Here is a 53539-nt window from a genome sequence, read left to right on the forward strand (position 1 = left end):
CTGCCGCAGGCTGCGATCTTTTGATCTTTAAAGGCAAAGATCGCAGCCTGCGGCAGCTCCTACAGGGGGGGGCGTTTAGAGGTTTTGCAGGGTTTGAAGGAGGATTTTCACTTTGGTAATCGACTCCTGATACTCAGCCTGCCAGTCCGAATCCGCGACAATCCCGCCGCCACCCCAGCAGCACACCTGCCCATCCTTGACCAACAGACTGCGAATGGCGATGGAGCTGTCCATCTCGCCGCGTACGTCCAGATACAGCAACGATCCGCAATACAATCCCCGCCGGGTCGGCTCCAGCTCATCGATGATCTGCATCGCCCGAATCTTCGGCGCACCGGTGATCGAGCCGCCGGGGAAGCTGCCGGCGATCAGGTCCAGCGCATCGCGATCCTGCGCCAGTTCGCCGGTGACGCTGCTGACCAGGTGATGCACGTTCGGATAGCTTTCCAGGCTGAACAGCTCCGGCACCCGCACCGAGCCGATGCGGCAGGTGCGGCCGAGGTCATTGCGCAGCAGGTCGACGATCATCAGGTTTTCCGCGCGATCCTTGGGGCTGGCCAGCAGTTCGGCGGCGTTGGCGGCGTCTTCGGCGGGCGTCAGGCCACGGGGGCGGGTGCCCTTGATCGGGCGGGTTTCGACTTGGCGCTGGCTGACTCTGACGAAACGCTCCGGTGACAGACTCAGCACAGCGCCGCCGTCGGGCAAACTCTGGAAGCCGGAAAATGGCGTCGGGCAGGCTTCGCGCAGTGCGCAATAGGCCTGCCATGGATCGCCCTGGCATGGCGCGCGGAAACGCTGGGCGAAGTTGACCTGGTAGCAGTCGCCAGCCTGGATGTAATGCTGGATACGTTCGAACGCCTGACGGTAATCGTCGGCCGAGAGATCGGCGGTCATCGGGGTGTTTAACTTGAACGGTATCAGTGAGCCAGTAATGGGCTGAGCGAACAGTGCGATCAACCGCTGTTTTTCACTGTCGTCAACCGATGGGTGAAACACCAATTGGCTGGTGCCGGCCTGGTGATCGCTGACCAATGCCCAGTCATACAGCCCGAACCGCGCATCCGGCAATTGCAAATCATCCCGCGCCTGACTCGGCAGACTCTCAAGATGCCGGCCGAAGTCATAACTCAGATAACCGATCAGCCCGCCGGCGAACGGCAGCTCATAAGCGTCAGGGAGTTGCGCTTCGCCCAAACGGCCCAGATGGTCGCGCAGACGTTGCAGGAAATGGCTGCCGGTTTCGTCCGGCAAGACCGCCAGTTGTTCCAGCGGCCAGGCGCTGAGCAGGTCATAGCGGCCACGGTCGGCACTCGGTCGGCCGCTGTCGAGCAGCACGGCGCCGGGGGCGTTGCGGATTGCCGCGAAGTAGTCGGCGGGATTGGCACGGTAGGGCAGCGGGTGTACGGAACAGGTCAACATGGGCGGGGCAGATCGGCCGTTGAAGCGGGGTGGGGATTGTAGTCTTCTGCGGGAGTCGCTCCTAGAGGGGATGTCGGGGATTGGCAGATTGGCGACAGGGTTGAGCCTTGGGGTGGCTGGGGAGCCGCTTTCGCGAGCAGGCTCGCTCCCACAGGAGGATGCATTCCAATGTGGGAGCGAGCCTGCTCGCGAAGGCCGCGACTCGGTCGCGGATCAGCCTTCGACGGGCGGAATATGCCCAAACATCTCCTGAGTAAACGCCACCCGCTCTTCAACCGACTCCGTCACCCCACGTGCCTTCAGCTCTTCCAGCCGCGCTTCCACTGCATGAGTGCGCAGCGTTAGCCCGCAGTCATTGGCGATCTGAATATTCAGCCCCGGCCGCGCATTGAGCTCAAGAATCAGCGGGCCCTTTTCCTGATCCAGCACCATGTCGACACCGATGTAACCCAATCCGCACAGCTCATAACAGCCGGCGGCGAGTTTCATGAAACCGTCCCAGTAGGGCAGTTGCACGCCGTCCACCGCGTTGGTGGTGTCCGGGTGTTTGGTGATGATGTTGTTCAGCCAGGTGCCGCGCAGGGTCAGACCGGTGGCCAGGTCGACACCAACACCGATGGCGCCCTGGTGCAGGTTGGCTTTGCCACCGGACTGGCGGGTCGGCAGGCGTAACATCGCCATCACCGGGTAGCCCATCAGCACGATGATGCGGATGTCCGGCACGCCTTCGTAGCTGATGCTTTTGAAGATCTGATCCGGGGTCACGCGGTATTCGATCAGTGCGCGATCGCGGTGGCCGCCCAGCGAATACAGGCCGGTGAGGATGCTGGAGATGTGATGTTCCAGCTCCTCGTGGGCAAGGATCTTGCCCGACACCGTGCGGTAGCGTCCCTCGAACCGGTCGGCAATCACGATGATGCCGTCACCGCCGGCGCCCTGGGCCGGTTTGATCACGAAGTCGCTACGCCCGCCGATGATCTCGCCGAGCTTGTCGATTTCCTTCTCGGTGGAGATCACGCCATACAGTTCCGGCACGTGAATGCCGGCTGCGATGGCGCGTTCCTTGGTGATGATCTTGTCATCGACGATCGGGTACAGGCTGCGCTTGTTGTACTTGAGCACATAGTCGGCGTTACGCCGATTGATGCCCATGATGCCCAGGGCTTCCAGGGCCTTCCAGGTCTTCCAGAAACCGAACATCAGTGATCAGCCTTGTTCAGGAACGCCTTGAAACGCACCAGTTCGGTCAGGCGGTAACCGCGATAGCGACCCATTGCCAGCATGAAACCCACCAGAATCAGCAGGATCGCCGGGAAGGTGAACACGAAGTAGACCAGTTCCGGCACGGTCATGATCAGGTGCGCCAGGGACGCAGCGAACAGCGTACCGATGGCGACTTTCATCGCATGGCTGGCACCGCGCTCTTCCCAGGTGATCGACAGGCGTTCGATGGTCATGGTCAGAATCACCATCGGGAACAGTGCCACCGACAGACCGCGCTCCAGGCCGAGCTTATGGCTGAACAGGCTGATCGCGGCAATCAGCACCACGACAAAGGTCAGTACCACCGAGAGTCGCGGCAGCATTTGCAGCTTCAGGTGTTCCAGGTACGAGCGTAATGACAGGCCCAGCGCCGTGATCACGGTGAACAGCAGGATGCCGAAGCCCAACTGCGTTTCACGGAAGGCGAGGGCGATCAACACCGGGGTAAACGTGCCGAGGGTCTGCAGGCCGATCAGGTTGCGCAGGATCAGGATCACCAGCACGCCGATCGGGATCATCACCATGATCATGAACGTCTGCTGGGTCTGCAGCGGCAGGCCATACAACGAGTATTCAAGGAAGTTGGCGTCGGTGTTTTCGTCGGTCAGCTTGGCCAGACGAATCGCGTTCATCTCGCTGTTGTTCAGGCTGAAGGTCACGTTGGCCTTCTTGCCGCCGTCGACGGTGATCAGGTTCTCATCACCGGTCCACCACAGCAGGCGGTCAGTCGGCAGGCCCTGTTCGCCGGTTTCCGGGTTGAAGTACAGCCAGTCATTGCCGTTGAAGCTGCGCAGCCAGAGTTCAGGGGTTTGTGGCTGGTCCGCGACGAGGCGGATGGTGTGGACTTTTTCCACCGGGACATGGGCGATGGACAGCAGCAATTCGACGATTTTGGCTTTGTGCGGCGTCGATGTATCGCCGGCCAGCAGCAGTTTCACGTTGTCGTCGTTGACGTTGTTGACCCGTTTGATCGCCTCGCCGATGAAGGTTTCGACGTCGGCCGAGTGTTGGCGGATCGGTGCGAGCAGGGCTTCGGCAGCGATTTTTTCCGGGCCTTCGATAACCATGCTGTCGCGGAAAGTCGGGCCTTTGATCTTGGTTTTTTCTGCGGTGTAACGCTTGGTCAGCACCAGACGGTAATACAGGGTCTGGTTGCCCTTGGCCCGGCGTGCCGACCACGTCACCTTGCGGTTGCCGTCGACGCGGTTCACGGCCACACCGTAGTTATTGGAGATGAAGCTCTCGTTGAGGCTGACGTAATCGCGGCTCAGCGGCGGCACGAACATCTGGATCTTTACCGGATCCTTGGTGCTGGCGACGAACTCGACTTTGGCGTCGATGTTCCACAAATCGTCGGTGGCGTCTTCGGTCACGGGGATGCCGAGCACGAAAATCTGATAGGCCGTAACCGAAACGCCCAGCAGCACCAGAATGGTGATCAGGATTTTCAGGTGGAAGGTTAGAGAACGCATGAAAATTACTCGGCGGTATGAGCGGCGATGGTGCAGGCGGGTTTGCCGGCAGCGTATTTAAGACTGGGGTCGACCAGCGCGTCGAAGCGTTTCAGCGCTTCGGAGCCGATCAAAAGCGGATATTTGAACGCACTTCGGTCGGTCAGGTTCACTTCGATGCTGCGCATCGCTGTGCCCATGCAGATATCCAGCTCGATCACCGGGCGGGCGGTGTACTTCTTGCCTTCTTCCGGATCGTAGTCGCCGGCGCGGCGCTTGATCTTGCTGACCCGTGCCAGCGGTCGCTCGATCGGGTGCGAATGCGCAGCATCGATAGCCAGATAGAAGCGCACCCAGGACTCGCCGTTGCGTTTGAAACGTTTGATGTCGCGGGCGCTCAGCGAGGCGGTTTTCGCGCCGGTGTCGAGTTTGGCCGCAACTTCCAGATTGATGCCATCAAGGGCGGCGTATTCGTTGAGGCCGTACACGGTCTTTTCCCCCGCGGCGGCGAGGCCGGGCAGGCAGAACAGAGCGAAAAATGTGGGGAAAGGCTTGAGTCTCATAAATCCTGGTGCGCAGCGTTCCGTTTTCGGTTCAGGTCCCTGGCAAAAACTTGCGCAAGGCCCTTCGTGTGCCTATCAGCTTTTTATGACAAGCCGTACAAATGGCCAGCAAATGCGGGCGGCATTCTAGCACGGTGGTTTTATGGCGCCAGCGCCCGAGCCGGTCTATAACCCTTGGGGTTGTTGAAGAGGGTTATTAGACGATTGTCGACAATGTCTATTTATCCTTTGACTGATGCGGGCGAATTGGCTAGTTTTTGCCGCATTGGATTTCAAGGTGTCGACAATAATGCTGAATCAACTCGATCCCCCGGTCATCATTGGCGACGATTCCGAGACGCTTTCGGAAAACGTCTTTCGGCGCATTCAGGCGGCCATCGTCAAAGGCGAGATCGCCCCGGGCAGCAAGATCTCCGAGCCGGAACTGGCGCGCACCTATGGCATCAGCCGCGGGCCGCTGCGCGAGGCGATTCATCGTCTGGAAGGTCAGCGCCTGTTGGTGCGCGTACCGCACGTCGGCGCGCGGGTGGTGTCGCTGAGCCACGCCGAATTGCTCGAACTCTACGAAATCCGCGAATCCCTCGAAGGCATGGCCTGTCGTCTGGCGGCTGAGCGCATGAGCGTCGAAGAAATCGACGAACTGCGTCGGGTGCTGGAAACCCACGAGCGCGACGCGGCGTTTCAGGCTGGCGTCGGTTACTACCAGCAGGAAGGCGATTTCGACTTCCATTACCGGATCATTCAGGGCAGCGGCAACCGCACCCTGACCCAGATGCTCTGCGGCGAGCTCTATCAACTGGTGCGTATGTACCGCATCCAGTTTTCCACCACGCCGAACCGCCCACGCCAGGCTTTCGCCGAACACCACCGGATTCTCGATGCCATCGCCGACCGTGACGGCGAACTCGCGGAATTGTTGATGCGCCGTCACATCGGCGCCTCGAAACGCAACATCGCCCGTCATTACCAGGACGGCACCCACAATAAGACAGCCACTGAACGAGGTGAGTCATGAGTTCCAACCTGAACACTCCAGGCCAGCGTTTTCGCGATGCGGTCGCCAGCGAACACCCATTGCAGGTGGTTGGCGCGATCAACGCCAACCACGCGCTGCTGGCCAAGCGTGCCGGTTTCAAGGCGATCTACCTGTCCGGTGGCGGGGTGGCCGCAGGCTCGCTCGGCGTGCCGGACCTGGGCATCACCGGCCTGGATGACGTACTGACCGACGTGCGTCGCATCACCGACGTCTGCGACCTGCCGCTGCTGGTGGACGTGGACACCGGTTTCGGTTCTTCGGCGTTCAACGTGGCGCGTACCGTCAAATCGATGATCAAGTTTGGCGCGGCGGCGATTCACATCGAGGATCAGGTCGGCGCCAAGCGCTGCGGTCATCGCCCGAACAAAGAGATCGTCAGCCAGCAGGAAATGGTCGACCGCATCAAGGCAGCTGTTGACGCGCGTACCGACGACAGCTTCGTGATCATGGCCCGCACCGATGCGCTGGCGGTGGAAGGTCTGGAGTCGGCACTGGATCGCGCCGCCGCGTGCATCGAGGCGGGTGCCGACATGATCTTCCCGGAAGCCATCACTGAGCTGGAGATGTACAAGCTGTTCGCCAACCGCGTGAAGGCGCCGATTCTGGCCAACATCACCGAGTTTGGCGCGACGCCGCTGTACACCACTGAGCAACTGGCCGGCGCCGACGTGTCGCTGGTGCTTTATCCCCTGTCGGCGTTCCGCGCGATGAACAAGGCTGCGGAAAACGTCTACACCGCGATCCGCCGCGACGGTACGCAGCAGAATGTCATCGACACCATGCAGACTCGCATGGAGCTCTACGATCGCATCGACTACCACACCTTCGAGCAGAAGCTCGACGCGTTGTTTGCGGCAAAAAAGTAAGCCGCAGCCGTACTCCCTAACAAATTTAAGATTGGAGAAAACGATGGCCGAAGCAAAAGTACTCAGTGGCGCCGGGCTCCGTGGCCAGGTCGCCGGGCAAACCGCACTGTCCACCGTGGGCCAGGCCGGTGCCGGGCTGACCTATCGCGGCTACGACGTGCGTGAACTGGCAGCAGACGCACAATTCGAAGAAGTGGCGTACCTGTTGCTCTACGGCGAGCTGCCGACCCGAGCGCAACTCGACGCCTATCAGGGCAAGCTGAGCAAGCTGCGCGACCTGCCGCAGGCGCTGAAGGAAGTGCTCGAACGCATCCCTGCCGATGCCCACCCGATGGACGTGATGCGCACCGGTTGCTCGTTTCTGGGCAATATCGAGCCGGAGAAAGACTTCTCCGAACAGCGCGACAAGACCGACCGTCTGCTGGCCGCGTTCCCGGCGATCATGTGTTACTGGTATCGCTTCAGCCATGACGGCAAGCGCATCAACTGCGTCAGTGATGAACCGACCATCGGCGGGCATTTCCTGCACTTGCTGCACGACAAGAAGCCGAGCGAACTGCACGTCAAAGTCATGAACGTGTCGCTGATCCTCTACGCCGAACACGAATTCAACGCCTCGACGTTCACCGCGCGGGTTTGTGCCTCGACCCTGTCCGACCTTTATTCCTGCGTCACGGCGGCCATCGGTTCGCTGCGCGGCCCGCTGCATGGCGGCGCCAACGAAGCGGCGATGGAAATGATCGAACGCTTCTCGTCGCCGGAAGAGGCGATCAAGGGCACCCTCGGCATGCTTGAGCGCAAAGACAAGATCATGGGCTTCGGCCACGCGATCTATAAGGACAACGATCCGCGCAACGAGGTGATCAAGGGCTGGTCGAAAAAACTCGCGGACGAAGTGGGCGACAAGGTGTTGTTTCCCGTCTCCGAGGCCATCGACAAGACCATGTGGGAGCAGAAAAAACTATTCCCCAACGCCGACTTCTACCATGCCTCGGCGTATCACTTCATGGGCATCCCGACCAAGTTGTTCACGCCGATCTTCGTCTGCTCGCGCCTGACTGGCTGGGCCGCGCATGTGTTCGAACAGCGTGCCAACAACCGCATCATCCGTCCGAGCGCCGAGTACACCGGCGTCGAACAGCGCAAGTTCGTGCCAATCGAACGCCGCTGAATGGTGAGGGCTGAACACGAACCGCAATCCCTGTAGGAGCTGCCGAAGGCTGCGATCTTTTGATCTTGATCTTAAAAAACAAAGTCAAAAGATCGCAGCCTGCGGCAGCTCCTACAGGGGATCGGCGCCAAGGCCTCCACCTCTTGAAACTACCGTGACCCGAGTCCTGACCCGATGAACACAGAATTCCGCAAAAACCTGCCCGGCAGCCCTCTGGATTACTTTGACGTCCGCGCGGCGGTCGATGCAATTCAGCCCGGCAGCTACGACACCCTGCCGTACACCTCACGCGTGCTGGCGGAAAACCTCGTGCGGCGCTGCGATCCGGCCACGCTGACCGATTCCCTGAAACAACTGATCGAGCGCAAACGCGACCTCGACTTCCCGTGGTTCCCGGCGCGCGTGGTGTGCCACGATATTCTGGGCCAGACCGCACTGGTCGATCTGGCGGGCCTGCGTGACGCGATTGCGTTGCAGGGTGGCGACCCGGCGCAGGTCAACCCGGTGGTGCCGACACAATTGATCGTCGACCACTCGCTGGCCGTCGAGGCGGGCGGTTTCGATGCCCAGGCGTTCGAGAAAAACCGCGCCATCGAAGACCGTCGCAACGAAGACCGTTTCCACTTCATCAACTGGACCAAAAAGGCCTTCAAGAACGTCGACGTGATCCCGCCGGGCAACGGCATCATGCACCAGATCAACCTGGAGAAAATGTCTCCGGTGATCCAGGTGCGTGACGGCGTGGCTTTCCCCGACACCTGCGTCGGCACTGACAGCCACACCCCGCATGTCGATGCGCTGGGCGTGATCGCCATTGGCGTCGGCGGCCTCGAAGCCGAGAGCGTGATGCTCGGCCGCGCCTCGTGGATGCGCCTGCCGGAAAGCGTCGGCGTCGAGTTGACCGGCAAGTTGCAACCAGGTATCACCGCCACCGACATGGTGCTGGCGCTGACCGAATACCTGCGCAAACAGAAAGTCGTCGGCGCCTGGCTGGAGTTCTTCGGCGAAGGCGCCTCCGCGCTGACCCTCGGCGACCGCGCGACCATTTCCAACATGGCCCCGGAATACGGTGCCACTGCCGCGATGTTCTACATCGATCAGCAGACCATCGATTATCTGAAACTCACTGGCCGCGAAGACCAGCAGGTTCAACTGGTCGAGCACTATGCCAAGACCACCGGCCTGTGGGCTGACAGCTTGAAAGGCGCGCAATACGAGCGCGGTCTGACCTTCGATCTGTCGACGGTCGTGCGCAACATGGCCGGCCCGAGCAACCCGCACGCTCGCGTCGCCACCAGCGATCTGGCCGCCAAAGGCATCTCCGGCCAGTGGGATGAAGTGCCGGGGCAAATGCCCGACGGCGCTGTGATCATCGCCGCCATCACCAGTTGCACCAACACCAGCAACCCGCGCAACGTGATCGCCGCCGGCCTGATCGCACGCAATGCCAACAAGCTGGGCCTGACCCGCAAACCATGGGTGAAATCGTCGCTGGCGCCGGGTTCGAAAACCGTGGCGTTGTACCTCGACGAAGCCGGGTTGACCACGGAACTGGAACAGCTTGGTTTCGGCGTCGTCGCGTTCGCTTGCACCACCTGCAACGGCATGTCCGGCGCGCTGGACCCGGTGATCCAGCAAGAAATCATCGACCGCGATCTGTACGCCACTGCCGTACTCTCCGGTAACCGCAACTTCGACGGCCGGATTCACCCGTACGCCAAGCAAGCGTTTCTTGCCTCGCCGCCGCTGGTGGTCGCGTATGCGATTGCCGGCACCATCCGTTTCGACATCGAGAAAGACGTGCTGGGCGTGGTCGATGGCAAGGAAATCCGCTTGAAAGACATCTGGCCGAGCGATGAAGAAATCGACGCGGTGGTGAAGTCTTCGGTCAAGCCTGAGCAGTTCCGTCAGGTCTACATCCCGATGTTCGCCGTCCACGAGGACACCGGCCCGAAAGTCACGCCGCTGTACGACTGGCGCGAGATGAGCACCTACATCCGCCGTCCGCCGTACTGGGAAGGCGCGCTGGCCGGCGCTCGGCCGCTCAAGGGCATGCGCCCGCTGGCGGTGCTGCCGGACAACATCACCACCGATCACCTGTCGCCCTCCAACGCGATCATGCTCGACAGCGCCGCCGGCGAATACCTGGCGAAAATGGGCCTGCCGGAAGAGGACTTCAACTCCTATGCAACGCACCGTGGCGACCACTTGACCGCGCAGCGCGCGACCTTTGCCAACCCGAAACTGTTCAACGAAATGGTGGTGGAAAACGGCAAGGTCAAACAGGGCTCGCTGGCGCGTGTCGAGCCGGAAGGCAAAGTGATGCGCATGTGGGAAGCCATCGAAACCTACATGGAACGCAAGCAGCCGCTGATCATCATTGCTGGCGCCGACTACGGTCAGGGTTCGTCCCGCGACTGGGCGGCCAAAGGCGTGCGTCTGGCCGGTGTCGAAGCGATTGCCGCTGAAGGTTTCGAGCGTATTCACCGCACCAACCTGGTGGGCATGGGCGTGTTGCCGCTGGAGTTCAAGCCCGGCACCGACCGTCACACCCTGGCCATCGATGGCAGTGAAACCTATGACGTGATCGGCGACCGCAAGCCGCGCGCCGATCTGACGCTGGTCATCCATCGCAGGAACGGCGAGCGTGTTGAGGTGCCGGTGACTTGCCGTCTCGATACCGCTGAAGAAGTGTCGATCTACGAGGCCGGCGGCGTGTTGCAGCGTTTCGCCCAGGACTTCCTCGAAGAGTCGGCGGTTGCCGTTTAAATCACGTTTTGTGCTCGCGGGCTTCAACGCCCGCGTTGACGATGAAGGAGCACCATGGCTCACGCACCTCAAATTAAGATCCCCGCCACCTACATGCGTGGCGGCACCAGCAAAGGCGTGTTTTTCAGCCTCAAGGATCTGCCCGAAGCCGCGCAGATTCCTGGCCCGGCACGCGATGCCTTGCTGCTGCGGGTGATCGGCAGTCCCGACCCCTACGACAAGCAGATCGACGGCATGGGCGGCGCCACCTCGAGCACCAGCAAAACCGTGATCCTGTCGAAAAGCATCAAGTCCGATCACGACGTCGATTATCTGTTCGGCCAGGTTTCCATCGACAAACCGTTCGTGGACTGGAGCGGCAACTGCGGCAACTTGTCGGCAGCGGTCGGTTCGTTCGCCATCAGCAACGGTCTGGTCGACGCCAGTCGCATTCCGCACAACGGTGTCGCGGTGGTGCGTGTATGGCAGGCCAACATCGGCAAAACCATCATTGCCCACGTGCCGATCACCAACGGTGAAGTGCAGGAGACCGGTGATTTCGAACTCGACGGCGTGACCTTTCCCGCCGCCGAAGTGCAGGTCGAGTTCATGGACCCGGCGGCGGAAGAAGAGGGCGGCGGTGGGTCGATGTTTCCCACCGGCAATCTGATCGATGAGCTGGAAGTGCCGGGTGTCGGCACGTTCAAGGCAACCATGATCAATGCCGGGATTCCGACGATCTTCGTCAACGCCCAAGACATCGGCTACACCGGCACCGAGCTGCAAAGCGCAATCAACAGCGACCCGAAAGCCTTGCAGATGTTTGAAACCATCCGTGCCTACGGTGCTTTGCGCATGGGGCTGATCGCCAATCTGGATGAAGCCGCCAAGCGCCAACACACACCGAAAGTCGCCTTCGTGGCCAAGCCTGCGGATTACGTGGCGTCCAGCGGTAAGGCGATTGCCGCCGGTGATGTTGATTTGCTGGTGCGCGCCTTGTCGATGGGCAAGTTGCACCATGCAATGATGGGCACGGCGGCGGTGGCGATCGGTACGGCGGCAGCGATTTCCGGGACGCTGGTGAACCTCGCGGCGGGCGGTGTTGAACGTAATGCCGTGCGCTTCGGGCATCCGTCCGGGACCTTGCGGGTGGGTGCTGAGGCCAGTCTGGAAAACGGTGAGTGGGTGGTGAAGAAAGCGGTCATGAGCCGCAGTGCGCGGGTACTCATGGAAGGCTATGTTCGCGTCCCCGGGGATTCTTTCTAACCCCACCTCGCCACTGTAGGAGCTGCCGAAGGCTGCGATCTTTTGATCTTGATCTAAAAAAAACAAAGTCAAAAGATCGCAGCCTCCGGCAGCTCCTACAGGAGTACGTATTTCAATAATAAAAATCCATCGCCTGAACCGAGGTCCCATCAACGAACCACTTAAAGAGTGAATCGAACATGAGCGCCAACGTCGACCTGAACAACCGCCCCGACTACGACCCTGTCCTGCAGGACATCGCTGATTACGTCCTCGCTTTCAAAATCGAATCCACCGAAGCCCTGAACACTGCCCGCAATTGCCTGATGGACACCTTGGGCTGTGGCCTGCTGGCCCTGCGTTTTCCCGAATGCACCAAACACCTCGGGCCTATCGTCGAAGGCACCGTCGTGCCGTTTGGCGCGCGGGTCCCAGGCACCAGTTATCGTCTCGACCCGGTCAAAGCCGCATGGGACATCGGCTGTATCGTCCGTTGGCTCGACTACAACGACACCTGGCTCGCCGCCGAATGGGGGCACCCGTCAGACAACCTCGGCGGGATCCTCGCGGTGGCCGATCACCTGTCGCAAAAACGTCTGGCCAACGGTGAAGCGCCGCTGACCATTCGTCATGTGCTTGAAGCGATGATCATGGCCCACGAGATTCAGGGTGTCATCGCCCTGGAAAACTCCTTCAATCGCGTAGGACTCGATCACGTCATTCTGGTGAAAGTCGCCTCGACCGCCGTTACCGCCAAACTCATGGGCGCCAATCGCGAGCAACTGTTGTCGGCGCTCTCTCATGCCTTCGCTGATGGTCAGGCGTTGCGCACTTATCGTCATGCGCCGAATGCCGGTTCGCGAAAGTCCTGGGCGGCGGGGGATGCCTCAAGCCGAGGCGTGAGACTGGCCGACATCGCCATGCGCGGCGAGATGGGCATTCCGGGTGTTTTGAGTGCGAAACAGTGGGGCTTTTACGACGTGCTGTTCAGCCACACCAACAACGATCTGGCGCTGAAAACCGAAGACAAACGTACCTTCAGCTTCTCGCGCCCTTTCGGCAGTTACGTAATGGAGAACGTCCTGTTCAAGATCAGCTTCCCCGCCGAATTCCACGCACAAACGGCCTGCGAAGCCGCCGTCACGTTGCATCCACACGTGCGCAATCGCCTGCATGAAATCGACAAAATCGTCATCACCACCCACCAATCGGCGATCCGCATCATTTCCAAGGTCGGGCCGCTGGCCAACGCCGCTGACCGCGATCACTGCATCCAGTACATGACCGCCGTACCACTGGCCTTCGGCAATCTGGTGGCCGAGCAATACGAAGATGACTTCCACAAGGCCCATCCGATCATCGATGTGCTGCGCGAAAAAATGGTCATCGTCGAAGAGCCGCGCTTCACCCGCGAATACCTGGAAGCCGACAAGCGCTCGATTGCCAACGCCGTGCAGGTGTTTTTCAAGGACGGCTCCAGTACCGACAACGTGGTGGTGGAGTACCCGATCGGCCATCGCCGCCGCCGTGCCGAGGGCATTCCGTTGCTCGAAGACAAGTTCAAGACGAACCTGGCCACCCGTTTCACCGGACAGCGCAGCGGCGAGATCTTCGCGCTGTGCAAGGATCAGGCGCAGCTTGAGGCGACCCCGGTGAACCGCTTTGTCGACCTGTTCGTGATCTAAGGCTCATTCAAACCGCAGAATCACCCGGCGGTTGGTCCTGCTCTTCTTCTCGATCTTTTCGCAGAACACTCGGCCGATTTCTCGAGTGTTTTGCACGTGGGTGCCGCCACAGGGCTGGATGTCGATGCCGATCACTTCAACCATCCGCAGCTCACCCTGAATCGCCGGTGGGTTAACCGTTTTGCTGCCGGTTTTTTCCAGCAGAGCGGAGTGTTCCGAGGCCGGCATAGAAACAATGGTGACTGGAATGGCCTGCTCGATCAGCGCGTTGAGTTCGCGGGTGAGGCTGTCTTTGTCGAGGGTCATTTCTGGCAGATCGAAATCCAGGCGTCCCTTGTCTGCGCTGATACTGCACCCGGTGACCGGCGCATTGATGAGCGAACCCAACAGGTGCAGGCAGGTGTGCATCTTCATGTGTTGATAACGACGCGCCCAGTCGAGGCTGGCATTGAGCAGTGTGCCGACACACAACTGCGGCGGGCACTGCGCCACGTTGTGCCAGATGATCGATGGCAGCAAGGGATCGCGCAGCGTTGCTGTCACGTCGATTCTTGTGCCATCCGGCAGGCTGAAGTGCCCGGTGTCTCCCGGTTGCCCGCCACCGGTGGGATAGAACAGCGTGTGTTCGAGGACGACGGCCTGATCAACCACCGCGATCACCCGGGCGCTGAAATCGCGCTGGTAAGGGGCATTGTTAAACAGGCTAAGGGTTTCCATGGTGTGTACCGACATTTGAACCTCCGATGTTCAATGCATGATTTTTCAGCGCTTGGCAGGCAACTTGGTGATCGCAAAACCGGCGAGCAGGATTGCCGAATAGAGCATCAGGTCCCGAGAAATTTCCGTGCCTTCGTACCAGGCGCCAATGATCACGGCGAACACCGGAAAGATGATGAACACGAATGACAGAAGCACCGGGCTCAGGCGCTTGAGCAGGGCGAAATAGACGATGAAGCCCCCGACCGATGCCACCAGTCCTAGATAGAGCAGGGCGCCCCAGGAACGTGGAGTGATGGTGGCGAACGTCGGGCTTTCCAGTGAAAGGCCAGCGACCAGCAGCATCACACCGGCGATGCCGATGGGCAGGGTGTTGTAGGTGATCACGCTGATCGCGCTGCCGTGCTTTTTGGTCACCACGTAGCACAGCGCATGCAGGAGCGCCGCGCCGAGAATCGCCAGGACACCGAGCCATTCCGCCTGATCCAGATGCAAGCCCTGACTGCGGATAATCATGAACAGGCTGCCGAAACCAATAGCGATGCCGAGCATTTGCGCTGGGTGGATTTTCTCCCGCAGAAACAGCGCAGAAAAAATCAGGATGAACACCGGCATGCAACTGAACAGCAGCGCGGTCAGGCCGGACGATACGTGCATTTCGCCATAGTTGAGCAGGTAGTAGGGCAGGCTGAAATACGACAGCGTGACGAACACAAAGAACCAGCGACTCTGCCGGGGGAACAGCAATGGTTCCTTGCGTAATGCGGCGAAGCCCAAAAACAGCGGAAAGGCAATCAGAAAGCGCAGCCCGGCCGCCGTCAGGGGCGGCACGCTTTCCACGGCAATCTTGATCCCCAGCCACGTAGTGCCCCAACTCAGGCAGACAATCAGAAACAACACGCTGGTGACCAACCCGGCGAGCCAGGGTTTGCTGGTGTTCAATGGCGTGCTGAGGGCGATGGACATGCGGTGTGCTCCGAACGGCAGAATTGACCTGGTTACTGAAAAGGTCTATCCCTGATTGAACCTGTTTTCAGTACGCTATTCGGGGCAAGAATGACTGTCAAAGTAAGTATTGCCATGGTGTCAATCCTCCGTGATGGCCTCGCCCATGGCGTCGGCGTGAAGTACAAGCGCCTCGCGGATGCGGTCGAGAAGGCCATTAATGCAGGCGTGATTGAGGCGGGTTGCAAGTTGCCGCCCCACCGGCTGTTGGCCGATAGCCTGGGCGTCACCATCGGCACCATCAGCCGTGCTTATGGCGAACTGGAGCGTGTGGGATTGGTCGTGGCGCGTGTAGGAGACGGCACTTACGTGCGTCAGCGCGGAATGGAACGGCCGCAAGACAAGGGCTTTCGCAATGTCAGCGATGAGCCGCCAGCCTGCTTCGACATGAGTAGGAATCAGCCGATTCCCGGGCAGGAAGCGGCGTTCATGAGCCAGACCCTACAGACTCTGGCCGTTGATTCGCACCGCTTGCAGCGGTTGACGGGGTACACCGCCGAAGGTGGCCTGCCACGGCATCGGGCGGCAGGTGCCGAGTGGCTGCGTCACGGGGACTTTGTCCCGCACGCCGATCAGGTGCTGTGCGTCAACGGTGGCCAGCATGGTCTGTTGTGCGCGTTGATCGGGTTGCTCAAGGCGGGTGACACGGTGGTCACCGAGCATTTGTCCTACCCCGGATTGATCAGCGTCGCACGCCAGCTCGGGATAAAACTGATGGGTGCCGCGATGGATGACGAAGGACTGTTGCCTTCGGCGCTGGAGGATATTTGTCGTCAGCACCGGGTATCCGCGCTGTATTGCACGCCGACGATCCAGAATCCTACGGCTGCGGCCATGTCTGTCTCACGACGCCAGGCGATTGCAGAGGTGTGTCGCCAGCACAATCTGCTGATCCTCGAAGACGAAGCCCACGCAGTACTGGATCGCCAGCGGCCGTTGCCACTGAGTTATTTCGCCCCCGAGCGCTCTGTGTTGATCGGCAGTCTGAGCAAGGCTGTCTCGGCGGGGTTGCGGGTCGGCTATCTACATGCGCCGCAAGCGTTGCTCGGGCGTATCAGTTCAGCCATTCGCAGCACCTGCTGGATGGCCAATCCACTGGCGATGGAAGTGGCGAGCCTGTGGATCGAAAACGGCATGGCCCAGCGTTTGCTGGATGAGCAGATCAGTGAGATTGGTCGGCGCAAGGCATGGGTGGCGGGGGCGCTGGAGGGGCTGAGCTACAAGACACATATCCACAGTCCGCATTTCTGGCTGCAAGTGCCGGAGCTGTGGCGCGCTTCGCAGATTGCCGCGGAGCTGAAGGAGAACAACTATCTGGTGGCGACTGCCGAGGCGTTCGCGGTCGGGCATGCGGCGGTGCCGCAGTTCATTCGGGTGAGTGTGTGTAATTCGGTGGGGGATGACGGGTTGTTGCTCGGCGGCTTCGAGGCTCTGGCCCGGGCATTAACAGAGACCGCGTAATCGTTCATTGCGAGCAAGCTCGCCCCCACAGGTTTTTCGGGTGTCTGCACATTTTGCATTCATCCCAAAACCCTGTGGGAGCGAGCTTGCTCGCGAAGGCGTCAGACCAGCCCCCGCCAATCTATTTGAAACGCCGCTCCACGCCTTTCTCCACCAGAATCTTCGCCGAGATCTCTTCCACCGAAAAATGCGTGGAATTGATGTTCGGGATGTTCTCGCGGCGGAACAGGTTTTCCACTTCGCGCACTTCGAATTCGCACTGGGCGTAGCTCGAGTAGCGGCTGTTGGGCTTGCGCTCGTTGCGGATAGCGGTGAGGCGGTCCGGGTCGATGGTCAGGCCGAACAGTTTGTGCTGGTGCGCGCGCAGGGCCGCTGGCAGGGTCAGGCGCTCCATGTCGTCTTCGGTCAGCGGGTAGTTGGCCGCGCGGATGCCGAATTGCATGGCCATGTACAGGCACGTCGGCGTCTTACCACATCGCGACACGCCCACTAGTATCAGATCGGCCTTGTCGTAATAGTGGGTGCGGGCGCCGTCGTCGTTGTCGAGGGCGAAGTTCACCGCCTCGATCCGCTCCATGTAATTGGAGTTATGGCCGATCGAATGGGACTTGCCGACGGTGTAGGAAGAATGCTCGGTCAGTTCTTGTTCGAGAGGCGCCAGGAAGGTCGAGAAAATGTCGATCATGAAACCATTGGAGGTCGCGAGAATCTCACGAATGTCCTGATTGACGATGGTGTCGAAGATGATCGGGCGAAAGCCGTCGGTTTCGGCGGCTTTGTTGATTTGTTGTACCATGGCCCGAGCTTTTTCCACGCTGTCGATGTACGGGCGCGTGAATTTGCTGAAGGTAATGTTTTCGAACTGCGCCAAGAGGCTCTGACCCAGGGTTTCGGCGGTGATGCCGGTGCCATCGGAGATAAAGAAAGCAGATCGTTTCATTTGCACCTTGGGCCTTAAGCTAGTCATCAATCTTGGATATGATAGGCGCGATTTGCCGGCCGCCAATGGCCCGCATTCTCACTTATTTTCCAGGTCCAGGCCATACAACCGGCCAATGCTCCCCCGAGCTGCCGGTTTCTGAGCTTTTCCAACACAGTTAGTGGAGAGATCACCTTGGTAGAGTACGTAGTTTCCCTCGATAAGCTCGGCAAACACGATGTTGAGCATGTGGGGGGCAAGAACGCATCCCTGGGCGAGATGATCAGCAACCTGGCAGGTGCCGGTGTGTCGGTCCCTGGCGGCTTTGCCACCACCGCGCAGGCCTATCGCGACTTCCTCGAACTGAGCGGCCTCAACGACCAGATCCACCAGGCCCTCGACGCTCTCGACGTCGACGACGTCAATGCCCTGGCCAAGACCGGCGCCCAGATCCGCCAATGGATCATGGACGCCGAATTCCCCGAAAAACTGAATGCCGAAATCCGCACCGCGTTCGCCGCGCTGTCGGCCGGCAACCCTGACGTGGCCGTAGCCGTGCGTTCTTCCGCTACTGCCGAAGACCTGCCGGATGCTTCTTTCGCCGGCCAGCAGGAGACCTTCCTGAATATCCGTGGCGTGGAAAACGTTATCCGCGCCGCCAAAGAGGTATTCGCCTCGCTGTTCAACGACCGTGCGATTTCCTACCGCGTGCACCAGGGCTTCGACCACAAACTGGTCGCCCTGTCGGCTGGCGTGCAGCGCATGGTGCGTTCGGAAACCGGCACCGCCGGCGTGATGTTCACCCTCGATACCGAATCCGGTTTCCGTGACGTGGTGTTCATCACCGGCGCCTACGGCCTGGGCGAAACCGTTGTACAAGGGGCGGTGAACCCGGATGAGTTCTACGTGCACAAGGGCACGCTGGAGGCCGGTCGTCCGGCAATCCTGCGTCGCAACCTGGGCAGTAAAGCCATCAAGATGATCTACGGCGACGAGGCCAAGGCCGGTCGTTCGGTCAAGACCGTCGATGTCGACAAGGCTGACCGCGCACGTTTCTGCCTGAGCGACGCTGAAGTCAGCGAATTGGCCAAACAAGCGATGATCATCGAAAAGCACTACCAGTGCCCGATGGACATCGAGTGGGCCAAGGACGGTGACGACGGCAAGCTGTACATCGTGCAGGCCCGTCCGGAAACCGTGAAAAGCCGCACCCAGGCCAACGTCATGGAACGTTACCTGTTGAAAGAAACCGGCACCGTGCTGGTTGAAGGTCGCGCCATCGGCCAGCGCATCGGCGCCGGCAAGGTTCGTATCATCAAGGACGTGTCCGAGATGGACAAAGTCCAGCCGGGCGACGTGCTGGTCTCCGACATGACCGACCCGGACTGGGAACCGGTCATGAAACGCGCCAGCGCCATCGTCACCAACCGTGGCGGCCGCACCTGCCATGCGGCGATCATCGCTCGTGAACTGGGTATTCCGGCGGTTGTAGGTTGCGGTAACGCCACCCAATTGCTGAAAGATGGCCAGGGTGTGACCGTTTCGTGCGCCGAAGGCGACACCGGTTACATCTTCGAAGGCGAACTGGGCTTCGACATCAAGAAGAACTCCGTGGATGCCATGCCGGATCTGCCGTTCAAGATCATGATGAACGTCGGCAACCCGGATCGCGCTTTCGACTTCGCGCAACTGCCGAACGCCGGTGTGGGCCTGGCCCGTCTGGAATTCATCATCAACCGCATGATCGGCGTCCACCCCAAAGCGCTGTTGAACTACGACGGCCTGCCGCCGGAAATCAAGGAAAGCGTCGACAAGCGCATCGCCGGTTACGACGATCCGGTCGGTTTCTACGTCGAAAAACTGGTTGAAGGCATCAGCACCCTCGCTGCCGCGTTCGCTCCGAAGAAGGTCATCGTGCGTCTGTCGGACTTCAAGTCCAACGAATACGCCAACCTGATCGGCGGCAAACTGTACGAGCCGGAAGAAGAAAACCCTATGCTGGGCTTCCGTGGCGCTTCGCGTTACATCAGCGAATCGTTCCGTGACTGCTTCGAACTCGAATGCCGCGCGCTGAAACGTGTGCGCAACGAGATGGGCCTGACCAACGTCGAAATCATGGTGCCGTTCGTGCGTACCCTCGGCGAAGCCAGCCAGGTTGTGGATCTGCTGGCAGAGAACGGATTGAAGCGCGGCGAGAACGGCTTGCGCGTGATCATGATGTGCGAACTGCCTTCGAACGCGATTCTCGCTGAAGAATTCCTCGAATTCTTCGACGGTTTCTCGATCGGTTCCAACGACCTCACTCAACTGACGCTGGGTCTGGATCGTGACTCCGGGATCATCGCGCACCTGTTCGACGAGCGTAATCCGGCGGTCAAGAAGCTGTTGGCCAACGCGATTGCCGCGTGCAACAAGGCTGGCAAGTACATCGGCATCTGCGGTCAAGGCCCGTCCGATCACCCTGATCTGGCCAAGTGGCTGATGGAACAGGGCATCGAAAGCGTGTCGTTGAACCCGGATTCCGTACTGGAAACCTGGTTCTTCCTCGCCGAAGGCCAGCCGCAGGCTTGATAAGTATGTGAACGGGCCGCTCCCACACGGAGCGGTTCTTTTAGTGTTTCAAACAGGGCGAGCGCCTTCGGATGCCGCCCTTTTTTGTGCAAGAGCATTATGCAAAGCAGCAGCAACCTATTTCCTGTCGCCCTGATCAGCGCCGAGCGGCGCGGCGATCTGAGCGAAGACGTTTATCGATTGAAACCCGGCAACAGCCCGGACTGGTCCGTGGAAATCGCCGTCACCCGTCTGGGCATGGCCGATGAACCGGCGGTGCGCGGGGTGCCGGTCATTCTGCTGCACGGCAGTTTTTCCAATCGGCGCTTCTGGTTTTCACCCAAAGGCCTGGGGCTGGGGGCGTATCTGGCGCGTCTGGGCTTTGATGTGTGGATTCCGGAGATGCGCGGCCACGGTCTGTCACAGCGCAACGAGGAGTACCGGCGCAATCGCGTTGCCGACTACGCCCGTTACGATCTGCCGGCGATTGCCGCATTCGTGCGTGAGCAGAGCGGGCAGGTGCCGCACTGGATCGGCCATTCGCTGGGCGGCATCACGTTGGCTGCCGCGCTCGGCGGCGAATACTTGGGCGAGCCGGCGGTGGCTTCGGCGGCGTTTTTTGGAACGCAGGTGAGCCGCACCTATTGGCCGTTGAAAATTCCGCCGGTGGAATGGAGCGGTCGCTTCATTCTCAAGCGCTTCGCGCAGCTGTCTGGTTCACGCCTCAAGCGCGGCCCGGAAGACGAGCCTGTCGGGCTGGCACTGGAAAGCATGCGTTGGTACGGCCTGTTCGGCCGCTTTGGCGACAAGGACAAGGATTGGTGGGCCGGTCTTGCCGATGTTCAGGTGCCGGTGCTGGCGGTCAGTGCGACAGGGGATCATCAGGATCCTGCCTGGGCTTGTCGCAAACTGTTCGAGCAGATCGGTTCCGAGCACAAGCAATTCATCAATCTGGGGCGTGAGCAGGGCTTCAAGGATAATTTCGGTCACGTCGAGATGCTGGTGAGCAAGGCTGCACAAGCCGAAGTATGGCCACTGGTGGCGCGCTGGCTTCAGGATCAGCACATACCGTTGCTGGGCGATAAGCCGGATCTGGCTGCTGCGGTCTGAGGCGAGGGCTCTGAAAAGGGCATTTCGCTCGGATCAGCTTGCGGCTAAGATATGACGCATTGTGCGGTTCTGGTCATATTTGGTGGCTGTTTCGCTATTACGTTTCAGCGTTTGTTCAGGTTCGTTCAGCAACCATGGGATGAACTAAGGTAAACAGCGACCGCCGGGACTCGTCTCAAAAGAGTGCGTCATCCTTGATCGTCTTCCTTTTTACAGGAGTTTTTCGATGAACCATTACCTCACGCCTGACCTGTGCGACGCCTATCCGGAGCTGGTGCAGGTGCTGGAACCGATGTTCAGCAATTTCGGCGGCCGTGATTCGTTCGGCGGCGAAATCGTGACCATCAAATGCTTCGAAGACAACTCGCTGGTCAAGGAACAAGCCGAGCTCAAGGGTAACGGCAAGGTGCTGGTGGTCGATGGTGGTGGTTCTCTGCGCCGCGCACTGCTGGGCGACATGATCGCCGAGAAAGCCGCGAAAAATGGTTGGGAAGGGCTGGTGATCTACGGCTGCATCCGTGACGTCGACGTCATTGCCCAGACTGATCTTGGCGTTCAGGCGCTGGCCAGCCACCCGATGAAAACCGACAAGCGCGGCATTGGCGATCTCAACGTTGCAGTCACGTTTGCCGGCGTGACATTCCACCCAGGCCACTACATCTATGCGGACAACAACGGCGTGATCGTCTCGCCGAGCCCGCTGAAGATGCCTGAATAAGCTTTCGACAAAGGGGTGAGGATGTTCGAGGAAGAAAACGCGCAATGGGGGCTGGTGCATGCCCTGGTGCTGGATGGTAATGGCGGTGCGCGTTCGATAGCCCGAACTGAGCTCGACGATCTGCAGCTGCAGGCCCATGAAAGCCTGTGGCTGCATTGGGATCGCAGTCATCCACAAACCCAGACCTGGCTACGCAAATCCAGCGGTCTCAATGAGTTTACCTGTGACCTGCTGCTGGAAGAGAACACCCGGCCGCGCCTGTTGCCGTTGCCCGACTCCGAGCTGCTGCTGTTCTTGCGCGGGGTCAACCTCAATCCGGGCGCCGAGCCGGAAGACATGGTCTCGGTGCGGATTTTCGCCTCCGCTCAGCGCGTGATTTCTCTGCGTTTGCGCCCGCTGCGGGCCACCGATGAGTTGCTGACGATGCTGGAGGAGGGCAAGGGCCCGAAAACCTCCTCTGAATTGATGCTTTATATGGCGCAGTTGCTCACTAATAAAGTGCAGGATCTGGTCACTTGCCTCTCGGAAATCGCCGATGAGGAAGAAGAAAAGATGGATGCCGACGAACGGTATACCCCGGAGCATGGCGCCATTTTGCACATCCGTCGCAGAGCGGCCGGGCTGAAGCGTTTTCTCGCGCCGCAGCGGGATATTTTCGGACAGCTGACGCGGATAAAACTGCCTTGGTTTGTCGATGACGACGCCGATTACTGGAACGAATTGAACAACAGTCTGACCCGCTATCTGGAAGAGCTCGAATTGACTCGAGAGCGCGTGGGGCTTGTCCTGGAGGCTGAAGACCGGCGTTTGAGCCTGCGCATGAATCGCACGATGTATCGCTTCGGGATCATCACCTGCATCTTTTTGCCGATGAGTTTTATCACCGGTCTATTGGGCATCAACGTTGGCGGAATTCCCTTCGCGAGCAGCCCTTATGGTTTCCTGATCGCCTGTCTGACGGTGCTCGCCATGGCGTTCGGACAATGGTGGTTATTCCGCCGTTTGCGCTGGGTTTGAAAATGGCGCATGTGACCCGACCAAATTTGCCCGCGTCTTTCACAGACATCACGAGAGGTGCGTATGCACGATCCGTTTGAACAGTCTTTGCGCGACATGCTCAACGCCTCGCCGTCCAGCCGCGACGACGATGCATGCCTGGGCCGCGTACTCAAAACCGCCAACCGTCAGGTCGGCGCCGGTGATCTGTTCAGTCTGCTGGGCCGCTGGCTGCCCGCGCTGATGATCGCCCTGAATAACGGATCGGCCCACGTGTCGCCGGTTTCCCGTCTTCGTAAACCTACCGCTCGCACTGCTGATAAGGCTGATTGAATATGGAACTTGATCTCTGGACTCAGAGCCTCGTCACTGCAATGACTGCGTTGTGGACCAAAGTCGCCAACTTCATTCCGAACCTGTTCGGCGCACTGGTCGTGCTGCTGTTGGGTTTCGTCGTGGCCAAGCTGCTCGATACCTTGTTGTCCAAACTGCTCGCCAAACTGGGTCTTGATCGCCTGATGGGCGGCACCGGACTGACCAAATTGATGTCGCGGGCGGGGCTGCAAGTACCGATCTCGACCCTGATCGGCAAGATTGTCTACTGGTTCGTTCTGCTGATTTTCCTGGTTTCTGCAGCAGAATCCCTTGGACTTGAGCGAGTTTCAGCTACGCTGGATATGTTGGCGCTGTATTTGCCGAAGGTTTTCGGCGCCGCGCTGGTGTTGCTGGTGGGGGTTTTGCTTGCTCAACTGGCGAACGGATTGGTTCGCGGGGCGGCAGAGGGCGTAGGCCTGGACTACGCTTCGGGGCTGGGGCGAATTGCTCAGGGGCTGGTGATCATCATCAGCATCTCGGTAGCGATCAGTCAGCTTGAGGTCAAGACCGACCTGCTGAACCATGTGATCGTCATCGTTTTGATTACCGTTGGTCTGGCGGTTGCGCTGGCCATGGGCTTGGGAAGCCGGGAAATTGCCGGTCAGATTCTTGCGGGAATCTATGTGCGTGAGTTGTATCAGGTTGGGCAACAAGTGCGTGTTGGCGAGGTCGAAGGCCAGATTGAAGAGATCGGCACGGTTAAAACCACATTGCTGACCGATGAGGGTGAGCTAGTCTCTCTTTCCAATCGGATCCTGCTGGAACAGCATGTGAGTAGCCGCTAACCCGGCAAACCCTGCTAATGTATGCCGCCGCAAAATGCCAGCTGATGCTGGTTGCGGCGGACATTGACCTGACTGTCGGCACGACTTGTTTTGAATAAAGCCCATACGCTATCCACGCGCTACGACCCCCGCGAGCTCTCTGATGAGGAGTTGGTCGCGCGCTCGCATACCGAGCTTTTTCACGTAACTCGCGCTTATGAAGAACTGATGCGGCGTTACCAGCGAACATTATTTAACGTCTGCGCGAGATATCTTGGGAACGATCGCGATGCAGACGATGTCTGTCAGGAAGTCATGTTAAAGGTGCTGTACGGCCTGAAGAACTTCGAGGGGAAATCGAAGTTCAAAACGTGGCTCTACAGCATCACGTACAACGAATGTATTACGCAGTATCGAAAGGAACGGCGAAAGCGTCGCTTGATGGACGCATTGAGTCTTGACCCCCTCGAAGAGGCGTCCGAAGAAAAGGCGCCGAAACCCGAGGAGAAGGGCGGGCTTGATCGCTGGCTGGTGTATGTGAACCCGATTGACCGCGAAATTCTGGTGCTGCGATTTGTCGCAGAGCTTGAATTTCAGGAGATCGCAGACATCATGCACATGGGTTTGAGTGCGACAAAAATGCGTTACAAACGTGCTCTAGATAAATTGCGTGAGAAATTTGCAGGCATTGCTGAAACTTAGTTCAGCGCAAATATCTCTTACGTGTAGGCAAGTTCTGATAGACTTGCCGCCGAGTTGTCCCCCGGTTTGCGGGACTGCTTCACAATCACCAGATGGGGATTTAACGGATGAAACTGAAAAACACCTTGGGCTTGGCCATTGGTTCTCTTATCGCTGCCACTTCGTTCGGCGCTCTGGCACAAGGCCAAGGCGCAGTTGAAATCGAAGGCTTCGCTAAGAAAGAACAATTCGACAGCGCTCGTAACTTCAAGAACAACGGCAACCTGTTCGGCGGCTCGATCGGTTACTTCCTGACCGACGACGTTGAACTGCGTCTGGGCTACGACGAAGTTCACAACGTACGTGCCGATGATGGCAAGAACGTTAAAGGCGCTAACACCGCTCTGGACGCTCTGTACCACTTCAACAACCCGGGCGACATGCTGCGTCCGTACGTTTCGGCCGGTTTCTCTGACCAGAGCATCGACCAGAACGGTTCGAACGGTCGTAACCGTTCCACCTTCGCCAACGTTGGCGGCGGTGCCAAGCTGTACTTCACCGAGAACTTCTACGCCCGTGCCGGCGTTGAAGCTCAGTACAACATCGACCAGGGCGACACCGAGTGGGCTCCTAGCGTCGGTATCGGTGTGAACTTCGGTGGCGGCTCCAAGCCTGCTGCTGCTCCAGTTCCAGCACCAGCTGAAGTCTGCTCCGACAGCGACAACGACGGCGTTTGCGACAACGTTGACAAGTGCCCAGACACCCCAGCCAACGTAACTGTTGACGCTGACGGCTGCCCTGCAGTTGCTGAAGTTGTTCGTGTTGAGCTGGACGTCAAGTTCGACTTCGACAAGTCTGTTGTTAAGACCAACAGCTACGGCGACATCAAGAACCTGGCTGACTTCATGAAGCAGTACCCATCCACCACCACTACTGTTGAAGGTCACACTGACTCCGTCGGTCCTGACGCTTACAACCAGAAACTGTCCGAGCGTCGTGCAAACGCCGTTAAGCAAGTTCTGACCAACCAGTACGGTGTTGAATCGTCCCGCGTTCAGTCTGTTGGCTACGGCGAATCCCGCCCAGTTGCTGACAACAAAACTGAAGCTGGCCGTGCTGTTAACCGTCGCGTAGAAGCGCAGGTTGAAGCTCAAGCTAAGTAATTAGCTGCCGCTCTGAGAAAAGCCCGGCTTAGGCCGGGCTTTTCTTTGTCTGCGATTTGAATAATGTCGGTATTCGCGCCTCGCGCGGCAGGTCGATGCCCGGCTATAATCGCCGCCTCTTTTCGCCGTCCGAGTCATCGCCGCCCATGTATTCCCTGGCCCGTCAGCTGTTGTTCAAACTTTCCCCGGAAACCTCCCACGATCTGTCGTTGGATCTGATCGGCGCGGGTGGGCGTTTGGGCCTCAACGGCTTGCTGTGCAAGGCGCCGGCGAAGATGCCGGTGACAGTCATGGGCCTGGAATTCCCGAACCCGGTGGGTCTGGCGGCCGGTCTGGACAAGAACGGCGCGGCCATCGACGGCTTCGCGCAATTGGGTTTCGGTTTTGTCGAAATCGGCACCGTGACCCCGCGTCCACAGCCGGGCAACCCGAAACCACGAATCTTCCGTCTGCCGGAAGCCGAGGCGATCATCAACCGCATGGGTTTCAACAACCTCGGTGTCGATAACCTGCTGGCGCGGGTGGCAGCGGCGAAATACAAGGGCGTGCTGGGCATCAACATCGGCAAGAACTTCGACACGCCGGTCGAGCGCGCGGTGGACGACTACCTGATCTGCCTGGACAAGGTCTACGCCCACGCCAGTTACATCACGGTCAACGTCAGTTCGCCGAACACCCCGGGTTTACGCAGTCTGCAGTTCGGTGACTCGCTCAAGCAGTTGCTCGCGGATTTGGCCGCGCGCCGCGCCGAACTGGCGCTGCGCCATGGCAAGCATGTGCCGCTGGCGATCAAGATCGCGCCGGACATGACCGACGAAGAAACCGCGCAGGTGGCGCAAGCGCTGATCGAAACCGGGATGGACGCGGTGATCGCGACCAACACCACCCTGAGCCGTGTTGGCGTTGAAGGCATGGAGCATGGCGACGAGGCGGGCGGTCTGTCCGGCGCGCCGGTGCGTGACAAGAGCACCCACACCGTGAAGGTGCTGGCGGCTGAGCTGGGTGGTCGTCTGCCGATTATTGCGGCGGGGGGGATTACTGAAGGCAAGCATGCGGCGCAGAAGATCACCGCGGGTGCGAGCCTGGTGCAGATTTATTCGGGCTTCATCTATAAGGGCCCGGCGCTGATTCGTGAGTCGGTAGACGCCATCGCAGCCCTGCGCTGATCCTCCTCCTACAGGGCATCGATAAAACACCAAGGCAATAAAAAGGGCTCCTCGAAGGAGCCCCTGGGCCGAAGCCCGCCGTCCGGGAAGGACGTGCGTGGTTAATGCGTTACAAATTCAGATTGTCGTGTCGGAATTAATGCCCTGTGTCAGCCGACGGCGTGAAGTTCGTTGAGTCTGTGGATTCCCGCAGTGCCGGTCATACCGTCCCAGTTGTCGCCGCGTCCTTCTCGCCAGCCGTTGATCCAGGCTTGACGTACCGACGGTAGAGTAAATGGGCAAAGCTCACGGGATTTGCCACCAACGCCATATTGATATCCGCGCAAAAATGCTCTTTCCAACGGATCACGCTTAAGTCTTCTCATAGGGTGTTTCCCTCACTTGTTGACTGTTTGTGTCGCGTTGACCTCAACCGAGGTCTGGCAGAAAAACTCTGCCGGGGGCGGCTCGCTGCCGGCGTGGCGAGCCAAGGTGTTGACGCCGTTGCGACGTCAACCTGTTGTCAGTTCTAACCAATGAGTCACAGCGATGGAATGACCGTTTTGTCATAAGGACGTAACGAAATTAGTGCTTAGGCCATAAGTAACTTTGGGTTTCATGCACGTTTTTTCAGCAAACCCCGGTATGATCGGGCCCGCGCTGGATGATGGGGTTAATTCTTTAGTGAGAATGACCCACGTTTAGCGTCAGGTACTATTCGACGAAGGGTCGATTTCAGGCAACTTTGTTTCACCAACTTTTTTATCTGTCCTTGCATCTAAGCTCTTTTAACCCGAGCAGCGGGGATGGAACGGCACACCTTCGTGCCACGCGGGCGTTCTTTTAGAAAAGCGCCTGATTGAAAACCGGGTCGGCAACGCGTTGCCGATCCACTAGCCAAAGGCTCTGGAAATACCATGTCCGACAGTTTCGAACTCTTCCTCACTTGCCCCAAAGGCCTCGAAGGCCTGCTTATCGAGGAAGCCGTCGGGCTTGGCCTTGAAGAAGCCCGCGAGCACACGTCCGCGGTGCGTGGCATGGCGACCATGGAAACCGCCTATCGCCTGTGCCTGTGGTCGCGTCTGGCCAACCGTGTGCTGCTGGTGCTCAAGCGCTTTCCGATGAAGGACGCCGAAGACCTTTACCACGGCGTGCTCGATGTCGAGTGGCAGGATCACATGCTCAGCGATGGCACCCTGGCCGTCGAATTCAGCGGCCACGGCTCGGGCATCGACAACACTCACTTCGGCGCGCTGAAAGTCAAAGACGCCATCGTCGACAAACTGCGTACGCCGCAAGGCGACCGTCCGTCGATCGACAAGCTCAACCCGGATCTGCGCATTCACCTGCGTCTGGATCGTGGCGAAGCCATTCTTTCCCTCGACCTCTCTGGCCACAGCCTGCACCAGCGCGGCTATCGCTTGCAGCAGGGTGCGGCGCCGCTGAAGGAAAACCTCGCGGCAGCCATCCTGATCCGTTCCGGCTGGCCGCGTATTGCGGCCGAAGGCGGCGCGCTCGCTGACCCGATGTGCGGTGTCGGTACGTTCCTCGTCGAAGCCGGCATGATCGCCGCCGACATGGCGCCGAACTTGCGTCGCGAACAGTGGGGTTTCACCGCGTGGCTCGGTCACGTCCCGGCGCTGTGGAAAAAACTTCATGAAGAAGCCGCCCAGCGCGCCGCTGCCGGTCTGGCCAAGCCACCGCTGTGGATTCGCGGTTACGAAGCTGACCCACGACTGATTCAACCGGGCCGCAACAACGTTGAGCGCGCCGGTCTGAGCGAGTGGATCAAGATCTATCAAGGTGAGGTCGCGACCTTTGAGCCGCGTCCGGACCAGAACCAGAAAGGTCTGGTCATCTGCAACCCGCCGTACGGTGAGCGTCTGGGTGACGAAGCCAGCCTGCTTTATCTCTACCAGAACCTCGGCGAACGTCTGCGTCAGGCCTGCCTGAACTGGGAAGCGGCGGTGTTCACCGGTGCCCCGGATCTTGGCAAGCGCATGGGCATCCGCAGCCACAAACAGTATTCGTTCTGGAACGGCGCGCTGCCGTGCAAGCTGTTGTTGATCAAAGTGCTGCCGGATCAGTTCGTCACGGGCGAGCGTCGTACTCCGGAGCAGCGTCAGGCCGAGCGTGAGCAAGCGGCTTACGATCAAACCCCGGACGAGCCACAAGAGCGCAAGTTCAACAAGAACGGCAACCCGATCAAACCGACGCCAGCCCCGGCTCCGGTGATCGAGCAGCCGCGCTTGAGCGAAGGCGGGCAGATGTTTGCCAACCGTTTGCAGAAGAATCTCAAGGCGATGGGCAAGTGGGTCAAGCGCGAAGGCATCGATTGCTACCGCGTCTACGATGCCGACATGCCGGAATACGCGATGGCCATCGACCTGTACCACGATTGGGTGCACGTCCAGGAATACGCCGCGCCGAAGTCGATTGACCCGGAAAAAGCCTCGGCACGCATGTTCGACGCACTAGCAGCCATTCCACAGGCGCTGAACGTCGACAAGAGCCGCGTAGTGGTCAAACGCCGTGAGCGCCAGAGTGGCACCAAGCAGTACGAGCGTCAGGCTGCGCAGGGCAAGTTCAATGAAGTCAGCGAGGGCGGCGTGAAGCTGTTGGTCAACCTCACCGACTATCTCGACACGGGCCTGTTCCTCGATCACCGGCCGATGCGCCTGCGCATTCAGAAAGAGGCGGCCGGCAAGCGCTTCCTCAATCTGTATTGCTACACCGCGACCGCCAGTGTGCACGCGGCCAAGGGCGGCGCGCGCAGCACCACCAGCGTCGACCTGTCGAAAACCTACCTCGACTGGGCACGCCGCAACTTGTCGCTGAACGGCTATTCGGACAAGAACCGTCTGGAGCAGGGCGATGTGATGGCGTGGCTGGAAAGCTGCCGTGAAGAGTACGACCTGATCTTTATCGATCCGCCGACCTTCTCCAACTCCAAGCGCATGGAAGGCATCTTCGACGTGCAGCGTGACCAGGTTCAGCTGATCGACCTGGCCATGGCCCGTCTGGCGCCAGGTGGCGTGTTGTACTTCTCCAACAACTTCCGCAAGTTCCAGTTGGAAGAAAACCTCGCCGAGCGTTATGCGGTCGAGGAAATCAGCGCGCAGACCATTGATCCGGATTTTGCCCGTAATACCAAGATCCACCGCGCCTGGAAAATCACGGCTCGTTGACACTCGGAAATATTGGATCCACAGAGCCTTGATTTTTAAAGGCTCTTGGACTCTTTCCGAGCTAGCCAAATTAGTGGCTAATAGCTATAACTCAACTCACGGCCAAAGGGGTTTTCCCGGAACACTGGCGTAGTGAGTTGCCCTTATGTCGTTGCACCCCGTGCGCCCGAAGATACTGGGTTTTATCAGCGAAGAAGTTTCGGCCTGGCTGGTCGCGATGCTGGTATTGCTCGTCGGCGGGATTCTCACGGGGCTGCTCGCCTGGGGCACCCTCAATCAGTTTCAGCAACAATTGCGTCAGCGCTTTCAATTGCTGGCCAACGAACGCTACAGCCGCATCGAAGAGCGCTTTCAGGACCAGGAACAGCGTCTGGACGGCTTGCGCCGCTTCTTCGCCAACTCTGAATCGGTGTCTCGCGCCGAATTCGACGGCTACACCCAACCTCTATTGCTGCGCACCCAGGCCTATTCGTTCGCACTCAGGGTCAGCGCTGCCGAACGCGCGGCGTTCGAGCAGCGAGTGCGTGAGGAAGGGCTGAGCAACTTCACCATTCGTGAACTCAATGCGCAGGGCGAACTGCAACTGGCCGCCGACCGTGATGAATACGTGTCGGTGCTGTACAGCCAGACGCAAAGTCGTCTGGGCTCGCCGCTGGGTTATGACTTGCTGGCGCAACCGCTACGCCGCGACACTCTGCAACGCGCAGACAAGCTGGGCAGTCTGGCGGTGTCGCAACCCATGCATCTAGTCAGTATCGAAGCGTCTTACGCGCGTGGTGTGCTGCTGGTCGCGCCGGTGACGCGCGCTGGCGAAAAAAAGCCGTTCGGTTACGTGATGGCGGTGATCAGCATGCGCCAGTTGCTGGCGGATGGTTTACCGGAAGCGTTTCATGACTACCTTTCGGTGCGCATCCTCGACTTGTCGACTAATGACCAACATGAAGTGCTGTTCGAGTCGATCAATGAGCCGGCCCCCAGTGATTTGTCGGCGACGCGACTGGTGCGCATGGCCGATCACGACTATCAGGTCGATATCCTGCCGAGCGATGCCTTTATGCAGGCTAACCACTCGTCAGTCAGCAGCGTCGTCATACTGGGTGGTTTGCTCAGTTTGCTGCTCAGCGCGCTGCTCTATGTCCTGGTCAGCCAGCGCCAACGTGCCTTGCGTCTGGTAGAGCTACGCACACAGGAGCTGCACGAACGCGAACAGGAACTGCGCGGCACTCACGGTCAATTACGCGGGGTGCTGAATGCCGCCACGCAAGTCGCAATCATTGCTACCGATTTGCGCGGCGTAATCAACACCTTCAATCCCGGCGCGGAACAGTTGCTCGGATACAGAAGCGTCGATGTTGTTGGTCATATGACCCTGGAAAACCTGCACTTGCCACGCGAGCTGACGGCGCGTTCTGCGGAGTTGAGCGCGCGTTACGGCAAGAGCATTCCGACCTGCCAGGCGATGCTGGTCGAGGGCGGTGAAGTCGGCGGTCATGAGGCGCGCGAATGGACGCTGGTGCGCAGCGATGGCAGTCATCTGCCGGTGAACATGCTCGCCACCCCGGTCATTGACGAGCAGGGGCTGTGGGTCGGACATCTGGCAATCTGTATCGACATCACCGAACGCAAGCGTGTGCACGAGGCGCTGGCAGCGCGGGACTTGTTGCTAAAGAAGCTCAGCGCCCACGTTCCGGGCGGCATCTATCAATGCAAAATGGAGTTCGGCGGGCGTTTCAGCGTGATTTACGCCAGCGATGGTATTCGCGACATTTACGAGTTGGCACCGGACGTACTGTTGCTCGACGCCGAGGCGATCTTTTCTCGCATCCACCCGCAGGACATTACCCGCGTGCGTACTTCGATCCGTGAATCGGCCGATAACCTCAGCCCGTGGCGCGAGGAATATCGCGTGCAGTTGCCCGAGCGCGGCCTGCGCTGGGTGCGCGGCGAGGCGACGCCGGAAGAGCTGCCCGGTGGCGGTGTGCTGTGGCACGGCTACATCTCGGACATTTCCGACTTGAAGCGGGTCGAGGAAGAGCTTCGCGCGCTGTCGATAACCGACTCGCTGACCGGCATTCACAACCGTCGCTATTTCCAGGAGCGCTTGACCACCGAAATGGCCCGGGTCGAGCGCGGCGGTGGCGAACTGTCGGTGATCATGCTCGACATCGATCATTTCAAAAGGATCAACGATCATTACGGCCATGCCGTCGGCGACCGGGTGTTACAGGCGGTGTGCGAGCGTATTGGCCATCGGCTGCGGCGCACCGATGTGTTCTGCCGATTGGGTGGCGAAGAGTTCATGGTGTTGTGCCCGGACATCGACGGCGAACACGCGCACATGCTGGCGCAGGAATTGTGGCAAGGGCTACGCAGTGCGCCGGTGGATGTGGTCGGCGTGGTCACCGCGAGTTTTGGCATCGCCAGTTGGCGACCGGGGGAAGGCGCGGATTCACTGCTGTTGCGGGCGGATTCGGGCGTGTACGCGGCGAAGCAGGGCGGGCGGGATCGGGTTGAGCAGATGGGTTAAGCCCTGCCACCAAACCAATGTGGGAGCGTGCCTGCTCGCGAAGGCGGTGTATCAGTCAGCACATTTATTGACTGACCTGACGCCTTCGCGAGCAGGCTCGCTCCCACAGGTTTTTGTGGTGTTGCTTGAACTTGGATTACAGGACCGAAGCCGTCTGCGCCGTCTTCGGCTGGCGATACAGATCCAGCAGCACCTGATCCAGCACCGACGATGCACCAAACGGTGCCTTGTCGTTGAGGATCGCCACCACCGCCCAGGTATTGCCATTCACGTCACGGCTGAAACCGGCAATCGCTCGCACGGTATTCAGGGTGCCGGTCTTGACGTGAGCTTCACCGCGCATCGCGGTGGTCTTCAGGCGTTTGCGCATGGTGCCGTCGGTGCCGGCAATCGGCAGCGAGCTGATAAATTCGGCGGAGTACGGGCTGTGCCAGGCGGCTTGCAACATGCCGGCCATTTCGCGGGCGCTGACGCGTTCAGCGCGGGACAGGCCTGAGCCGTTCTCCATCACCAAGTGCGGCGCGGTAATGCCTTTCTTCGCCAGCCACTGACGCACTACGCGTTGCGCTGCTTTGGCGTCGTCACCGTCGGCGTCGTTGCGAAATTTCTGTCCCAAGCTCAGGAACAGCTGCTGGGCCATGGTGTTGTTACTGTATTTGTTGATGTCGCGGATGATTTCCGCCAGATCCGGCGAGTAGGCGCGGGCCAGCAGTTTGGCGTTGTTCGGGGTCGACGCCAGACGATCCTTGCCCTGAATGCTGCCACCCAGTTCTTTCCAGATCGCGCGAACGGCGCCAGCGGTATAGGTCGCGTGGTCAAGCAGCGACAGGTAAGTCTGCGAGCTGCAACCTTCGCCCAACTGGCCGGCGACGGTCACGGTCACGCTGCCATCAGCCTGTGGCACCGGGTTGTAGCGCACACCGCCGGTGCATTGCTTGGAATTGAGGGCCTTGACGGTGTTTTCGATGCGGATACTGGCGATCGGTGGCTCCACCGAAATCAGCACGCGGCCACCGTCATTGCGCGCCACAAAGCGCAGGGCCTTGAGGTTGACCAGCAGCGAATCCGGTTTGACCAGGAACGGCTTGTTCTCGTCATTGCCGTCATCGTTGAATTCCGGCAACTGCGGCTGCACGAAGAAGTTGCGATCCAGTACCAGATCACCGGTGATCTGGGTCACGCCGTTGGCGCGCAGGTCACGCATCAGCAGCCAGAGTTTTTCCATGTTCAGCTTCGGATCACCGCCACCCTTGAGGTAGAGGTTGCCGTTGAGGATGCCGCCGCTCAGGTCGCCGTCGGTGTAAAACTCGGTTTTCCACTGATGGTTGGGGCCGAGCATTTCCAGCGCCGCGTAAGTGGTGACCAGTTTCATGGTCGAGGCCGGGTTGACCGACACGTCAGCGTTGTACACGGTCGCCGTGCCCGGGCCGTCGAGCGGCACCATCACCAGCGACAGCGCAGAAGGCTGCAGCTTGCTGGCCTTGAGGGCTTTTTCGACGTTGGGGGTGAGGGAGGTATTGAGGGTGGCAGCAGAAACAGGCAGGGCCAAAGGAAGAAGAAGGCCGGCCAGCAAAAGAGGACGCAACGATTTGATCATATGAAATAAAACCCTGCAAAAGAGGGGGAAAAAGACGAGGACATGGATGAAAAAGCCCTCAGTGGTCATGAAAGTGTCGGCATTATGCCCCAAGGTGTAACCACTTGTGCCGTCGGCGGGTGGGCTAATCGGTGATTTTTTTACAGGCGGTCGGCCTCAGCGTCCACAGAGGCGGGCAATTGACGTCTTAAACTGGTAAAGTGCCGGCCGTTATTACTTAAGAGGATTGTTCCAATGGCGACTAACCGTTCCCAGCGTCTGCGCAAAAAACTGTGCGTTGATGAATTTCAAGAGCTGGGTTTCGAACTGAACCTGGACTTCAAAGAAGACTTGTCCGAAGAAGCCATTGACGCTTTCCTCGAAGCATTCATCAAAGAAGCCATGGAAGCCAACGGTCTGGGTTATGTTGGCGGCGATGACTTCGGTCTGGTTTGCCTGCAGAAGCGTGGCTCGGTCAACGAAGAGCAGCGCGCTGCTGTTGAAGCCTGGCTGAAAAACCGCACTGAGCTGACCGGTATGACCGTCAGCCCACTGCTGGACGTTTGGTATCCGGAAAAGCCGATCAACGCGGCTAAGTGATACTGAAAAAAACGGCGACCTAAGGGTCGCCGTTTTTTTATGCCTGGCGTTTTATGCGTTACGCCAGTTCAGAATCACCAGCGTCAAAACCCCCGCAACAATCCCCCAAAACGCCGAACCGATGGAAAACAGCGTCAGCCCCGACGCCGTGACCATGAAGGTGATCAGCGCCGCTTCACGTTCCTTCACCTCAGTCATGGCAATGCTCAATCCGTTGATGATCGAGCCAAACAGCGCCAGTGCAGCAATCGACAGCACCAGTTCTTTCGGCAGCGCGGCAAACAGCGCCGCCAATGTGGCGCCGAACACCCCGGCAATCCCGTAGAAAATCCCGCACCACACCGCTGCGGTGTAGCGTTTGTTGCGATCTTCATGGGCGTGCGGGCCGGTGCAGATCGCCGCGCTGATGGCGGCGAGGTTGATCCCGTGGGAGCCGAACGGCGCCAGCAACAACGAGGCGATGCCCGTGGTGGTGATCAGCGGCGAGGCCGGGACGTTATAGCCGTCTGCGCGCAAGACGGCGATGCCGGGCATGTTCTGCGAAGTCATCGCCACCACGAACAGCGGGATGCCGATGCTGATGGTCGCCGCCAGCGAGAAGTGCGGCGTGGTCCATACCGGTGTCGCCACTTCCAGATGAAAACCGCTGAAATCCAGCAGGCCCATGAAGCCCGACAGCGCGGTGCCGATCAGCAGGGCGGCGAGTACGGCATAGCGCGGCGACAGACGCTTGATCAGCAGATACGTGAAGAACATCCCCAGCACCAGGCCGGTGCGGTGTTGCGCGGCGACGAAGATTTCGCTGCCGATCTTGAACAGTATCCCCGCCAGCAGCGCGGCCGCCAGTGAGGCCGGAATCTTTTTCACCAGACGTTCGAAACTGCCGGTCAGCCCGCAAATCGTCACCAACACCGCGCAGGTGATGTAGGCGCCGATGGCCTCGCCGTAACTGACGCCGCCCAGGCTGGTGATCAACAACGCCGCGCCGGGAGTGGACCAGGCGATGGTGATTGGCGTGCGATAACGCAGCGACAGGCCGATCGAACACACCGCCATGCCAATCGAGATCGCCCAGATCCAAGAGGAAATCTGCCCGCTGGTCAGGCCCGCCGCTTGCCCGGCCTGAAACATCAGCACCAGCGAACTGGTGTAGCCGGTCATCATCGCAATAAAACCGGCGACGATGGCCGAGGGCGAGGTGTCGGAAAAGGGACGCAGTTGGGTATGCGTGGCGTCGTTCATGACGGCGGTGTTCCTTATACAAATGACATTATTTCTCTGTAGGAGCTGCCGAAGGCTGCGATCTTTGATCTTGCTTCTAAAAAACAACATCAAAGATCGCAGCCTTCGCCAGCTCCTACATGAGCGGATCGCGTTTGGGCGGCGGATTCTGCGATCAAGCCTAAACTCAATCGTAACGGATCGTTGCAATACAGCCGTGGTCACAAACAGCCATACAGTCGTGTTGCCACCATCCATTGTGTACAATCGCGCTGTTTTTTACGCGATACTTGCCAGCGACCTACTGTGCCGTATTACAGTCACGGTCTATTCGCCGCAGTTCTCCCGACTCGAGTGCCCATGAACGAACAGTTGCAACCCCTCAAGAAACAACCGCGAGCAGGCAAAGCCGGCCGCAGCGGAACCCAGGACGATATTGTCTACGCGCATATCTTCGAGGCCATCCTCGAACAGCGTCTGGCGCCCGGCACCAAGTTGAGCGAAGAAGCGTTGGGGGAAATCTTCGGGGTCAGCCGCACCATCATTCGCCGCGCGCTGTCGCGTCTGGCCCATGAAGGCGTCGTGTTGTTGCGGCCGAACCGTGGCGCTGTGGTTGCAAGCCCGAGCGTTGAAGAAGCGCGTCAGGTGTTCATGGCCCGTCGTCTGGTCGAGCGTGCGATCACTGAACTGGCTGTGCAACATGCCACCGCCGAACAGATCGCCGAGCTGCGCCAGATGGTCAACGACGAGCGCGACAGCTTCTCGCGCGGCGATCGTGGCGCCGGTATTCGTTTGTCGGGTGAGTTCCACCTGAAACTCGCCGAAGCGGCGAAGAACGCCCCGCTGATCAGCTTCCAGCGCAGCCTGGTCTCGCAGACGTCGCTGATCATCGCCCAGTATGAAAGCGGCAACCGTTCGCATTGCTCCTACGACGAACACACTCAGTTGATCGACGCGATCGAAGCGCGCAACGGTGAGCTGGCGGTGGACCTGATGATGCATCACATGGATCACATCGACAGCAAGCTCAACCTCGACGAGGAAAGCGCTTCGGATGATCTGCATGCGGTGTTCTCGCATTTGTTGCAGACCAAGAAGCCGGGGCGTCCTGCGGCCAAGCTCTAAAGTAGACCGAGTCGCTCCCTTCGCGAGCAGGCTCGCTCCCACAGGGGAATGCATTTCAAATGTGGGAGCGAGCCTGCTCGCGAAGGCGTACTGACAGGCAATAAAAATCCCCCGGGGCTGAACACCTCCGGGGGATTTTTTATGCCTGAAAGACTTGCCTGATCGTTCCCATGCTCTGCGTGGGAATGCCTCTGGGGGACGCTCCGCGTCCAGTGACGCGGAGCGTCACGGGCTGCATTCCCACGCAGAGCGTGGGAACGATCATGTGTCGGGAAAAGCTCAGCGCTGATGCACCAAAGCACCCGCCGCATACGTCTGCTGCACCGTGCGGTCATCGCCCAGCGTCATCAACACAAACAGCGTTTCGGCAATGTTGTTGGCCTGCTTCAAGCGATAACTGAGCAGCGGCGTGGCGTTGTAATCCAGCACCAGGAAGTCGGCATCCGATCCCGGTTGCAGGTTGCCGATCTTGTCTTCCAGACGCAGCGCCCGCGCTCCACCCAGCGTCGCCAGGTACAACGACTTGAACGGACTCAAGCGCGCACCTTGCAACTGCATCACTTTGTAAGCTTCGTTCAGGGTTTGCAGCAGCGAGAAACTGGTGCCGCCACCGACGTCAGTGCCGAGGCCGACGTTCAATTTATGCTTTTCGGCCATCGGCAGGTTGAACATGCCGCTGCCGAGGAAGAGGTTCGACGTCGGGCAGAACGAGATCGCCGAGCCCGTTTCCGCCAGACGCGCGCATTCGTCGTCGCACAGGTGCACGCCATGGGCGAACACCGAGCGCTCGCCGAGCAGCTTGTAGTGATCGTAAACATCGAGGTAACCCTTGCGCTCCGGGAACAGCTCCTTGACCCACTCGATTTCCTTGAGGTTCTCGCTGATGTGGGTCTGCATGTACAGATCCGGGTATTCGGTCAGCAATTGCCCGGCGAGGGCCAATTGTTCCGGGGTACTGGTCGGGGCGAAACGCGGGGTCACCGCATAGTGCAGGCGGCCCTTGCCGTGCCAGCGCTCGATCAGCGCCTTGCTCTCGACGTAGCTCGATTCAGCGGTGTCAGTCAGGTAGTCCGGGGCGTTGCGATCCATCATGACCTTGCCGGCGATCATCCGCAGATCAAGTTTTTCGGCCGCCTCAAAGAACGAGTTCACCGACTGCGGGTGCACGCTGCCGAACACCAGCGCCGTGGTGGTGCCGTTGCGCAGCAGTTCCTTGACGAAAATGTCAGCGACTTCATCGGCATGCGCCTTGTCGCCGAACTGGCTTTCGCACGGGAAGGTGTAAGTGTTGAGCCAGTCGAGCAGTTGCTCGCCATAGGCGCCGACCATGCCGGTTTGTGGCAGGTGAATGTGGGTGTCGATAAAGCCCGGGGTGATCAAGGCATCCTGATAGTGGTTGATTTCGATGTCCGCCGGCAGCGTCGGCAGCAGTTCGCTGGCGTGGCCGAGGGCGCTGATCTTGCCGTCATCGACCACCAGCAGGCCGTCCTCGAAATACTCGTAGGAGGCTTCGATCCCGACTTCGGCGGGATCGGCGATGCTGTGCAGGATGGCGGCGCGGTAGGCTTTGCGAGTCAGAGGCATGAGGGTTCTCTAATCAATTTGAGGCTTTGAGTTTGGTGGCTTCACTGCGGCGCGAAACAGGCAGCAGTTTGGCAATCGGTTCGGCGCTGGCGGTGTGCTGGCCGAAATTGGCGTTATACGTGGCGATGATTTCACCGGCGATGGAGATGGCGATTTCCACAGGCAGTTTGCCTTTGACTTCGCCGATACCCATCGGGCAACGCATGCGTTGCACGACGCTGGCGTCGAAACCACGGTCACGCAAACGGTGTTCGAACTTGGCGCGTTTGGTCTTCGAGCCGATCAGGCCGAACCAGGTGAAGTCGTTGCGCTTGAGGATCGCGGCGGTCAGCTCCAGATCGAGCTGATGGTTGTGGGTCATGACGATGCAGTAGCTGCCGGCGGGCAGGTCATCGATTTCATCCACAGGCTCTTCGGCGACGATTTTACGCACGCCTTTGGGAATCTGTTCGGGGAATTCCTCCTCCCGCGAATCGATCCAGCGCACGCGGCAGGGCAGGCTGGCGAGCAGCGGCACCAGCGCGCGGCCGACGTGGCCGGCGCCGAACACGGCAATCTGCGCCTGCACCTGGCCCATCGGTTCGAACAGCAACACGGTGGCGCCGCCACAGCATTGGCCGAGGCTGGCGCCGAGGCTGAAGCGCTCCAGATGGGTGTCCTGCTTGCCACTGGCGAGCATGTCGCGGGCGATCTGCATGGCTTTGTATTCCAGATGCCCGCCACCGATGGTGTCGAAGATTTGTCTGGCACTGACGACCATTTTCGAGCCGGCGTTGCGTGGCGTCGAGCCGAGTTCTTCGATGATCGTCACCAGAACACAGGGTTCGCCCTGGTTCTGCAGGTCGGCGAGGGCGTCGATCCAGTTGTACATGTTCACCTCCCAAGATCATTCCCACGCTCTGCGTGGCAATGCATCTCTGAACGCTCCGCGTCCGCTTTTCAGGATGCGACGCAGAGCGTCGCGGGCTGCATTCCCACGCAGAGCGTGGGAACGATCAAACCACTACTTCTGACTCGACTTCGACGGCTTTCACCGCTTTCAACTGGCGCATCTGCTCACACCCCCACAACACCCGCTCTGGCGTCGCTGGCGCGTCGATTTTCGGTTGATGTTTGTAGTCGCCGAGGCTCGCCACGGCGTCCTTGATCGCACACCACGCGGCAATCCCGAGCATGAACGGTGGCTCACCGACAGCCTTGGAATGGAACACCGTGTCTTCCGGGTTCTTGCGGTTTTCCACCAGCTTCACCCGCAGGTCCAGCGGCATGTCCGCCACGGCCGGGATCTTATAGCTGGCCGGGCCGTTGGTCATCAGCTTGCCTTTGTTGTTCCAGACCAGCTCTTCCATGGTCAGCCAGCCCATGCCCTGGACGAACCCCCCTTCCACCTGACCGATATCGATGGACGGGTTCAGCGAGGCGCCGACGTCGTGAAGGATGTCGGTGCGCAGCATCTTGTACTCGCCGGTCAGGGTGTCGACGATCACTTCGCAGCACGCCGCGCCAAACGCGAAGTAGTAGAACGGGCGGCCACGGGCCTGGCTGCGGTCGTAATAGATTTTCGGGGTCTTGTAGAACCCGGTGCTCGACAGTGAGACCTGATTGAAATACGCCTGCTGGATCAGCGCTTCGAAGGTCAGGATGTGGTCGCGAACGCGCACGTGGCCGTTGTGGAATTCAACGTCTTCTTCAGTGACTTTGAAGTGGCGTGCAGCGAATTCGACCAGACGCTTCTTGATGATTTCCGCCGCGTTCTGCGCCGCTTTACCGTTCAAGTCAGCACCGCTGGACGCCGCCGTCGGCGAGGTGTTCGGCACCTTGTCGGTGTTGGTGGCGGTGATCTGCACGCGGTCGATTTCGACCTGGAACACTTCGGCCACAACCTGCGCGACCTTGGTGTTGAGGCCCTGGCCCATCTCCGTGCCGCCATGGTTCAGGTGGATGCTGCCGTCGGTGTAGATGTGGATCAGTGCACCGGCCTGGTTCAAGAAGCTGGCGGTGAAGGAAATGCCGAATTTCACCGGTGTCAGCGCCAGGCCTTTTTTCAGGATCGGGCTATTGGCGTTGTAGCGGCGGATCGCTTCGCGGCGCTCGGCGTACTGGCTGCTTTCTTCCAGTTCGGCGGTCATCTCTTCGAGCATATTGTGCTCGACGGTCTGGTAGTAGTGGGTGACGTTGCGCTCGGTCTTGCCGTAGTAGTTGGCCTTGCGCACGGCAAGCGGATCAAGGTTGAGATGACGGGCAATTGCGTCCATCACTTCTTCGATGGCGACCATGCCTTGCGGGCCACCGAAACCACGGTAAGCGGTGTTCGACGCGGTGTTGGTCTTGCAGCGATGACCGTTGATGGTCGCGTCGCCGAGGTAGTACGAGTTGTCCGAGTGGAACATCGCCCGGTCAACGATCGATGCGGACAAGTCCGGCGAGCAGCCGCAGTTGCCGGCCAGGTCCATGTTGATCCCATGCAGGCGCCCGGTGCTGTCGAAACCGACGTCGTACTCGACGTAGAACGGGTGACGCTTGCCGGTCATCAGCATGTCTTCAACGCGCGGAAGGCGCATCTTGGTTGGCTGGCCGGTGAGGTGCGCGACCACTGCGCACAGGCATGCCGGGCTGGCGGCCTGAGTTTCCTTGCCACCAAAACCGCCGCCCATGCGGCGCATGTCGACAACGATTTTGTTCATCGAGACGTCGAGCACTTCGGCGACCAGTTTCTGCACTTCGGTCGGGTTCTGCGTTGAGCAGTAGACGATCATGCCGCCGTCTTCGGTCGGCATCACCGAGGAGATCTGCGTCTCCAGGTAAAAGTGTTCCTGACCGCCGATGTGCAGCGTGCCTTGAATACGGTGTTCGGCAGTGGCCAAAGCACCGGCCGAATCACCACGTTGATGGGTGTGACTGTCGAGCACGAAGTGGCGTTTGCGCAGGGCTTCGACCACGTCCAGCACCGGCTCGAGATCTTCGTATTCGATGATCGCGGCCATCGCCGCTTTGCGTGCGGTTTCCAGATCTTTCGCCGCCACGGCCAGCACCGGTTGACCGACGAACTGCACGTCGTCGATGGCCAGCAGCGGGTCGCCGGGCATCAGCGGGCCGATGTCTTTCAGGCCCGGCACGTCTTCGTGGGTGATGGCGATGCGCACGCCTTCGAAGGCGTAGCAGGGCTTGGTGTCGATGCTGATGATTTTCGCGTGGGCGCGGTCCGACATGCGTGCGTAGAGGTGCAACTGATTCGGGAATTCGAGCCGGTCATCGATGTACTGCGCTTCACCGGACACGTGCTTGGCGGCGCTGTCGTGCTTGACGCTGCGGCCGACACCGGTGGTCAGGTCCTGGGCGAACAGCTCGGCCAGTTCAGCCTGGGTCTTCTCTACGGCGTGATGGTTAGACATAAGCGGTCACCCGAGTCTCGATGTGCGGTGTTTGCAGTTCGATGAAGTATTTGCGCAGCAGGTTCTGCGCGCTGAGCAGGCGATATTCCTTGCTGGCGCGGAAGTCCGAGAGCGGCGTGAAGTCTTCGGCCAGTGCGGCGCAGGCGCGCTCGACCACGGCGTTGTTGAACGGCTGGCCGAGCAGCACGGCTTCACAATGGGCGGCGCGTTTCGGAATCGCGGCCATGCCGCCGAAGGCGACACGGGCATCGCTGATCACACCGTTTTCGATGCGCAGGTTGAAGGCGGCGCAGACGGCGGAGATGTCGTCATCCAGGCGTTTCGAGACTTTATAGGCGCGGAACAGCTGCTCGGCGCTGGCACGCGGGACGATGATTTTCTCGATGAACTCGCTTTCCTGACGCGCGGTAACACGGTAATCGATGAAGTAATCCTCAAGGTTCAACGTGCGCCGGGTTTCACCCTTGCACAGCACGATTTGTGCGCCGAGGGCGATCAGCAGCGGTGGCGAGTCACCGATCGGCGAGGCGTTGCCGATATTGCCGCCGAGGGTGCCCTGGTTGCGGATTTGCAGAGAGGCGAAGCGGTGCAGCAGTTCGCCGAAGTCCGGGTACTCGGCGTTCAGCGCTTCGTAGCAGTCGGAGAGGGCGGTGGCGGCACCAATTTCGATACGGTCGTCGAAGCTGTCGATGCGCTTCATTTCCGCGACGTTGCCGACGTAAATCATCACCGGCAGGGTGCGGTGGAACTGCGTGACTTCCAGCGCCAGATCGGTGCCGCCGGCCAGCAGCCGGGCTTGCGGGTAAGCGTCGTAGAGGTCGGCGAGATCAGCCACGGTCAGCGGCACCAGGCAGCGTTTGTCGCCGCTGTTGAGTTCGCCGATATCGGTCGGGGCAATGGCTTTGAGGCGGGCGATGGTGTCGGCTTCGCGGGCGTCGAACTGATCCGGCTGTTTGCCGCAACACGATTGTTCGGCAGCGGCCAGAATCGGCCGGTAGCCGGTGCAGCGGCAGAGGTTGCCGGCCAGCGCTTCGTGGGCTTTGGCCTGATCCGGTGCATCGCTGTTCTTTTGCAGGGCGAACAGCGACATGACGAAACCGGGGGTGCAGAACCCGCACTGCGAGCCGTGGCACTCGACCATGGCTTTCTGCACGCTGTGCAGTTCGCCTTTGTGCTTGAGATCTTCGACGCTGATCAGTTGTTTGCCGTGCAGCGACGAAACGAACGTCAGGCACGAGTTGAGGCTGCGATAGCGAATGTGTTCGCGACCATCGTCATCCGTTTGCAACTCGCCGACCACCACGGTGCAGGCGCCGCAGTCACCGCTGGCGCAACCTTCTTTGGTGCCGGATTTGCCCACGTGTTCGCGCAGGTAATTGAGCACAGTCAGATTCGGGTCCAGGGCGTGCTCGCTACGGAGTTCCTGGTTAAGTAAAAACTGGATCACGGAAGGCCTCGCAGACTCATTATTGTTGTTAACCGACGTGAGCCGAATTTAGCAGCTCTGACTTTTCGGTCAATGATTTTCTGACTTAAAGGTCAAGAAAATGCATTTCGTCGATCAACAACGTGTCTATTCAGTATTGACCCTCATTGAGTCACCTGGTTTTTTGTTTGTTTTTCTCTAGAAAGTTGCGGGAATCGTGCCAAAAACCGCTGAGTGGGCACTCCGCCATGACCGTGCATTTGCGCTACACTGCGCCGCTTGTGCAGATCGATAGAGTTTGAAGGACAACCATGACGTTCAAGGCGCCGGACAGCCTCGCCGAGCAAATTGCTCACCACCTCGCCGAACGCATCATTCGTGGCGAAATGAAGCCGGGAGAGCGCATCCAGGAACAGAAGGTCACGCTGGCATTGAATGTCAGCCGCGGATCGGTCCGCGAAGCCTTGCTGATCCTCGAGCGCCGCCACCTGATCGCGATCCTGCCGCGCCGTGGCGCGCACGTCACTGAGCTGACGGCGCACAAGGTGCAGAGCCTGTGCACGCTGATGAGCGAGCTGTACATCCTGCTCGGCAACTCGGTGGCCAACGGCTGGCAAGTCCAGTCCGACATGGCGCCGTTCGTGCAGATCCAGCAGCGCCTCACCGCCAGCTACGAGCGTCAGGACATCCGCGCGTTTGTCGACGACAGCTTCGCCGTCATGCGCGCCGCCTATCCGTTCGCCAACAATCCGTACCTGCAAGAGACCGTCGAGAACCTGCAACCGGCCATGAGCCGGGCGTACTTCCTCGCCCTCGAACAGCGCAAGGCTGAGATGAGCGAGTTCCTTGAATTGTTCGAACGCCTGCTGGCCGCTGTGCTTGCCCGTGATTTGCCGCAGATCCGCATCGTGTTGACGGCTTACGCCCAGCGCAGTTGCGATCTGGTGGTGTCTGCCCTGACGGTTGCCTAAGCGTGCGGCTCAAGTGCATCAAACTGGCGGGATTCAAATCCTTCGTCGACCCGACCACGGTGAACTTCCCCAGTAACATGGCGGCGGTCGTCGGGCCGAACGGTTGCGGCAAGTCGAACATCATCGACGCCGTGCGCTGGGTGATGGGCGAAAGTTCGGCGAAAAACCTGCGTGGCGAGTCGATGACCGACGTCATCTTCAACGGCTCGACCAGCCGCAAACCGGTGAGTCAGGCGAGCATCGAACTGGTATTCGACAACTCCGATGGCACGCTGCTGGGCGAATACGCGGCCTACGCGGAGATTTCCATTCGCCGCAAAGTCACCCGCGACAGCCAGACCACTTATTACCTCAACGGCACCAAATGCCGTCGTCGTGACATCACCGACATCTTCCTCGGCACCGGCCTCGGCCCGCGCAGTTACTCGATCATCGAGCAGGGGATGATCTCCAAGCTGATCGAGTCCAAGCCCGAAGACCTGCGTAACTTCATCGAAGAAGCAGCAGGCATCTCCAAGTACAAGGAGCGCCGGCGCGAGACCGAAAACCGTATCCGCCGCACCCACGAAAACCTCGCCCGTCTGACCGACCTGCGCGACGAACTTGAGCGTCAACTCGAACGCTTGCACCGTCAGGCCGAGGCGACGAAGAAGTATCAGGAATTCAAAGCCGAAGAGCGTCAGCTCAAGGCGCAATTGTCGGCGCTGCGCTGGCAGGATCTGAACGAACAGGTCGGCCAGCGCGAGTCGATCATCGGCACTCAGGAAGTCAGTTTCGAAGCGCTGGTCGCCGAGCAACGTAACGCCGATGCGGCCATCGAGCGCCTGCGCGACGGGCACCACGATCTGTCGGAGCGCTTTAATCTGGTGCAAGGGCGCTTCTATTCGGTCGGTGGCGACATCGCCCGGGTCGAGCAGAGCATCCAGCACGGCCAGCAACGTCTGCGTCAGTTGCAGGACGATCTGAAAGAAGCCGAGCGCGCACGCCTGGAAACCGAATCGCACCTCGGTCACGACCGCACCTTGCTGCTGACCCTCGGCGAAGAGCTGGACATGCTCACCCCCGAGCAGGAAATCACCAGCGCCGCCGCCGAAGAAGCTGCCGCTGCGCTGGAAGATTCCGAATCCGTCATGCATGGCTGGCAGGAGCAGTGGGACACATTCAACCTGACCGCCGCCGAACCGCGTCGTCAGGCCGAAGTGCAGCAGTCGCGCATCCAGCAACTGGAAACCAGCATGGAGCGCCTGGCTGATCGGCAGAAACGTCTCGGCGAAGAGCGCGCGCTGCTCTCGGCCGATCCCGAAGACGCGGCGATCATGGAGCTCAACGAGCAGCTCGCCGAGTCCGAAGCGACCCTTGAAGATTTGCAGACCAGCGAAGAAGCGCAGGTCGAAAAGCTCGAACAACTGCGTCAGGAGTTGCAGCAAGCGTTGACCGCGCAGCAACAGGCGCAGGGCGATTTGCAGCGCCTCAACGGTCGCCTCGCATCGCTTGAAGCCTTGCAACAAGCCGCGCTCGATCCGGGCACCGGCACCGCCGAATGGCTGAAGGAACACAACCTTGCTGAACGTCCGCGTCTGGCCGAAGGCCTGAAGGTGGAAGCGGGTTGGGAGCTGGCGGTGGAGACCGTGCTCGGCGCCGATCTGCAAGCGGTGCTGGTGGATGATTTCAGCGGTTTCGATTTGTCCGGTTTCACCCAGGGCGATTTGCGCCTGCTCAGCCCCGGCACCGACGGCGTGCGAGTGGCGGGCAGTTTGCTGGACAAGGTCGAGGCGCAGATCGATCTGTCGCCATGGCTCGGTCAGGTCAAACCGGTCGACAGTCTGGAGCAGGCGTTGGCCTTGCGCGGTGAGTTGAGTGCCGGCCAGAGTCTGATCAGCCGCGATGGTTACTGGGTCGGCCGGCATTTCCTGCGCGTGCGTCGCGCCAGTGAAGCGGAGAGCGGCATGCTCGCTCGTGGCCAGGAAATCGAAGCGCGGCACCTTGAGCGCGAAGAGCGCGAAGCCACGGTCGAGTCCATGGAAACCCGGTTGCAAACCCTGCGCGCGCAACAGCGTCAGCAGGAAAACGGTCGCGAACATTTGCGTCGCTTGCTGCAGGATGAAGCCCGTCAGCAAGGCGAGTTAAAAGCCCAACTGTCCGCTGGTAAGGCCAAGGCCGAACAACTGACGCTGCGTCGTACTCGCCTTGATGAGGAGCTGGTCGAGCTCGGCGAGCAGCGCGCACTTGAGCACGAACACATCGGCGAAGCGCGCATGCAATTGCAGGAAGCCCTCGACGCCATGGCGCTGGACACCGAGCAGCGCGAGTTGCTGCTGGCCCAGCGCGATAGCCTGCGCGAGCGCCTCGACCGCGTGCGTCAGGAAGCGCGGCAGCACAAGGATCACGCGCATCAGTTGGCCGTGCGTCTCGGCTCGTTGCGCGCGCAGCACGACTCCACGCGCCAGGCGCTGGAACGTCTGGAAATGCAGTCCGAACGTCTGACTGAAAAGCGCGAACAGTTGAGTCTCAATCTGGAGGAGGGCGAGGCACCGCTGGAAGAGCTGCGCCTGAAACTCGAAGAGCTGCTCGACAAGCGCATGACCGTCGACGAAGAACTCAAGACCGCGCAGATCGCCCTGGAAGATGCCGATCGCGAACTGCGCGACGCGGAAAAACGCCGGACTCAGGCCGAGCAGCAATCGCAACTGATCCGTGGTCAGCTCGAACAGCAACGCATGGAATGGCAAGCCCTGACCGTGCGCCGCAAGGCTTTGCAGGATCAACTGCTGGAAGACGGCTACGATCTCAACGGCGTGCTCGCGACATTGACGGCGCAGGCCAGTGAACGCGAAGCCGAAGAAGAACTCGAACGGATCAATGCGCGGATTCAACGCCTGGGTGCGATCAACCTCGCGGCCATCGACGAATACACGCAACAATCCGAGCGTAAGCGTTATCTGGATGCTCAGAACGCCGATCTGGTGGAAGCACTGGAGACGCTGGAAAACGTCATCCGCAAGATCGACAAGGAAACCCGAAACCGTTTCAAAGATACCTTTGATCAGATCAATGGCGGTTTACAGGCACTTTTTCCAAAAGTTTTCGGTGGTGGACGGGCGTATTTGGAACTGACGGGCGAAGATCTACTCGATACAGGGGTAACGATCATGGCGCAGCCGCCAGGAAAGAAGAACAGCACCATCCATTTGCTCTCCGGCGGGGAAAAAGCCCTGACCGCACTGGCACTGGTTTTTGCCATCTTCAAATTGAATCCGGCGCCGTTCTGCATGCTCGATGAAGTTGACGCACCACTGGATGACGCTAACGTTGGACGCTACGCACGATTGGTTAAAGAGATGTCGCAGACCGTGCAGTTCATCTATATCACCCACAACAAGATCGCCATGGAAATGGCCGAGCAGTTGATGGGGGTAACGATGCATGAGCCGGGTTGTTCGCGACTGGTAGCCGTGGATGTCGAGGAGGCGATGGCGATGGTGGACGCCTGAGTCAGCGTCGTGTCGGAAAGGTATTAGGGGTTTGTAGGACTTTTTTACTGGCTTCGACTTGCTGGCCAATCGACATATTCGCGCAAGCCAATGAGACAGACGGTGTAAAGTTGTCTTTGGTCGTGCTAGTTTAATGTCAATTTTTCGTATACGTGGGCAAAACGCCTGTCAGAACATAGAGTTGGCGCCACGTTTTAAAGCGGTTTGCACAGTGTAAACCCCTTATTTTTCAGCATTTTTTATAGAGGCACGGGATTACATGGAAATCGGTCTGCGCGAGTGGCTGATCGTCATCGGCATCATTGTGATTGCCGGTATTCTTTTCGATGGCTGGCGCCGTATGCGCGGCGGCAAGGGAAAACTGAAGTTCCGTCTTGACCGAAGTCTGTCCAACCTGCCGGACGAGGACACCAGCGCTGAGCTGTTGGGCCCGGCCCGCGTCCTGGACACACATAAAGAGCCACAACTGGACGAACACGATCTGCCGTCGGTGAGCATGCCGGCCCGCGAAGCACGCGAGCCTCGCGAATCCGGCTCCAAGCGTGGCAAGCGCGGCAGCAACGGTCCGGCCCAGGGTGACTTGAATCTGGATCTTGATCTGGACGGTGGCCCGAACTTCAGCAGCCGTGACGATGACTTCGTCGAAGACAGCAAGCCTTCGCCTGCCGTGGTCGAGAAGGATCAGCCACAAGCTGAAGAAGTCTTGGTGATCAGCGTGATCTGCCGCGACGCCGCCGGCTTCAAAGGCCCGGCGCTGTTGCAGAACATTCTGGAAAGCGGTCTGCGTTTCGGCGAAATGGACATTTTCCACCGCCACGAAAGCATGGCTGGCAACGGTGAAGTGCTGTTCTCCATGGCCAATGCGGTCAAGCCGGGCATCTTTGATCTGGATGACATCGACCATTTCAGCACCCCGGCAGTGAGCTTCTTCCTCGGCCTGCCAGGCCCGCGTCATCCGAAGCAGGCCTTCGACGTGATGGTGGCCGCTGCCCGTAAGCTGTCTCAGGAATTGAACGGCGAACTGAAAGATGACCAGCGCAGCGTCCTGACCGCACAGACCATCGAGCACTACCGTCAGCGCATCGTCGAATTCGAACGCCGCGCCCTGACCCAGAAGCGTTGATTGAAAAGATTGCCTCGCTATAAAGAGGCAATCGGCAAAATAGATTGAGCAGCCTCGGCTGCTCTTTTGCTTTATGAGAGAACACCATGACCGCCGCCAAAAATCGCATTCTAGAGCTGCGCGCTGAGCTGGATCAGCACAACTACCGTTACCACGTCCTCGATGAGCCGAGCATTCCGGATGCCGAGTACGACCGGTTGTTCCGCGAGCTCAAGGCGCTGGAAGCGGCCAACCCGGAACTGATCACCAGCGACTCGCCGACTCAGCGTGTCGGCAGCGTGGCGCTGACCGCCTTCACCCAGGTGCGTCACGAAGTGCCGATGCTCAGCCTCGGCAACGCCTTCGAAGAAACCGACATGCGCGAGTTCGATCGCCGCGTGACCGAAGGTCTGGATCTGCCGGCCGGTGATCTGTTCGGTGGCGGCGCGGCGGTGGAATACAGCTGTGAGCCGAAGCTCGATGGCCTGGCGGTCAGCCTGCTGTATCAGGACGGTGTGCTGGTGCGTGGCGCTACCCGCGGCGATGGCACCACGGGTGAAGACATCAGCGTCAACGTGCGCACCGTGCGTAACATTCCGCTGAAGCTGCACGGTGAAGGCTGGCCGGCGACGCTGGAAGTGCGTGGCGAAGTGTTCATGTCCAAGGCCGGTTTCGAGCGTTTGAACGCGTCGCAACTGGAAGTCGGCGGCAAGACCTTCGCCAACCCGCGTAACGCGGCGGCGGGCAGTTTGCGTCAGCTGGATTCGAAGATCACTGCCAACCGTCCGCTGGAATTCTGCTGCTACGGCATCGGACAGGTCTCCCACGATATTTCCGACACCCACATCGGCAACCTCAAGCAGTTGCAGAAGTGGGGCATGCCGATCAGTCACGAACTGAAACTGGCCAAAGGCATTGGCGAATGCCTGGATTACTACCGCGACATCGGCGAACGTCGCAACTCGCTGGCCTACGAAATCGACGGCGTGGTGTTCAAGGTCAACAGCATTGCGGATCAGCGTGAGCTGGGCTTCCGCGCCCGCGAGCCGCGCTGGGCCATCGCGCATAAATTCCCGGCCATGGAAGAACTCACCGAGCTGCTCGATGTGGAGTTCCAGGTTGGCCGCACTGGCGCTGTCACCCCGGTGGCGCGTCTGAAACCGGTCAAGGTGGCTGGCGTCACCGTGGCCAACGCCACGCTGCACAACATGGACGAAGTCGCACGGCTGGGCTTGATGATCGGCGACACCGTGATCATCCGACGTGCCGGTGATGTGATTCCGCAAGTGGTGCAAGTGGTCACTGAACGGCGTCCTGAAGATGCACGCCCGGTAGCGATCCCTGAGAATTGCCCGGTGTGCGGCTCGCACGTCGAGCGCACGCAACTGATCAAGCGCAGCAAGGGCAAGGAAACGGTCAGCGAAGGTGCGGTGTATCGCTGCGTCGGTCGTCTGGCCTGCGGCGCGCAGTTGAAGCAGGCGATCATCCACTTCGTGTCGCGCCGTGCGATGGACATCGAAGGCCTCGGCGACAAGAGCGTCGAGCAACTGGTCGACGAAGGTCTGGTCAGTTCGCCGGCCGATCTGTACGCGCTGAAGTTCGACGACATCGTCGATCTGGAAGGCTTTGCCGAAGTCTCCAGCAACAAACTGCTGGCAGCCATTGCCGACAGCAAGAAGCCTGGCCTGGCACGTTTCATCTATGCCCTCGGTATTCCTGATGTCGGCGAAGAAACAGCCAAGGTGCTGGCGCGCTCATTGGGTTCGCTGGAGCGTGTGCAGCAAGCTCTGCCGCAAGTGCTGACCTACCTGCCGGATGTTGGCCTGGAAGTGGCGCACGAGATTCACAGCTTCTTTGAAGATGCGCACAATCAGCAGGTGATCAGCGAATTGCTCGGTCATGGTTTGCAGATTCAGGATCAGGGTGAGTTAGGCGCCGAATTCGCTGCCAGCACCACGCTGGGTGGCTTCCTCGACAAGCTGCACATTCCATCGGTCGGCCCCGGTGGCGCACAGAAACTGGCGGACAAGTTTGGCTCGCTGGAAGCGGTGATGAACGCCGACTGGCTCGACATGCGTCAGGCGTTGCCGGAGAAACAGGCGAATTCGGTGCGTGAATTCTTTGCGCTGCCGGAGCATCGTCAGCTTGCCGAGGGCGCCGAGAAACAACTGCGTGATTTCGGCATGCACTGGCAGAGCGAGAAAAAAGTTGTCGAAGGTTTGCCGCTGTCCGGCGAGACCTGGGTGCTGACCGGCAAGGTCGAGCTAATGAGCCGTGACGTCGCCAAGGAGCACCTGGAAAGCCTTGGCGCCAAGGTTGCGGGTTCGGTGTCGGCCAAGACTCATTGCGTGGTCGCCGGTCCGGGCGCCGGGTCGAAGTTGACCAAGGCCAACGAGCTGGGCGTGAAGGTCATGGACGAAGAGGCGTTTGTCGCGTTCCTCAAAGGGCACGGTATCAGCGCCTGACTGATCGTTCCCACGCTCCGCGTGGTAACGCATCCCGTGACGCTCTGCGTCACAGCGGACGCGGAGCGTCCGGGGCGGCATTCCCACGCAGAGCGTGGGAACGATCTCTAGGCGAGAATGATCTAGTCTTGGCAAGCCCCAGGGAGAGATCGCCATGTACCGCTTTTTCGAGCAGCTCAGTTCTCGCATCGTCGCGCCGTTCATGGGCGAGTCTTCACGCAACAGCAAAGTCTGGCCGTGCCGCTGCGGCCAGTCGCTGTTTTTTCGCAACAGCCAGTGCCTGGCGTGCAGCGCATTGCTGGGCTACCAACCCGAACAAAGTCGCCTGGCCTCGTTGCAACCCGGCCCGCAGGACGGCACCTGGACGCTCGACGCCGACCCCGACGCCGGACTGTTCCGCCGCTGCGCCAACCTCGACACACCTGCCGCCTGCAACTGGCTGCTGCCGTTCAACGGCCATGACAGCCTGTGCATCGCCTGTAGCCTCAATCGCACCATCCCCGACTTGTCCGATCCGGACAACCCTGAACGCTGGCGCAAGGTCGAGATCGCCAAGCGTCGTCTGGTCGCGCAACTGATCACGCTCGGCTTGCAGGTCATCCCGAAAACCGTGGATGAAGAAACCGGACTGGCCTTCGACTTCATCGGCGTCGACCTCGAAGGCAAAGCGCCGATGACCGGCCACGCCAACGGCCTGATCACCCTCGACATCAAAGAAGCCGACGATGCCCATCGCGAGCAGGTGAGGGCGCAGATGCACGAGCCGTATCGCACGCTGCTTGGGCATTTTCGTCATGAGGTCGGGCACTATTACTGGGATCGGCTGATTGCCAACGGCCCGTGGCTCGGATCATTCCGCAACCTGTTCGGCGATGAACGCGCCAGTTATGCCGAGTCGCTGGATCGTCACTATCAGCAGGGCGCGCCGCTGGACTGGCCACAGCAGTACGTCAGCGCCTACGCGACCATGCACCCATGGGAAGACTGGGCGGAAACCTGGGCGCATTACCTGCACATGATGGACGCGGTGGACACTGCGCTGGGCTTTGGCATGAGCGCGCGGGAGATGGACTTCGACTACCAGCCGTTCCCGACCAGTACGCTCTACGATCCGGAGCATCCCGGTGGCGAGGCCTTCCTGTCGTTCGTCAACGCGTGGATCGAACTGGCCGGGATGCTCAACGAACTGTCACGCAGCATGGGCCAGCCGGATTTCTATCCGTTCGTGCTGCCGGCAGCGGCGATTGCCAAGCTGCATTTCATTCACCTGGTGATCCAGCGCGCGGGCGGCAAGGCGGATGAGGTTCTGACCCTGTAGGAGCTGTCGCAGGCTGCGATCTTTATGTCCTTGAAGCCATTCATATTTTTTATCTACAACCAACGGTTGTAACTTCACCTCAGATAGGTACAATGGCGCGGCTCGCCGACAGGTGAGCGTCGTTATGGTGACCCCATCGGTCCCCCCGCAACGATTACCCGTGAACCTGGTCAGAGCCGGAAGGCAGCAGCCACAGCGGGAACATTGTGTGCCGGGGTGTGGCTGGTGGGGGCACCACCTTAACGAACATAGAACGCTTCAACAGAACTGCATGGGTTTCGCCCACTGCGGTTTTTTTGTGTCTGCGATTTGACGAACACCCCAAATCTTCCTCGTTGACGCGGACCCCGTGGGAGCCGGGCTTGCCCGCGATGGGCATTGGTATCTACACATCTCCCGATCCTGGTCTATAAAAGGACGGCATGGATATCAAATGACCGGGCTAGATGCCCGACTGACAAAACGATACGACGAGTTAGTCATGGGACACAGTAATGGACTA

At 59.7% G+C, this 53539-nt stretch carries 39 protein-coding genes and 1 other RNA gene; 26 read left to right on the forward strand and 14 right to left on the reverse strand.

Annotation, left to right across the window (positions count from 1 at the left end):
- Positions 1-75 precede the first annotated feature (75 nt).
- From pabB to IAI51_RS23495, 4 genes are all read right to left on the reverse strand, one after another.
- Complete coding sequence (gene pabB / locus IAI51_RS23480; RefSeq protein ID WP_187680642.1) at positions 76-1419, reverse strand: aminodeoxychorismate synthase component I; 1344 nt, start codon at positions 1417-1419, stop codon at positions 76-78.
- 213 nt (positions 1420-1632) lie between these two features.
- Entirely contained in the window at positions 1633-2619 is a 987-nt protein-coding gene (locus IAI51_RS23485; protein ID WP_187680643.1) for an alpha-L-glutamate ligase-like protein, read from the reverse strand.
- Entirely contained in the window at positions 2619-4154 is a 1536-nt protein-coding gene (locus IAI51_RS23490; protein ID WP_187680644.1) for an inactive transglutaminase family protein, read from the reverse strand. The genes IAI51_RS23485 and IAI51_RS23490 overlap by 1 nt, the downstream gene beginning before the upstream one ends.
- 5 nt (positions 4155-4159) lie before the next feature.
- Positions 4160-4696: an ATP-dependent zinc protease gene (locus tag IAI51_RS23495; RefSeq protein WP_187680645.1), complete on the reverse strand. Its 537-nt coding sequence runs from the start codon at positions 4694-4696 to the stop codon at positions 4160-4162.
- A 292-nt stretch (positions 4697-4988) separates the two neighbouring features.
- Between IAI51_RS23495 and IAI51_RS23500 the strand changes: the two genes are divergently transcribed.
- The 6 genes from IAI51_RS23500 to prpD all read left to right on the forward strand — a co-directional run bounded on the left by IAI51_RS23500 (position 4989) and on the right by prpD (position 13447).
- Entirely contained in the window at positions 4989-5711 is a 723-nt protein-coding gene (locus tag IAI51_RS23500; RefSeq protein WP_187680671.1) for a GntR family transcriptional regulator, read from the forward strand.
- Positions 5708-6598: a methylisocitrate lyase gene (prpB, locus tag IAI51_RS23505; RefSeq protein ID WP_095047757.1), complete on the forward strand. Its 891-nt coding sequence runs from the start codon at positions 5708-5710 to the stop codon at positions 6596-6598. Before IAI51_RS23500 ends, prpB begins: the two co-directional genes overlap by 4 nt.
- A gap of 43 nt (positions 6599-6641) precedes the next feature.
- Positions 6642-7769, forward strand: coding sequence for a 2-methylcitrate synthase (gene prpC / locus IAI51_RS23510; protein ID WP_187680646.1), 1128 nt, complete (start codon positions 6642-6644; stop codon positions 7767-7769).
- A 174-nt stretch (positions 7770-7943) separates the two neighbouring features.
- Positions 7944-10538 (forward strand): Fe/S-dependent 2-methylisocitrate dehydratase AcnD, encoded by a 2595-nt coding sequence (gene acnD / locus IAI51_RS23515; protein WP_187680647.1) that lies wholly within the window; start codon positions 7944-7946, stop codon positions 10536-10538.
- Between the two features lie 54 nt (positions 10539-10592).
- Entirely contained in the window at positions 10593-11783 is a 1191-nt protein-coding gene (prpF, locus tag IAI51_RS23520; protein ID WP_187680648.1) for a 2-methylaconitate cis-trans isomerase PrpF, read from the forward strand.
- A 179-nt stretch (positions 11784-11962) separates the two neighbouring features.
- Positions 11963-13447 (forward strand): 2-methylcitrate dehydratase, encoded by a 1485-nt coding sequence (prpD, locus tag IAI51_RS23525; protein WP_187680649.1) that lies wholly within the window; start codon positions 11963-11965, stop codon positions 13445-13447.
- Between the two features lie 3 nt (positions 13448-13450).
- Here prpD and IAI51_RS23530 read toward each other — a convergent pair whose 3' ends face one another.
- Positions 13451-14179, reverse strand: coding sequence for an alanyl-tRNA editing protein (locus IAI51_RS23530; RefSeq protein ID WP_187680650.1), 729 nt, complete (start codon positions 14177-14179; stop codon positions 13451-13453).
- Positions 14180-14209: 30 nt separating this feature from the next.
- Positions 14210-15130 carry a DMT family transporter gene (locus tag IAI51_RS23535; protein ID WP_187680651.1) on the reverse strand — a complete coding sequence of 307 codons (921 nt, stop codon included), beginning with the start codon at positions 15128-15130 and terminating at the stop codon, positions 14210-14212.
- Positions 15131-15220: 90 nt separating this feature from the next.
- Here IAI51_RS23535 and IAI51_RS23540 point away from each other — a divergent pair, with 90 nt between their 5' ends.
- Entirely contained in the window at positions 15221-16630 is a 1410-nt protein-coding gene (locus IAI51_RS23540) for a PLP-dependent aminotransferase family protein (protein WP_187680652.1), read from the forward strand.
- Positions 16631-16751: 121 nt separating this feature from the next.
- On the opposite strand, the gene IAI51_RS23545 is transcribed toward IAI51_RS23540, so the two are convergent.
- Positions 16752-17570, reverse strand: a complete 819-nt coding sequence (locus IAI51_RS23545) for a pyruvate, water dikinase regulatory protein (RefSeq protein ID WP_008076822.1) — start codon at positions 17568-17570, stop codon at positions 16752-16754.
- Between the two features lie 174 nt (positions 17571-17744).
- On the opposite strand from IAI51_RS23545, the gene ppsA reads away from it, so the two are divergent.
- From ppsA to IAI51_RS23590, 9 genes are all read left to right on the forward strand, one after another.
- A complete protein-coding gene (gene ppsA / locus IAI51_RS23550) occupies positions 17745-20120 on the forward strand; it encodes a phosphoenolpyruvate synthase (protein WP_187680653.1) in 2376 nt (791 codons plus the stop codon).
- Positions 20121-20219: 99 nt separating this feature from the next.
- A complete protein-coding gene (locus tag IAI51_RS23555) occupies positions 20220-21209 on the forward strand; it encodes an alpha/beta fold hydrolase (protein ID WP_187680654.1) in 990 nt (329 codons plus the stop codon).
- A gap of 226 nt (positions 21210-21435) precedes the next feature.
- Positions 21436-21927 (forward strand): ribonuclease E activity regulator RraA, encoded by a 492-nt coding sequence (rraA, locus tag IAI51_RS23560; protein ID WP_008061717.1) that lies wholly within the window; start codon positions 21436-21438, stop codon positions 21925-21927.
- Between the two features lie 21 nt (positions 21928-21948).
- On the forward strand, positions 21949-22944 hold the full coding sequence (locus IAI51_RS23565) for a zinc transporter ZntB (protein ID WP_187680655.1): 996 nt from the start codon (positions 21949-21951) through the stop codon (positions 22942-22944).
- A gap of 63 nt (positions 22945-23007) precedes the next feature.
- The gene (locus IAI51_RS23570) at positions 23008-23256 is read left to right on the forward strand and encodes a hypothetical protein (protein WP_008076827.1); all 249 of its coding nucleotides are present in this window, start codon (positions 23008-23010) and stop codon (positions 23254-23256) included.
- Positions 23257-23258: 2 nt separating this feature from the next.
- On the forward strand, positions 23259-24083 hold the full coding sequence (locus IAI51_RS23575) for a mechanosensitive ion channel family protein (RefSeq protein WP_007916401.1): 825 nt from the start codon (positions 23259-23261) through the stop codon (positions 24081-24083).
- A gap of 90 nt (positions 24084-24173) precedes the next feature.
- Positions 24174-24764 (forward strand): RNA polymerase sigma factor SigX, encoded by a 591-nt coding sequence (gene sigX, locus IAI51_RS23580; RefSeq protein WP_166222309.1) that lies wholly within the window; start codon positions 24174-24176, stop codon positions 24762-24764.
- A 107-nt stretch (positions 24765-24871) separates the two neighbouring features.
- Positions 24872-25906: an OmpA family protein gene (locus tag IAI51_RS23585; protein ID WP_095120047.1), complete on the forward strand. Its 1035-nt coding sequence runs from the start codon at positions 24872-24874 to the stop codon at positions 25904-25906.
- Between the two features lie 146 nt (positions 25907-26052).
- On the forward strand, positions 26053-27072 hold the full coding sequence (locus IAI51_RS23590) for a quinone-dependent dihydroorotate dehydrogenase (protein ID WP_187680656.1): 1020 nt from the start codon (positions 26053-26055) through the stop codon (positions 27070-27072).
- A 149-nt stretch (positions 27073-27221) separates the two neighbouring features.
- On the opposite strand, the gene rmf is transcribed toward IAI51_RS23590, so the two are convergent.
- The gene (gene rmf / locus IAI51_RS23595; protein WP_003223300.1) at positions 27222-27437 is read right to left on the reverse strand and encodes a ribosome modulation factor; all 216 of its coding nucleotides are present in this window, start codon (positions 27435-27437) and stop codon (positions 27222-27224) included.
- A 531-nt stretch (positions 27438-27968) separates the two neighbouring features.
- Here rmf and rlmKL point away from each other — a divergent pair.
- Both rlmKL and IAI51_RS23605 read left to right on the forward strand, forming a co-directional pair.
- Complete coding sequence (gene rlmKL, locus IAI51_RS23600; RefSeq protein WP_187680657.1) at positions 27969-30239, forward strand: bifunctional 23S rRNA (guanine(2069)-N(7))-methyltransferase RlmK/23S rRNA (guanine(2445)-N(2))-methyltransferase RlmL; 2271 nt, start codon at positions 27969-27971, stop codon at positions 30237-30239.
- Positions 30240-30384: 145 nt separating this feature from the next.
- A complete protein-coding gene (locus tag IAI51_RS23605) occupies positions 30385-32766 on the forward strand; it encodes a GGDEF domain-containing protein (protein ID WP_187680658.1) in 2382 nt (793 codons plus the stop codon).
- Between the two features lie 136 nt (positions 32767-32902).
- On the opposite strand, the gene dacB is transcribed toward IAI51_RS23605, so the two are convergent.
- The gene (gene dacB, locus IAI51_RS23610; RefSeq protein ID WP_187680659.1) at positions 32903-34363 is read right to left on the reverse strand and encodes a D-alanyl-D-alanine carboxypeptidase/D-alanyl-D-alanine-endopeptidase; all 1461 of its coding nucleotides are present in this window, start codon (positions 34361-34363) and stop codon (positions 32903-32905) included.
- Positions 34364-34597: 234 nt separating this feature from the next.
- Between dacB and IAI51_RS23615 the strand changes: the two genes are divergently transcribed.
- The gene (locus IAI51_RS23615; protein WP_187680660.1) at positions 34598-34942 is read left to right on the forward strand and encodes a YggL family protein; all 345 of its coding nucleotides are present in this window, start codon (positions 34598-34600) and stop codon (positions 34940-34942) included.
- Between the two features lie 51 nt (positions 34943-34993).
- On the opposite strand, the gene IAI51_RS23620 is transcribed toward IAI51_RS23615, so the two are convergent.
- Positions 34994-36184, reverse strand: a complete 1191-nt coding sequence (locus IAI51_RS23620; protein ID WP_187680661.1) for a benzoate/H(+) symporter BenE family transporter — start codon at positions 36182-36184, stop codon at positions 34994-34996.
- A 339-nt stretch (positions 36185-36523) separates the two neighbouring features.
- Here IAI51_RS23620 and IAI51_RS23625 point away from each other — a divergent pair, with 339 nt between their 5' ends.
- Positions 36524-37288 (forward strand): GntR family transcriptional regulator, encoded by a 765-nt coding sequence (locus tag IAI51_RS23625; RefSeq protein ID WP_007961054.1) that lies wholly within the window; start codon positions 36524-36526, stop codon positions 37286-37288.
- Between the two features lie 279 nt (positions 37289-37567).
- Here the strand turns inward: IAI51_RS23625 and guaD are convergent, their stop codons facing one another.
- The 4 genes from guaD to xdhA form a co-directional block, all read right to left on the reverse strand.
- Positions 37568-38872, reverse strand: a complete 1305-nt coding sequence (guaD, locus tag IAI51_RS23630) for a guanine deaminase (protein ID WP_187680662.1) — start codon at positions 38870-38872, stop codon at positions 37568-37570.
- 13 nt (positions 38873-38885) lie between these two features.
- Entirely contained in the window at positions 38886-39743 is an 858-nt protein-coding gene (gene xdhC, locus IAI51_RS23635) for a xanthine dehydrogenase accessory protein XdhC (protein ID WP_187680663.1), read from the reverse strand.
- A gap of 124 nt (positions 39744-39867) precedes the next feature.
- The gene (gene xdhB, locus IAI51_RS23640) at positions 39868-42264 is read right to left on the reverse strand and encodes a xanthine dehydrogenase molybdopterin binding subunit (protein WP_187680664.1); all 2397 of its coding nucleotides are present in this window, start codon (positions 42262-42264) and stop codon (positions 39868-39870) included.
- Positions 42257-43711 (reverse strand): xanthine dehydrogenase small subunit, encoded by a 1455-nt coding sequence (gene xdhA / locus IAI51_RS23645; RefSeq protein WP_187680665.1) that lies wholly within the window; start codon positions 43709-43711, stop codon positions 42257-42259. The genes xdhB and xdhA overlap by 8 nt, the downstream gene beginning before the upstream one ends.
- Positions 43712-44001: 290 nt before the next feature.
- On the opposite strand from xdhA, the gene IAI51_RS23650 reads away from it, so the two are divergent.
- From IAI51_RS23650 to ffs, 6 genes are all read left to right on the forward strand, one after another.
- The gene (locus tag IAI51_RS23650) at positions 44002-44661 is read left to right on the forward strand and encodes a GntR family transcriptional regulator (RefSeq protein ID WP_187680666.1); all 660 of its coding nucleotides are present in this window, start codon (positions 44002-44004) and stop codon (positions 44659-44661) included.
- 2 nt (positions 44662-44663) lie between these two features.
- On the forward strand, positions 44664-48152 hold the full coding sequence (smc, locus tag IAI51_RS23655; RefSeq protein WP_187680667.1) for a chromosome segregation protein SMC: 3489 nt from the start codon (positions 44664-44666) through the stop codon (positions 48150-48152).
- A gap of 259 nt (positions 48153-48411) precedes the next feature.
- Complete coding sequence (gene zipA / locus IAI51_RS23660; RefSeq protein WP_187680668.1) at positions 48412-49275, forward strand: cell division protein ZipA; 864 nt, start codon at positions 48412-48414, stop codon at positions 49273-49275.
- Positions 49276-49361: 86 nt separating this feature from the next.
- Complete coding sequence (gene ligA / locus IAI51_RS23665; protein WP_187680669.1) at positions 49362-51719, forward strand: NAD-dependent DNA ligase LigA; 2358 nt, start codon at positions 49362-49364, stop codon at positions 51717-51719.
- Positions 51720-51873: 154 nt separating this feature from the next.
- Positions 51874-53037, forward strand: coding sequence for a putative zinc-binding metallopeptidase (locus IAI51_RS23670; protein ID WP_187680670.1), 1164 nt, complete (start codon positions 51874-51876; stop codon positions 53035-53037).
- 134 nt (positions 53038-53171) lie between these two features.
- An RNA gene (ffs, locus tag IAI51_RS23675) (signal recognition particle sRNA small type) lies at positions 53172-53268 on the forward strand.
- The last annotated feature ends 271 nt before the right edge of the window (positions 53269-53539 follow it).

The organism is Pseudomonas sp. N40(2020) (assembly GCF_014472415.1).
Taxonomy (GTDB): Bacteria; Pseudomonadota; Gammaproteobacteria; order Pseudomonadales; family Pseudomonadaceae; genus Aquipseudomonas.

What these genes read in the sequence shown, in the direction of transcription:
- IAI51_RS23585 (WP_095120047.1), top strand. Translation starts at nt 24,872, where the DNA reads ATGAAACTGAAAAACACCTTGGGCTTGGCCATTGGTTCTCTTATCGCT.
- rraA (WP_008061717.1), top strand. Translation starts at nt 21,436, where the DNA reads ATGAACCATTACCTCACGCCTGACCTGTGCGACGCCTATCCGGAGCTG.
- IAI51_RS23615 (WP_187680660.1), top strand. Translation starts at nt 34,598, where the DNA reads ATGGCGACTAACCGTTCCCAGCGTCTGCGCAAAAAACTGTGCGTTGAT.
- IAI51_RS23605 (WP_187680658.1), top strand. Translation starts at nt 30,385, where the DNA reads ATGTCGTTGCACCCCGTGCGCCCGAAGATACTGGGTTTTATCAGCGAA.
- IAI51_RS23495 (WP_187680645.1), bottom strand. Translation starts at nt 4,696, where the DNA reads ATGAGACTCAAGCCTTTCCCCACATTTTTCGCTCTGTTCTGCCTGCCC.
- prpD (WP_187680649.1), top strand. Translation starts at nt 11,963, where the DNA reads ATGAGCGCCAACGTCGACCTGAACAACCGCCCCGACTACGACCCTGTC.
- prpF (WP_187680648.1), top strand. Translation starts at nt 10,593, where the DNA reads ATGGCTCACGCACCTCAAATTAAGATCCCCGCCACCTACATGCGTGGC.
- IAI51_RS23485 (WP_187680643.1), bottom strand. Translation starts at nt 2,619, where the DNA reads ATGTTCGGTTTCTGGAAGACCTGGAAGGCCCTGGAAGCCCTGGGCATC.
- IAI51_RS23535 (WP_187680651.1), bottom strand. Translation starts at nt 15,130, where the DNA reads ATGTCCATCGCCCTCAGCACGCCATTGAACACCAGCAAACCCTGGCTC.
- IAI51_RS23545 (WP_008076822.1), bottom strand. Translation starts at nt 17,570, where the DNA reads ATGAAACGATCTGCTTTCTTTATCTCCGATGGCACCGGCATCACCGCC.
- xdhB (WP_187680664.1), bottom strand. Translation starts at nt 42,264, where the DNA reads ATGTCTAACCATCACGCCGTAGAGAAGACCCAGGCTGAACTGGCCGAG.
- rlmKL (WP_187680657.1), top strand. Translation starts at nt 27,969, where the DNA reads ATGTCCGACAGTTTCGAACTCTTCCTCACTTGCCCCAAAGGCCTCGAA.
- IAI51_RS23575 (WP_007916401.1), top strand. Translation starts at nt 23,259, where the DNA reads ATGGAACTTGATCTCTGGACTCAGAGCCTCGTCACTGCAATGACTGCG.
- IAI51_RS23590 (WP_187680656.1), top strand. Translation starts at nt 26,053, where the DNA reads ATGTATTCCCTGGCCCGTCAGCTGTTGTTCAAACTTTCCCCGGAAACC.
- rmf (WP_003223300.1), bottom strand. Translation starts at nt 27,437, where the DNA reads ATGAGAAGACTTAAGCGTGATCCGTTGGAAAGAGCATTTTTGCGCGGA.
- IAI51_RS23565 (WP_187680655.1), top strand. Translation starts at nt 21,949, where the DNA reads ATGTTCGAGGAAGAAAACGCGCAATGGGGGCTGGTGCATGCCCTGGTG.
- IAI51_RS23670 (WP_187680670.1), top strand. Translation starts at nt 51,874, where the DNA reads ATGTACCGCTTTTTCGAGCAGCTCAGTTCTCGCATCGTCGCGCCGTTC.
- dacB (WP_187680659.1), bottom strand. Translation starts at nt 34,363, where the DNA reads ATGATCAAATCGTTGCGTCCTCTTTTGCTGGCCGGCCTTCTTCTTCCT.
- prpC (WP_187680646.1), top strand. Translation starts at nt 6,642, where the DNA reads ATGGCCGAAGCAAAAGTACTCAGTGGCGCCGGGCTCCGTGGCCAGGTC.
- acnD (WP_187680647.1), top strand. Translation starts at nt 7,944, where the DNA reads ATGAACACAGAATTCCGCAAAAACCTGCCCGGCAGCCCTCTGGATTAC.
- ligA (WP_187680669.1), top strand. Translation starts at nt 49,362, where the DNA reads ATGACCGCCGCCAAAAATCGCATTCTAGAGCTGCGCGCTGAGCTGGAT.
- IAI51_RS23530 (WP_187680650.1), bottom strand. Translation starts at nt 14,179, where the DNA reads ATGTCGGTACACACCATGGAAACCCTTAGCCTGTTTAACAATGCCCCT.
- zipA (WP_187680668.1), top strand. Translation starts at nt 48,412, where the DNA reads ATGGAAATCGGTCTGCGCGAGTGGCTGATCGTCATCGGCATCATTGTG.
- IAI51_RS23570 (WP_008076827.1), top strand. Translation starts at nt 23,008, where the DNA reads ATGCACGATCCGTTTGAACAGTCTTTGCGCGACATGCTCAACGCCTCG.
- IAI51_RS23625 (WP_007961054.1), top strand. Translation starts at nt 36,524, where the DNA reads ATGAACGAACAGTTGCAACCCCTCAAGAAACAACCGCGAGCAGGCAAA.
- IAI51_RS23555 (WP_187680654.1), top strand. Translation starts at nt 20,220, where the DNA reads ATGCAAAGCAGCAGCAACCTATTTCCTGTCGCCCTGATCAGCGCCGAG.
- IAI51_RS23620 (WP_187680661.1), bottom strand. Translation starts at nt 36,184, where the DNA reads ATGAACGACGCCACGCATACCCAACTGCGTCCCTTTTCCGACACCTCG.
- IAI51_RS23650 (WP_187680666.1), top strand. Translation starts at nt 44,002, where the DNA reads ATGACGTTCAAGGCGCCGGACAGCCTCGCCGAGCAAATTGCTCACCAC.
- prpB (WP_095047757.1), top strand. Translation starts at nt 5,708, where the DNA reads ATGAGTTCCAACCTGAACACTCCAGGCCAGCGTTTTCGCGATGCGGTC.
- guaD (WP_187680662.1), bottom strand. Translation starts at nt 38,872, where the DNA reads ATGCCTCTGACTCGCAAAGCCTACCGCGCCGCCATCCTGCACAGCATC.
- pabB (WP_187680642.1), bottom strand. Translation starts at nt 1,419, where the DNA reads ATGTTGACCTGTTCCGTACACCCGCTGCCCTACCGTGCCAATCCCGCC.
- IAI51_RS23490 (WP_187680644.1), bottom strand. Translation starts at nt 4,154, where the DNA reads ATGCGTTCTCTAACCTTCCACCTGAAAATCCTGATCACCATTCTGGTG.
- xdhC (WP_187680663.1), bottom strand. Translation starts at nt 39,743, where the DNA reads ATGTACAACTGGATCGACGCCCTCGCCGACCTGCAGAACCAGGGCGAA.
- IAI51_RS23540 (WP_187680652.1), top strand. Translation starts at nt 15,221, where the DNA reads ATGACTGTCAAAGTAAGTATTGCCATGGTGTCAATCCTCCGTGATGGC.